Below are 49,556 nucleotides of genomic sequence, written 5' to 3' on the forward strand. Positions count from 1 at the left end.
CCGCCAGCCATGCCCGCAGCGGCTCGCCAGCTTCCCCGCTCAGCAGCTGGATAGGTACATAATAAGAGGTATTCGTCTCCCCCTCGTGAGTAAACCAAACCACGCCGACATTAACGGCTTGATGTGGATTTTCACCGACAGCTTCCACATGGATCGTCCCGCTGTCGCTCAATTTGCCAACTAACTCACCCACATTGGCTTCCGTAACAACAACCGCTTCCATGCTTTCAACAACTTGTCCTTCCGCTTCCAGGTCCACAGCGCCGAAGTCCATTTTCTCCAGCAAGGATTTAAATTCCAGCTTACGGAACATGCCAGCCAAGGCTTGTCCGTCAAATCCATCGTAACGGAACGTATCCCACTCGGTTTCCATCGGCACTTCGCGGAAGATTGTCGCGAGCTCTTTACTCATGATCGCGTCTTTCGCGTGCTCCTCGACTTTTTCTTTCATCTTGCCCTTCAGGCTGGCTGTATTCGCAAGCACTTCTTCGACCGTGCCGAATTCATGAAGCATCTTGAGCGCAGTTTTCTCTCCAACGCCCGGAATACCGGGGATGTTATCTGACGTATCGCCCATGAGTCCCTTCAGATCAATAATCTGCGCTGGTGTAAGACCGTACTTCTCCTTAATCTCAGCCGGGTTGTATAACTCAACTTCCGTAATTCCTTTGCGTGTTATCGCAACGGTAACGTGATCGGAAGCGAGCTGCAGCATATCCTTGTCTCCGGAGACAAGCAGCACTTTCTCGCCTTTGGCGTCTGCCGCTTTGGTCAGCGTGCCGATGATGTCGTCAGCTTCATAGCCGGACAGCTCAAACTGCGGAATTTTGAATGCTTTCAGCAGTTCCTTTATCAGAGGAAATTGTTCGGAAAGCTCCGACGGCGTTTTGGCCCGTCCGCCCTTGTATTCGGTATATTCTTTATGTCGAAACGTAATCTTCCCGGCATCAAAAGCAACAAGAAAATGCGTCGGCTTTTCTTCTTCTATTAATTTAAGCAGCATGGTTGTAAAACCATAAACGGCATTCGTGTGCAATCCGCTAGAATTGCTGAGAAGCGGTAAAGCATAGAAAGCTCTGTTTGCAATCGAGTTACCATCAATAATAATAAGCTTATCCATAAGTTCACACCCCGTTTTTAGACATACTTCCTTCATCATAGCATACGAAATTAAAATAAAAAAACGCTAGCGCACATAAACATGTAAGGAATCCAATAATCGATGTTCCGGTCTTCAAAAGGAGGTTCTCCGAATGAGCCCTTTTTTCTCACCAACACGCAAAAAGGTTATATTTTTCGATATGAATAATACGATTCTGGATCGCAGACAATGCTTTGACTCTGCATTCCTTGAGGTTATGAATGACTACACGGCGAGGTGGGAGCCGGACGAAACTCTCTTCACAGCCCAAGATGTTCTTCAGAGTTATAAAATGGAATGGAGCCGGCACCGCAAAGCGCCGGTACGCAGCCCTCTATCGCCGGATGAGCTTCGGCACATTTGTTTGCGCAAGGCGCTGCACCCTCTGCCCGTGAATGTGAGCACGGCTTTTACCCGAGCTTTTTTCGAGCAGATCGAGGAGCAAGAGGATCATTTTGTTGCGCTTTTTCCCGGCGTAGAGGACACGCTCGAGGCGTTATCCCAGAATTATAAGCTGGCCATAATCAGCAACGGAAACCGCAGAAGATTGCAGAGCAATTTGGATAAATTGAAGCTGACCCGGTGGATTACCGAGGATCGCTTATTCAGCTCGGAGAAGGACGGTCCGCGTAAACCGCACCCAGCTATATTTGAGAGGGCTCTGAAGGCCATGAACGCGGCTTCAAGCCAAAGTGTGATGGTTGGTAACTCGTGGCGCAATGACGTGGTAGGAGCCGCGTCCAGCGGTCTGGACGCTATCTGGATACATCCCGGGAATATGAAGAAAATTTCCGAACGGCGAATCGGTAAACAGAAGGTCGTTATCATCCGTTCATTTAAACAGTTGATCTACACCTTCTAACGTGTTCACCCTATATTTTGGAAATAATAAATGCTGCCTGGATACGCCTTGGCTTTCTTCTTGAGAACAGCCGCTGTTTGTGAAATATGTTCAAGTGAAATGGGAGATTCACAGATGCAAACGACTAATGACAGCGACAATGTGACTCCCTCGCTTTTGACCTTATTGCCGCTGCGGTCCCATACATACTCCCATTCCTCATCTTCATAGAACATCTGCACGCCCATTTCGAACCTGCGAATCATTTCCTGGCACAGAAGCTCTGGCTCATCCGTAGAAGAAATCGCGATAAAATCATCGCCTCCCACATGCCCCACGAAATCAAGCGGTGTCCCGCAAACCGAAATCGCCAGCTGCATAATATCAGCGGTATATTGAATCAGTTGATCCCCTTTTTGAAAACCGAACCTGTCATTGAACCATTTGAAATAGTCCAGATCTGCATAAACAACGTGGAATGGCTTACTTTCATGAATCCGTTTATTCAATTCCCTATTAATTTGCAAATTCCCCGGCAGGCCCGTTAATGGATTCGCCACTCGAGCGGACTCCATCCGGACATTGGTTATGCTCTCCAGAATGGCTCTGATTGAAGCAATGCCAGCCATCTTTCCGTTACTTGTAATGATGACGAGGTCATATAAATGATGAATCGACCGCGAGGTTGCCATCTGGGACACCTGCTCGACGGAAATAAACTCGTCAACAATGAGCGGCGAGTCGTCCATAATATTGTCAATCGTCCGGTTCCAAAACAAAGAGAACGCATATTGTCCCGCCAACTGCTGGAACAAGCGATCTCTCATCATAAGGCCGACCGGTTCTTCTTCACTAACAATGACAGCTCCCACTGATTCCTGGTTTTTTTTGAAATAATCCGCAACTTCCGAAATTGGCGCTTTCTTATCGAACACTTTCACCGGTGTTTTGAGATCGCCAATGGCCCAGGTCATATGTCCTCCTTGTACTTTGCGCTGCTGCCAAATCAAATTCTTCAAGCTGTCCTGAATCGTTGCAGGATCCGCCTGTGGTCTGCCCAGCAAGAAACCTTGGGCATAGTGCACCCCAAGCCTCGCCAATTTGGTCAGTTCATCGACATGTTCAATGCCCTCAGCGATCAAAGAGATGTTCATTTTTTGCGCAAAAGTAACGAATGTTTCCAATATGTACTCTTTGACTTTATTGATATGTATATCCTGGATGAGAGACCGGTCGATCTTGATGAAATCCGGTTGAAGCTCGGCAATAGCTTGCATGGACGAGTATCCGGCCCCGGCATCATCGATTGCAATCCGATAACCTTGTTTCCGGTAATGCGCCAATATTTTTTGAGCTAAGGAGAAATCTTCAATGGAGGTTCTTTCTGTTATTTCAAAAACAACGTTGTTTGGACGAAGCCCGTATTTCTGTAAAATTTCCAGCGTTTTCCCCGGAACGAACCCAGGATCATACAACACATGAGACGAAATATTAATAAAAAGCAATTGCTGCGGATGCTCCAGAATTGAACCCTGAATCGCTTTCTCCCGTGCCAACTGTTCAAGCTTGTACAACTCACCGTGCTGCTCTGCGAATTGAAACATGGTTAGCGGCGAGTGAAAGTTACTATCTTTGGGACCACGAATTAGTGCTTCGTACCCCATTACTAGACCATCTTGCATAGAAACAATAGGCTGATAGACAGAATAAATGGAACCTTTTTCAATGATATCGTAAAATTGGAGGAGCTCTTCTGACTGAATACCCATGTCCATCATCCCTTGCGTCATTTAAGTTTATTATCAGTCTATCAAACCAAATGTCAGGCTTTATTATCAATATGTAAAATGTGTGTAAAGAGTTCAAATAAAAAAGAGGGAATTGCCTTTTCGCCACGAAAAAATAGAAGGACGATTGCTAGGTGCGTACAAAGGCTTGTACAAGCACGGAAAGGATTTGAAATGGAACAACAAGTCAAAATCTTGGCGGTAGATGACCGCTACGAGAACTTGCTGGCTCTCAATAGCATTCTGGCCTCTTCCCACTATGACGTGATTTCGCTGCAATCGGGTGAGGAAGTTCTTCGATATTTATTAAAGGAACCCGCCGATCATATTGCTGTCATTCTCATGGATGTTCAAATGCCTGGACTCAGCGGCTTTGAAACGGTTGAGCTGATCAAGCAGCGCAAAGCCTGTCAGGATATTCCGATCATCTTCTTAACCGCCCTCAGCACATCCATTGAGCATGTTCTAAAAGGATATCATGTGGGCTCCATTGATTACTTGTTCAAGCCTGTTCATCCCGAAATGCTGCGCATGAAAGTCGATGCTTTCGTCAACATGCATTTGGGGCATCAGAAAATCAAATTTCAAAGCGAGCTGCTGCACAAACGGACGCTTGATCTCGAAGAGACGAACCGTAAACTGGCGGAAGCCGAGGAGAAACTGAAACAGCAGAATTCACTTCTGGAACAATGGGTCGAAGAACGGACTACGGAACTAGTAGATGCCCATGAGAAGCTGCTGAAGTCTCAGGACCATTTTCAGAAAATGTTCATGCTCTCCCCTTCCTTGATGGCCATTCGCCGTCTGCCGGATCTTACTTATATAGAAATAAATGAAAGCTGGAAGCAGTATACGGGGTATGGCGACGAAATCATCGGGACCAATATGGATTTATTACGAGCGGATTCCGGGGAATCTATCAGCTGCGATGAGGTGATTCATAACTGCAAAGTCAAATATGAAACCAAATCCAAGGAGACACGGACGGCACTTCTCTCTACGGAGATTATCGATATTGAAAATGAAAGCTGCTTGCTTCAGGTAGCCGTTGACATTACGGAAAGCTTGCGCTTTGAAACGGAAATGGCTCGTCTTGCTCAGCTGAATCTGGTTGGGGAAATGGCGGCTGGCATCGCCCATGAAATTCGCAATCCGATGACGACGATTCGCGGCTTTCTGCAATTGTTTCGTGAAAACGATCGCAATATGCAAAAAGAGTATATCCCGATTATGCTCGAGGAGCTGGATCGCGCCAACGAAATTATTACCGAATATTTGTCGCTGGCCAAAAACAAACAATCCCATCAACAGCCGGATCAAATCAACCGGATCATTGAAATGCTCCTTCCACTCATCCAAGCTGAAGCTGTCATGTCAGGCAAGCACGTTCAGTTCCAATTTGTCGATTGCCCGGTCATTCACCTTGATGATAAAGAGATGCGGCAGCTTATTCTCAACATGTGTATGAATGGGCTTGAAGCCATGTCGATTGGCGGAACGCTTACGATCCAAACTTTCAAAGAAAACGGCTATGTTGTCTTGCTCATTTCGGACGAGGGGACAGGCATTGATGAGAAGCATCTGGAGAAGCTTGGACGCCCTTTCTTCACCACGAAGGATGAAGGCACTGGTCTTGGTTTAGCCATTTGCTACAGCATCGCTGCAAGGCACCGTGCATCGATTGAGGTCCAATCCAGCTCGGAGGGGACAACCTTTCTTATTCGCTTTCCCATTCCTGAATGAGCCGCTGCTGCGAATCCTTTCGTGGCACATGGCATCAAAAAAAAGACCGTAAACCAAGCGAAATTTGCTTAGTTCTACGGTCTTTTTTGTACTTATTACACGTTCAAGTCTTTACGTTTCCCAGTTACCATATAAATGACGCCTTCACCAATATTAGTCGTGTGATCCGCTACCCGCTCCAGGAAGTGGGCAACCAGCAGCAAATGCGTCAGCTGGCGATTGCGGTTGTAATCGGAATTCATCATTCCCATCAGCTCTGTCATGACTGTGCTGTACATTTTATCAACACGATCATCCTTCTCAGCCAGTGCCGCAGCACGATGTACATCGCGCTCGGTGTAGGACAGAAGGCTTTCCTGCAGCATCTCGATGGCGATATTCGCCATTTGCGGAATCGTCTCGAGAGGCTTCACAAGCTCCTCTCCGGCGAAGCGGATTGTAATTTTGGCGATGTCTACGGCATGATCGGCAATACGCTCCAAATCAATGGCGATTTTGAGTGCTGTGCCAATAATACGCAGGTCACTCGCCATAGGCTGCTGCAAAGCAATGAGACGCAGCGACAGTTCATCAATCCTTGTTAAATAGTCATCAATTTGATCGTCATTGTTAATTACTTGCTGCGCGGCTTTCTCATTGAGCGTTGCCAGAGAATTAACGGATGTAAGAATCAATTCCTTGACGCTTTCCCCCATCTCAAGCAGTTCTTTTTGCAGCAAAGTTAATGATTGATGAAACCCGGGTCTTGCATCCATGTACGTTGCCCCTTCCAGTAGTTGTTAGCCGAATCTTCCCGTGATGTAATCTTCGGTACGTTGATCGTTCGGATTTGTAAAGATTTTATCGGTTTTGTCAGTTTCGACTAAATACCCGTTCAAGAAAAAGGAGGTCATATCGGAAATCCTGGCTGCTTGCTGCATGTTGTGAGTTACGATAATGATCGTATATTTGTCTTTCAGGGTTTGTGTAAGTTCTTCAACCTTTAACGTTGAGATTGGGTCTAAAGCAGACGTAGGTTCATCCATCAACAGAACATCGGGCTCTACGGCAAGCAAACGAGCGATACATAAACGCTGCTGCTGTCCACCAGACAATCCAAGTGCGGATTTGTTCAAGCGATCCTTAACTTCATCCCATAATGCGGCTTGTACAAGGCTGCGTTCTACGATTTCATCAAGCAAGGCTTTTTTCTTGATTCCGTGAATGCGCGGGCCATAAGCAATATTGTCATAAATACTCATCGGGAACGGATTCGGGCGTTGGAACACCATGCCTACACGTTTGCGCAAAGAAACGACATCTGAATCCGTACCATATATGTTATGGCCGTCTACAGCGACATTTCCCGTAATACGAACACTGTCAATCAAGTCATTCATGCGGTTCAAAGTACGCAGGAACGTTGATTTCCCACAACCTGAAGGTCCAATCAATGCCGCAATACTACCTTTTTCAATCGTTAGGTCGATATCGTGAAGCGCGTGATTTTCTCCGTAGAATAAGTTCAATTTATCTGCTTTAATCTTTGTTTTCGTCATGGTTGAAGTCGACATTGTTTATTTCCCCCCGGAAAGTCTTTTTTGTAAGATTCGGCTTGGTATGCTGACCAACAGGTTAAAGATAAGCACAACGATTAGAAGCAACGCGGCACTTCCTTTGGCAATGTCTTTTGCATCCGGCACAAGCGCTTCAGCACCTACATACCATAGATGAACGGATAACGTCTCACCCATGTTCAGCGGGTTGAAATCCGGGAAGAAACGGGAAACCGATAACCCGGCTGTGTAAATAAGAATGGCGGATTCACCTAATGCACGACCTGCAATCAGCGTGATTCCTGTGATCAAACTAGGCAGAGCTGCTGGAATAAGGACTTTGCGGATAGCCTGCCACTTGGTTGAGCCCAGCGCCAAGCTTGCTTCCCAATAGGACTCGGGAACCGTGCGGATCGATTCTTCCGTAACCCTGACCATAACAGGCAAATTCAACAGGGCTACCGTCGCCGCGCCGCCGAGAATGGAAAACTTCAGCCCGAGCAAATTGGCGAAAAGCAAGAATCCAAACAATCCAAAAACGATGGAAGGTACAGAAGACAAAGCCTCAACGGATATACGGACAAGATCCGTAAACCAATTTTTTTGTGCATAAATCGCCAAGTAAATGCCTGAGAACAATCCGATTGGAATGGAAATCAGGAGAGATAAGATCAAGACATAGAAAGAGTTGAACAATTGAGGCCCAACGCCCCCACCGGCTTTAATTTCTTCCGGCTTTCCGAAGATGAAATGCCAGGACAGATGAGGAATGCCATCTCCCAAAATCCGAAAGAGAAACCAAGCCAAAATCCCTATGATAAGTATGCCTGATGCCCAAAAATATACCGTCGCAATCCGGTCCGTTGATTTACTTGTCATTTCACTTCACTCCTTTTTGCAACAATACGAATGATGATAATTAAGGATAAGGAGATTACAAGTAAAAGCAGCGCCATCATATACAACGCATTGTTCCATGTTGATCCGTAATTTGTATTCCCCATGTCTTTCACGATTGCTGTTGTTAATACCGTTGTAGAATCAAGCAACGACTTCGGCATTTGAGGTGAGTTACCAATAACCATAAATACAGCCATGGTTTCTCCAATTGCACGGCCCATCCCAAGGATAATTGCCGTTAAAATACCCGGTCTAGCTGCTGGCAGCAGCACGCGCCACATCGTTTGCCAGCGTGTTGCTCCAAGCGCAAGAGATGCTTCCTCCAGACGACTGGGAAGCGCTCGGATCGCGTCTTCAGAGATAGAGAGAATGGTTGGTAGAATCATAATTGCTAATATGATAGAAGCAGGCAGAATGCCGTAAGCGACATCGCCGGTTATTTTACCTAAAGCAGGAACAATGACGGTCATCCCGATTAAACCGTAGACAACCGAAGGAATCCCTACGAATAAATCAGTCGCTGGGCGCATGATTTCGCGCATCCATTTTGGAGCGATTTTCGCCATGAATAATGCACCGGACAAAGCCAGCGGTACTGAGAAAACGACGGAAACAAGCGTCATCAGCAAGGTGCTGTATAAGAAAGGAAACGCTCCGAATTTATTCGAGCCTGGTGTCCAGTCCGTCGAGAAGAAAAACTCCAAAGGACTTACACCCTGAAACGTCTTGATCCCTTGCATACCTACGAAAACAATGATGGAGAAAATAATCGCCGATACAAGTGCAGCACTAAGGACAAATACCCAGCGCATGATGCTGTCTTGTCTATGTTGTCCTTTGGTCCAATTCGAAACAATTGGACGGCTTTTGCTGTCTGAACTCGCATTTGATAGTTTGTCTGCTACGGAATTCACTGGGTTAATCCCCCTTTATTTAATACCACATGCCCTAACATGTCATACTGTTATGATAGGACATGAATGTCATTGCATCGTTAATGAATTGTAAAGGCAATGTAAAAGTTTATTGATTTATGTACTCACACGGCAAAAAGAGCGCCCGCATGATGCGAACGCCCTAAATGAGAGAACTACTTATTTTTTAAGCAAATCAGCTGGCAAGAATTTCAAGTCACGAACTTGTTTACCTTGGAATTCTTTTGTGGAAATATACGCGATGAAAGCTTTAGCTGGGTCTTTTGCTTCACCTTTTGTATACATGTGCTCAACACCAAACAGTTTGTAAGTACCGTTTTTGATGTTTTCTTCGGAGAAAGCTACGCCGTCGATTTTCAATGCTTTAACTGTATCATCGATGTAAGGAGTATCTACATAACCGATGGAACCGGATTGACCTACAACAGCTGTTTTCATAGCACCGCTGTTTTCTTGTGTAATACCGTCTTTCGTGAAGTCTTTACCATCAAGAATGATTGTTTTTACAAGCGTACGGGAACCGGAGCTATCTGGACGGTGTACAAGAACGATTTTCGCATCGTTACCACCAACATCTTTCCAGTTAGTGATTTTACCCATGTAAATATCAGCAGCTTGTTGTTTTGTTACGTTGTCTACTTTAACGTCTTTGTTTACGATGAATGCGAATGGAGCAATGGCTACTTGGTGGTCAACAAGACCTCTATCTTTATATTCAGCGGCTGGCTCAACATCGGAGTTACCGATATCGGAAGTACCGTCAGCTACGTTTTTAATTCCTGTGCCTGAACCACCAGCTGTAACGTTGATCGTTACTTTTGGGTTCTTTTCCATAAACTCAGTTGCCGCTTGTTTAACTAGCGGAAGCAATGCGCTTGAACCGGAAGCAGTGATTGTACCAGTAAGTTCTGTTTTAGGTGTATCAGAAGGCTTTGCAGACGCTGTAGCAGCTGTTGTTGCAGCAGGTGTAGCGGAAGCGCCATTTGTTTTTGTTTCTGTTTTTGCTCCGCATCCAACCAATGACCCCATCATTAATACCGCGGATAGTGTTAATGTAATTCCTTTTTTCGACATGAACTTGAACATAGTCAGCATGTCCTCCTTTTATTTTATGTTGCTTCTCTGGTTAGTTTCGATTTCCTTGTTTGTTCCTCGCAACTAACTTACAAATACATCGTAACAATCGAATGTAAAATCCAAACCCATGAAACGTAAACGTAATGTAAAACTTTTTCATAGGACTTTTGATAGAATTGTATGGTTAATTTTACATCTTATTTACACAGTTCGACGCTTTAGTTAATAGAAGCATCCTATATTTATAAGCAGAAACAAGAAACGCGTCATATCTTGTCTATTTATGGGGGGGGGATGTATGTGAGCCGATTATTTTTCTTCAACATGACCATGCGTGCCAAATTAATCGTCAGTTTCAGTGGGGTGCTCTTGATTTTTCTGGCTGTTGCTTATTTCAATCTTCATCAGGTTAGCCAAATCAAACAACATATGACCGATCAGAATGACAAGGTCGAACTCAAAGTAATGGCTTTGGAACTAAAGGAAATGGTCCAAGACATGAACATTATTGCGTCAGGATTGGAGATTTCGAAGAAACCCGAATACATATTTAAGTACAATGCCAAACGCCAGCCTTTCAATGATTATATTAAAAAAATAGGAGATACCGCCTCTACGCCCGATCAGCTAAAATGGCGCAGCCAATTAATCCAAGCCTCCGTTGACTACATTAATAACTTTGATTCTGCCGCCAAAATGATTCAAGTTAATAATGGTACGAGTACTAAGGATTTAGAAATCAACCTGATGTATCTCTACAATGAGTCTCAGGATCTGAAAAGTGTGATTTTTGATCTAGTCGATAAGTTCTATTTGACCTATGCGGAGTCGGCTGATCAAGCCATCGTGTCTTCTACCAAAGCTTTGGACAGCACGAGTCTGGTTATGATGTGCGCATCTATCATTGTGCTTCTGATTACAGTTTTGATTGCTTTCTTCCTGATTCGTTCTTTTATCCGGCCGATTCAAAAGCTGCAAAAAGCCGTTTCGCTTATCGCGGCAGGAGATTTAACACATACGATCAATGCCATATCCAAAGATGAGCTGGGTCAACTCAGCCAAAGCTTCGACCATATGATCCGCCAGGTGCGGCATATGCTTTACGCTACGAAGCAAATCGCTTCTTCCTTAAGCGATCACTCGCATGAATTTCATCGTTTCTCCCAGCTTACGGCTTCCGCGAACACGGATATTTTGAAAGCGATCAATGAAATTTCACACGGGGCCGATGAGCAGGCCATTCAAACCGAGTCCAGCTCCCTGATCATTACAGAGCTGGAAGCGGAGATTCGGGACATTACCGCCTATACATATGAAATGATAAAAGCAAGTGATGAGGCCGCAGCGGGTACGCTGCAAGGCACAGGTTATGTCCGTGCGCTGAAGGTATCGTCCGAGCAGTCGCAAGAGGTGCTGCATAAAGTCGATGCAGCCATGCAGACCTTAGCCGCCAGCTCGAAGCAGATTGGCGCCATCACACGTTCGATTACGGAGATATCGACGCAAACGAACGTCCTGGCCCTGAACGCCGCGATTGAAGCGGCCAGGGCCGGCGTGCACGGCCGCGGCTTCTCCGTGATCGCGGATGAGGTTCGTCAGCTGTCGCAGCAGACGAACGATTCGTCCAAGACGATCAGCGGCATTACGCAAGCGCTGCAGAAACAAATCCAAGAGCTGCAAAGCTCGCTCTTGGAAGCAAAAGATTCTGCGGTTACCCAGAATCATCGTGTTGCGGACACGCTCAGCTCTTTCGAGAGCATCGAGCATTCCATGACCGGCATCAAGGAGCAGATTGAGCACATTCATTTGAAAATCGAGCAGGCGCGTTCCAAGAACGATCAGCTTGTTGGCTCCGTTCAGTTCGTGGCGGCGATTGCCCAAGAAACTGCAGCCGGTGTGGAGGAAGTCAACTCCACTTCCATCCAGCAGGATGCGTCCATCCGCCGCATTGCGGAAGAGTCCGATGACATTCTTGCCTTGGCAGACCGATTATTCGCAGAGATTAGCAAGTTCCAGATCATTGAAACCGATGAAGAAATGGCGAATGGTCAGGCTAGCGCAGATAAGGATCATACTCCAGGCAATGAAGATACAGAAGGTCATAGTGAAATTGACGGTGACGGACACAGCCCTGATCATAGGCTAAAGAGCCCGTACTTATCGGATAACCTGCAAATTTGAAAAATGAGGCTCTCCCTCGGTCACACGGTGACTTGTGGGAGAGCCTTTTTTAATGCACGAAACGCCCTTCTTCCGGCACTGCAACTTCATTGAAATGGTCAGCCAAGTGCGCTAATTGACTCGTCAATTCCTCCTCGCGCATCGGTGTGCCATGTCCAGTCACAGCGAGGCTCGGGCGAAGTTCATTCAATTTCTTGACGGAGGCTGCCGCAGCTCCCCAATCGGTCGTAAAATACTTCGGCGGACCGCTGATTTCCTGCGTCTGGAGAAGTACGCGGTAGAGCGACTCCTGTTTTACAGTGACAAAAGCATCGCCAGCGATTAATGAGCGGTCTTTTTCCCGGAAAAGCGAAATATGGCCTGGCGTATGTCCCGGTGTATGTATCCATTGCCAATCTGGCAGACCAGGAATGGAGCCACCCTCCTGTAACGCCTTCACATGATCTCCGAGGTTGATGCCGTGATTCGGAAACAACGGAGAAAGCTCACTCATAAGTCCCCCGTTCACCGTTGAGTCCCCTTCAGGGTAATTCGCTTTTCCTGTTAAATACGGGATTTCCTGCTCATGCGCATACACAGGCACATCCCAATGCTCAAGCAGCTCTGCAAGCGCACCAACATGATCAAAATGTCCGTGGGTCAAAATAATGCCCTGCGGCTTCGTCATTGTCCCAAAACGATCCTCCGCCAACTGAATGATGTTGTCTGCGGAATGCGGCATACCCGCGTCGACCAGAAACCATGTCTTCGACTTAGAGGTCGGATTGCCGATGAAACATATATTAACGAACTGAATGCAGTAGCAGTAAATATCAATGCTCACTTCTTGGCCTTCCCCGCTTGATACCGTCGTTAACGGGATATGTGTATGTTCGTAGGTGGACTCCAATTGTCTTGCCCCTTTTCAGATGGATTTCTATTATCATCTCCTTTACCGATTCGGATTATCGGAACAAACATAAGAAAGACCAACCTGCTTCGCGTTTTGCGCAGGTTGGTCTTTTGGCTTAAATTTGTTGCGGCAGTTTTCTAATAATTTCTATCTTCCGGATGCGGTTGGCATCCCTCTCCCGCACGATAAAGGTCAAATCCTCATAATCCCATGGCTCGCCTTTTTCCAGCTCAGGTTGCTTGCTATACAGCCATCCGCCAATCGAATCGACTTCCTCATGATCCAGTTTCGAGTCAAGATAATGATTGACTTCATTGACTAGCGCGGTTCCTTTGATCAAAAATCGGTTGGTGTCCAGCGTTTCAATATCGCGCTTCTCGTCCTTATCAAATTCGTCCCGGATCTCACCGACGATCTCCTCAAGGATGTCCTCAATGGTGATTAAGCCGGCAGTACCGCCGTACTCATCCAATAACAGCGCGATATGCACCTGTTCTTGCTGCATTTTTTTCAATAGCTGTTTGATCGGCATGACATCAGGCACAGTCATGACGGGCTGCAATAACGCGCTAAAATCACAATTAGGATTGTTATCGTAACTCAAGAAAAACTGTTTGGTATTTACGATACCAATAATATCATCCTTGCTCTCTTTGGCCACAGGAAAACGGGTGTATTGTTCTCGCTTAATGATCTCCAAATTCTCTTTCAACGATTTGTTAGCGTATAAGCAGACCATGTCGGTCCGAGGAACCATGATTTCACGAGCTAACAACTCATCAAATGTAAAAATTCGATCTGTGTAGCCGTATTCTGTTTTATTAATTTTGCCGCTTTGGTAACTCTCCTGAAGAATTAAGCGAATCTCTTCCTCGGAGTGGGCTTCTTCATGTTCGCTGGCCGGCTTCATACCGAGCAATTTGATCATGCCATTCGCAGACCCATTAAGCAGCCAAATGAATGGGTACATGATTTTGTGGAAAATTACAATAATAGGTGCTGTTAGCACTGCGATTTGCTCAGCTTTTTGAATGGCAAGCGACTTTGGCGCAAGTTCACCCAGAACAACATGAAGATATGTCATCAAAACAAAAGCGATACCGAAAGATAAGATGTGTGACAAGCTGTCACTTATGGTTAATAGTTCGAATAGGGGGTGCAGCAATTTCTCTACAGTCGGCTCTCCTAACCAACCAAGACCGAGAGCTGTGATTGTAATCCCCAGTTGGCAGGCGGACAAGTAAGCATCGAGATTTGTTGTTACCTTCTGCACGGCAAGCGCGTTCTTGCTACCTTCAAGTACCATCTGTTCAACACGGCTGGGACGGAGCTTAATGATTGCAAATTCGGTAGCCACGAAAAAAGCGGTTAATAATATGAGCAAAGCAATTAAAAATAGATTCAATACCATGGCAACTCATCCTTTACGAAATGAATTATTCTTATAAACAGTTCTTATGAACTATTCTAATATAATATAATGAAACAAACAAAGTTCGTTTTAAGCCATAATCGATTATTTTTTACTTTATTGGGGGAAATCGTTGGCAGATGTCGGCCTTCTCATGAAATCTTTCCTTTTGACATGGCCTAAACCGTATTTTATTATAAGTTCATATGAACTGTTCAAACACAGACGAGGTGATGTCAATATGGAAACATTAACTTTTAGACGCAAAGATATGGCTGATTTAATGTTGTCTTTGAGTGGTCATCTAGAGAAATCACCTCTGGCTATTCTGCAAGACACATGGCGAATCCAGCATGAGAATGATTTGGAGCAGGGAAAATCCATGTCTGCCTTTCTATCGACGACGCTTCCTCCCCTCATTGAGAAAATGATCAAGTCGGAGATTAAGCCGGCTTTCTCCTTAAGCGATATCGTTGCACTTGGTACTCAAGTAGAGTTTACACAATTTAGTGTTACCTCTATTCAGAACTGGGTGAAACGTGATTTCAAAGAACTTATCGGACTTCCGGAGGATGGGAAAAAATATTCCCTTCAACAAGTCGCTTTGTTTTTCATCATCGAGGACCTGCGTTCTTCGTTGGACTATGACTCCATTCGCAAATTGTTCCATATATTATTTAGTTCCACATCCTATAACTGCGCAGAGCAAACCATTACTCCTCTTCAGTTTTATTCGATCTATTCGGAGCTGTACGAAGTATTGGATGCTCGTTACAGAAATTACGTGGGAAATAGCCAGGATTTTATCTCCAAGTGGGATCAGATGTTGGATGAGGCGGCACATGAGTACGCCGTTTCACATTGCCCGCATGCGAATGCCAAGGAGCAGGAGATGCTCAAAAATGCCATTCATGTCGCTATCATTTCCGTTCATTCGTCTAGTTTTAACTCTTTGGCAAGACGATATGTGAACGGCATGGTATTTCTGCACAGTTTTAAATAATAATAGACAACAAAGGCCAAGAACCATTCACCGGTTCTTGGCCTTTCTCTGTAAAACGTTATTTCGCAATCTCATCCGTTGCCTTAATGTTGCGCAGAATACTTACTTCAACCCTGCGATTCTGGGCGCGGCCTTCTGTTGTATCATTCGAGGCAATGGGGCGATACTCCCCGTATCCGACTGAAGAGTATGAGGAAGGGTCGATTTTACCATTATTCAATAAGATCTTCATAAAATTAACGGACCGTTTGGCACTCAGATCCCAGTTTGTTTCAAAATCCGCGCGGTGAATCGGGATATTATCCGTGTGCCCGCCCACCTCAACCTGATAGCCCGGGTAATTCGCCAGCATGCCTGCGATGGAAACAGCCAGCTTCTGGGAATCCTGCTTCATGGTCGCAGAACCCGAGTCGAACAGCGCGCGATCACTAATGGTAATCGTCAGTTTCTCGTTATCCAGCTTCGTCGTTAGCTGCTCGTTCAACTGATTTTCTTTGATGAAAGCATCCATGCTTTTCTTCAGTTCTTCCAGATCCTTTTCTTCCTTTTGCAGCTTCGCGGCCAGTTGACTGTCCGTATGACTTGGATCCTTCGGCGGCGGGTTCTGATTCTTGTTATTGTTCCTGGTCGAGCTCGCCGCGTCGTCAATCGGAATCAAATTAGATACCGCGAATGGCGCTTCTCCACCCGTAAACGCATTATTCAAGGACCTCATAATCGAGTTATACTTCTTCGAATCCAACTGGCTGGATGCAAATAGAATGATAAAAAGAGCTAGAAGCAAAGTAAGCAAATCCGCATAGGGAATAAGCCAGGATTCATCAACGTGTTCTTCATGGTCCTCATGCTTCTTCTTTTTACTCACTGAGCGGCTTCCCCTTTCGCCTCTTCGTCATACGATGCGCGGTCGCTGTTCGCTACGAAGATCATCATTTTTTGCTTCACCGAGTTGGCGGATACACCGGACTGAATAGATAGTAAGCCTTCGACGATCATGAGTTTAATTTCAACTTCCTTCTTCGACTTCTGTTTCAGCTTGTTCGCGAAGGGGTGAAAAATAACATAACCAAGGAAAATCCCAAACATCGTGGCAACGAACGCAGCGGAAATCAAATGCCCCAACTTCTCTACTTCGCTTAAGTTCCCAAGGGCAGCAATCAAACCTACAACGGCGCCAAGAACGCCAAGTGTTGGTGCATATGTACCGGCTTGTGTAAAAATTCCCGCATATTTCTTATGTCTTGCTTCCATTTCGGCAATATCCTCAAGCAGGACATCGCGCACGAAATCAGGATCATTCCCGTCAATAATGAGACGCATTCCGCTTTTCATAAAAGGATCCGACAGCTCTTCCGCTTGCTTTTCCAGGGAAAGAAGGCCCTCACGGCGTGTAATGGATACCCATTCGATAAACGTATTGATCAGTTCTTTTTTAGGCATTAATTTTTGTTCGGTAAAAATAATTTTCAATAAGGTCGGAATCTTTTTTATTTCCTCTAAAGAAAACGCGATAAACAAGGCTGAAGCGGTTCCTCCGAAAATAATCAGCGCAGCTGCTGGGTTTAAAAGCGCGACCAAACTTGCCCCTTTTAACACCATGCCCACACCAATCGATATAAGCGCTAAAACAATTCCAATTAAAGATGATTTCTCCATATGCCGACACCCTCTTTTCTCTAGTCATCAAAGCCATGTAGCATGCATTCCATAATTCGACAAAAATACTTTCTTTGTACATAATGATAGGTTTATTTGCTATAAATTACAATCATTTTCGAGAGATAAATAGGACTATAGTCATGTATTTTTTGTGAAGTTCAAAGGGGAATGACGAAATCTGGCGTCTCTCTCTTACCTAATTTATACTTAAGGAGAGATAACTCCTGCTAAAATCGATATCAGCAAAATCTGAAGCAAGTTGGTATGATCTGGCAGCCTTTGTGGAAACGATAGAAAAGAAACAAGCAATCTTCATACATAAGGAGAGATGAACGTGGAGAAACGAATGTTCGGCCGGACGGGGCAGCAATTTCCGCTGCTCAGCTTTGGCGCACAACGCATCGTAGACGAGCATAACTGTACGGAAGACGAGGCTATTGCGATCGTGAATCGCGCGATTGACGAAGGCATCACTTATTTCGATACGGCGCCGAGTTATTCGAAAGGCCAATCAGAAGAAAGACTCGGCAAAGCTTTAGCGCTCCATGGCCGCAGAAACGATGTCTGGATTGCGACCAAAACAAACGACCGCACGAGAGACGGTTCTTTGAAGCTGCTCGAAGAGAGCCTGAAAAGACTGCAAACCGACCATGTGGAAGAATGGCGCTTGCACAATATCATGACAATGGAAGAGTTGGACAAATGCTTTGCCAAAGGCGGTGCGTTGGAAGCGCTGATTGAAGCAAAAGACCAAGGCTTGATCAAGCATATCTCGATCAGCGGACATACGAATCCTCGCGTACAGCTCGAAGCCATCGACCGGTACCCGTTCGATAGCGCGCTTGTGGCTCTCTCCGCCGCCGACCACCTCGTATACAGCTTCGCGCATGAATTCCTGCCGAAAGCGAATGAGAAAGGCATTGCAGTGATCGGCATGAAAGTGATGGCGCTTGGCAAGCTTGCTCCGTGGTACGAGAAGGCCTTGCAATACACGTTCTCTCTACCGATTTCCACGGCAATCGTTGGCATGGAATCGATGGAGCAGCTGGAGCAGAACCTGGCTATCGCCAAGAGCTTCAAACCTATGACGGACCTTGAGCAGTTGTCCTTCTTGAAAGAAATCATGCATCTGGCTAATCCGGATGTACTGCGTTGGAAATCAACCGACTGGGTGTCGGGGGAATGGTATGTTCGTTAGAAGGCGCACAAGGATAAACGCTTTCGTCTTCTTTCTAGGGTAGATGCGAAGCAAAAGTAAAGGAGCTAAGCGGCATGAATGCGCTTAGCTCCTTTGCTTTTTGCATCAATCGTTATGAAAGTGATGGCCCCCGCTTCTTGACTTACTCAGAGGCATCGGGAACTACGGGGCGCTTTTTATGCCAAGTAGGCTGATTTCAGAGTCGGTTGGGAATTGTGGGGTCTTATTTGCTCTCCATATGGTGGTAGAGAACCAATATTCAACAAATAGAGGCCCCTAGTTCCCTGTCGCTGGCAAAAGTGTTGATTCTCAGGAAATAGGGGATCGTAGTTCCCATAAACAACTCCCCACCGGCACAATATCCACTTGCCGGAAGAGGTTCACGATACTCATTCAATAATGAGTGCATAAACGATGCCGGGACCATGTACCCCAATGGTCAAATCGTTTTCGATATCGGCTGACCGGCTCGGGCCTGATATGAAATGTATGCCGGCCGGCCGCTCGCCTAAGGCAAGCTCGTCGAAAGGCCGCAGAACCTCGCCGAGCTTCGTCCGCAGACGCTCCACAGGGATGATCGCGATGAACGTCGTCGGAAGCAGACTAACGCTTCGGCCTCGCGTAGCGTCGGACGTGACGACTAGCGAGCCCGTGTATGCGACCGCATGCTCGACAGCGACGATCCCGATATCTGCGCCAGCGGCCTTGGCGACCAGCTCATCTTTGGCCTCAGCGGTAGCGTCCTGCGCGTTCCACACGGTGATGTTCGTTTCCGTGCCGGCCGAGAGGCTTGCGCGCAGCATTTCCAGCTCAGGCTGATCCTGCATGATCAGATTTTTCGCTTGCGTTTTAGCAATAAAATCCGTGATAAAAGCTTGCGCTTCGGCCATGCCCGACAACCGGTAGGTGTGTCCGCCTGCTTTTTGCCAGTTCGCCATGAAGAGCTGAATCCGCTCCTCCAGCGGGAGGTTTACCTCCTCCCAAAAAGCTGGAGCCCCCTTCATCGGATGTGCCGGAGCGCTCTGGAGCGGCTTTGCTCGGCCAAGGCGCGTCGAAATATTAGCAAAGAAGGATTCCTGCTTCTTGAGAGCTTCTTCGTGCAATTGCTGCAGAAATGCCGGATCTGATTTAGCCATGATGATGTCCTCCTCCGCCGTTTTTGCGATCAGCCACCAGTTTCTCCATACGTGCTTTCATGACGGCGTCAAGCTCAGGGAACGTGCCTTCCAGCTCCTGCTCGATGTCCTTCCACGACTCGCGGAATGTCTTGCTCGCCATACTAGGCGCATATCGATAGGAGTTCCAACCTTTGAGCGGGCCAATCCGCGCTTTGATATGGCCATCCCGCACGAGCAGCTTTTGCCCGACGCGACCGAGTTTAATGAGCGCCTTTACCCTTTTGGCATCGGACATGAGGAAATTAAAGCCTTTCATCCCTACTTTCTCCGCTAAATCCGTCGATCCCCGCTCTACTTTGCGTTGGCGGAGATAAACAAGCATATCGTGCAGCGGGATTTTGACCGGACAAGCCTCATAACACGCCCCGCAGAGGCTGGAGGCGCCCGCGATGTCGTCCCACTGGTCGACATTTTTGTTCAAGGCCGGCGTAAGCACCGCGCCGATCGGACCGCTGTAGACGCCGCCGTAGGCATGACCGCCGATATGGCGGTACACCGGGCAGGCGTTCAAGCAAGCGCCGCAGCGAATGCAATTCAGCAATTCCTGGAATTGCGGATCGCCTAGCTGCAGAGAGCGGCCATTATCGAGGATGATGATATGCATCTCCTCGGGGCCATCGCCGTCCTGCTTGCGCTGCGGACCGGAAATAACGGACATATACACCGTCAGTTTCTGTCCGGTTGCAGAGCGAGGCAGCAGCGTCGCCATGACCTCGAGATCATCCAGCGTAGGAATGATACGTTCCATCCCCATGTAGGTGATCTGTATCTTCGGAATCGTGCTGACCATCCGCGCATTGCCTTCATTTTCAAAGAGCACCATCGAACCTGTTTCGGCAATGGCAAAATTACAGCCCGTCATCCCGATGTCGGCTTCAAGGAATTTCTCCCTCAGTTTTCTGCGTACGTATCCGGCCAAAATTCCCGTATCGGGCTCAAGCTTCTCTCCTGCGTCTTCAGACAGCAGATCAGCGATCTGGTACCGGTTTTTGTGAATCGCCGGGATAATGATATGCGACGGTGTTTCGCCAGCCAGTTGAATGATATACTCACCAAGGTCCGTCTCAATCGCTTCTACGCCGATTTGCTCCAGCGCACGGTTGATGTGCAGCTCCTCGGAAACCATCGACTTGGATTTCACGGCGCTTTTCGCCTTCTTGTGCTCGGCAATCTGCATCGTTAGCTTAACCGCATCCGCCGCATCGGCAGCGAAATGGACGTGCACCCCTTGGGCCCTTGCATTTTCAACAAATTTGCCAAGGTAGTAATCGAGATGCGCGATCGTATGCAGCCGAATTTCTCGTCCGCGTTCGCGCCACGCTTCCCAATTGCCATGCTCGGCGGTCGCAGCCAGCTTCCCGTTCTTCAATCGTTCCGTCGTAAATTTCACCGCATTGCGCAAAAAGTCGTTGTTCAGCGCAATTTTGGATCTTTCCTTCACCGTTCCGCCAGGTTTATGCTCGCTCATGGGCAAGTTTCACTCCCTCAGCCAATAATTCCGCCAGATGCATCACCTTGACAGGTTTTCCTCGAAACGCTAAATTACCGGCAATATTCATTAAACAGCCCATATCAAGCCCGACGAGCATCTCGGCTTCCGTCTCCAGGACGTGGTCGGATTTCTCGGACACCATCGCCCCGGAAATATCGCACATTTTCACCGCAAAAGTACCGCCAAACCCGCAGCAATCCTCGGCATGAGAAAGCGGCAGCAGTTCCATGCCGCGAACATTTTGCATCAGCTGCATTGGTTCAGCCTTAACCCCCAGAAGCCGGCTGCCATGGCAGGACGGATGGTAGGTCACTTTGTGCGGGAATACGGCTCCCACATCCGTAACCCCTAACACTTGCACGAGGAACTGCGTGAACTCATAGGTTTTCTCAACGAGCCGATTCGCGCGTGCTAGATTAACAGGGTCATTTTCAAAAAGCTTCGGATAATAATGGTGAATCATGCTCGTGCAGGAACCCGAAGGCGATATGACAAAATCGCTGTCTTCAAAAGCCTCCAGCAGCGTCATGGCGGAGCCTCGCGCCTCATCCCAATAACCGCTGTTGAACGCGGGTTGGCCGCAGCAGGTTTGCTTCGCCGGGAAGTCTAGCTTGACTCCGTATTTTGCAAGTAAATGAACGATAGACTCGCCAACCTTGGGATAGACAAGATCGCTGAGGCACGTTATGAACATCGATACTTTCATGTTGCAGCTGACTCCCTTCCTGCATCGTTCCCCCCACAGAGGCAGGTGGTTATACAAAAAACCATCCTCAGTACGAAAGCGAACATACTGGAGATGGAAGGAACAATGTCTTCTACTCTTTATCTAATTGGATGACGTGAACCCCTTTCTCCCGAATACGGTCCACATCCTCCTTATTGGTTTGTCCGTCTGTGATCACATGCTTGATTTCAGGCCACGCTGCGACTTGCGTCAAAGACTGCATCCCGAATTTGCTGTGATCGGCTAGCAGATAGGTTTCATCGGCAATGGAGATCATTTTGCGCTTAATAAGCGCTTGCAGCTCATTCGATTCGCTGATGCCGCGTTGAATATGAACCCCTTTGCAAGAAAGGAATAGCTTATGGACGTGATACATATCCAGTGATCTCTCCGCTAGTGGTCCTACATAGGACAACGATTTGGGCGAGAGAAGTCCTCCCGTAGAAATCACTTGGATCTTCTCCTTGCCGCTAACCTCGAGCGCGACTTTCATCGAATTCGTAAGGATGGTCAGCTGCATATCCGGAATCAATTTGGCCATATACCAAGCCGTTGTGCTCGCATCCAAAATGATGCGGTCGCCTTCGCGAATATGCGATACCGCTTCCTTCGCGATAGCGTTCTTGAAATCGGCGTGTTCCGTTTCCCTTTCCAGGAAAGGCACTTCCGACTGCGCTTCTTTCACGCTTACGGCGCCGCCATGGCTGCGCATCAGCTTGCCTTCGCTTTCCAATCGATCCAAATCTCTTCGAATCGTCTCTTCCGTCACTTGACACAGCTCGCTGAGCTCCGTCACGCGAATGCTTCCTCTTTCATTGACTAACTGAACGATTCTCTGCCATCTTTCCGCTACCAGCATCGTCTTCCCTCATTTCATCCTCGATCGGGACGCCACCTGACAAAATGTTGCATACGCCGCCTGCCAACCCGCAGCATCCTCGGGGATGTACGTTTTGACCGGGAACGAATTCCGAATCAGCTTCCTGGCTTCGCGCAAATTTGCGATATACCCTAATGCTATCCATTGTACTACAAGGTTTCCTAAGGCACTACCCTCGACAGGACCTGCCCAAACCTCGCGCCCTGTAGCGCTCGCAGTGAATTGGCAAAGCAGCTCATTCTGAATGCCGCCGCCAACAATGTGAAGTCCAGGGTACGTAACACCCGTCAGCTGCTCGGTCCATTCCAGCACAAACCGATATTTGAATGCCAGGCTTTCTAAAATGCAGCGGGCGATTTCACCTTCGGATTGCGGAACAACCTGCTGCGTATCCCGGCAATATTGCTGAATTTGCTTCGGCATATGCTGCGGATTAAGAAACATGTCGTCATCAGGATCGATGAAAGATTGAAAAGGTTTCGCTTGCTCAGCAAGCTTCACGAGAGCGGCAAAGCTGAGGTTTTTGCCTTCTTTATCCCACGTCCGCTTACACTCTTGGATTAGCCACAAGCCCATGATGTTCTTCAGCAAACGGTTCGTGCCATACACGCCGCCTTCGTTCGTGAAGTTCCAAGCCAAAGCTTGCTCCGTTAAGACAGGTTCCTTCGTTTCTGTCCCCAACAGAGACCAAGTGCCGCAGCTTAGGAAGGCAAAATGATCGTCCAGCGCAGGAACTGCCACAACGGCGGAAGCCGTGTCATGCTCACCTACGGCAATGACAGGAATTGAAGCAACATCAAGATCCGCGCAGATATCTGCAGTTAAGGCTCCTACTCGTGTGCCCGAAGGTACTGGGTTCAGCAACAAACCGGCTGGAAGATCAAGCTGTTCGAGAAGCTCCGCATCCCACGCCTTCGTTGTGGCATTCAAGAGCTGTGTCGTAGTAGCGTTCGTGAATTCACTATGCTTTTCCCCGGTTAAGAAATAACGGAGCAAATCTGGAATCATCAACAATGTTTCAGCTCGTTCCAACAATTCCGGATTTCTTTCCTTGATTGCAGCAAGCTGAAAAATCGAATTGAATTGCAGAAATTGGAGCCCCGTTTTGGCATAAAGCTTTTCGCGTCCAACTTTTGCAAACACCTTTTCCATCGCATGGTCCGTCTGGTGATCACGGTAATGATACGGATTGCCCAGCAGCTCGCCGTTTTTGGAAAGCAGACCGAAATCTACCGCCCAGGAATCAATCGCCAAACTCTCAATATCCGTATATCCTAGCTGCTTCGTCTGTAAAATGCCTTGTTTCAACTCATGAAACAAGCGCAATATGTCCCAGTGAAGATGGTCGCCCACCTTCACCGGATCATTTGGAAAGCGGTGAATTTCCTCGATCGTCACTTGGCCCGCTTCAGAATCAAGGCGTCCGACGATCGCTCTGCCGCTGCTTGCTCCCAAATCAAAGGCCAGAACGCTTGAGGGTTTACTCACCAGCTCGCACCGCCTTTGCCGCGCACATTAATGCTTTCGTCGTAGCCGCTTTCCAGGTAAGCTTTCATCGGATCAACCGGAACGCCGATTTCTTCGCGAACGGCTTGCAGCAGCGGTGTGACGTCGAATTCGAACGCTTTACGAACCGCGTCTTCAGCACCAAGAACGTCTTGGCGCTCTTGAGCGTCTTTCACTTCGTCCAGGTTAATCAGTAGCGCTTTTGCGTATTGCGTTTGAACGTTCAGCACAGAACGCAGCATCGCAGGGATTTTACGCTCGATATTGTGGCTTTGATCGATCATATACGCAATGTTGTTGGCAGCCTGGCGGATTTGCGGGTTTTTATCATTCGCCGCATCAATGATTTGGTAGAAAATCAGGAACAATTCGTATGGATTCACGGAGCCTACGATCAAATCGTCATCCCCATATTTGCGGGAATTGAAGTGAAAGCCGCCGAGTTTATTTTCATCTAACAAATAAGTCACGATATGCTCAATGTTGGTGCCTTGCGGGTGATGGCCTGTGTCTACCAACACTTCCGCTTGAGGACCCAACTTGTTTGCCATGTTGAACGCCATGCCCCAATCCGCCAAATCCGTGTGGTAGAAGGCAGGCTCATAGAATTTGTATTCAATCAGCATGCGCATGTTTGGCGTCATTGCGTTGTACATCTCATTGAGCGATTCATACATCCATGTTTTGCGAGCGCGAATGTCAACTTGACCCGGGTAGTTGGAACCGTCTGCGAACCAGAGGCTCAGGACATCAGAACCAACGGTTTTGGCGATGTCTACGCACTCCAGCAAGTGATCCGTCGCTTTGCGGCGAATCGCTGCGTTCGAATTCGTCACGCTTCCGAAGATATAATCATCTTCTTGGAAAAGATTCGGGTTCACCGCACCGATCGAAACGCCCAAATCAGCGGCATGCTGCTTCAATTTCGCGTAATCGTCCACTTTGTCCCAAGGAATGTGAATCGCCACCGACGGGCAAACACCCGTCAGTTTATGAACCTGCGCAGCATCCTCGAATTTTTCGAAAGGATTGCGTGGCACGCCGTTTTGCTTGAACACTTTGAAGCGAGTTCCGGAATCTCCGTAACCCCAAGATGGAGTTTCTACTTTGAGGGCTTTCAGTTTGGCTTTTACAGCTGCCAGATCAATACCTCTATTTGCTTGCTGCTCTTCAAACAGTGCATATGCTTTATCACTCATCGGATAATAGCCTCCTTTTGGGTATGGAACGGATTAGCGGGTGAAAGCAGCTGGAACGCCGCCGTCAACGGTTATCATGCAGCCTGTCGTTTTCTCAGCTTTGGAAGATGAGAAGTACACGATGGCTTCTGCAACGTCTTTCGGGAAAATGTTAACAAGCAAAGTCGTTCTTTTGCGGTAGTGCTCTTCCAGTTGATCCGGTTCGATGCCGTAAGCCGCAGCGCGCTCATTGCGCCAGTTGGAATTCCAGATCGCGGAACCTTGCAGAATCGCATCGGGCAACACGGAGTTCACGCGAATGCCGTATTCGCCTCCTTCTGCTGCGATGCAACGCGCCAAGTGAATTTCAGCGGCTTTTGCCGTTGAATAAGCTGAAGCATTTTTACCTGCAAATACCGAGTTTTTGGAGCCGACGAATACCATGCTGCCGCCGACATTTTGCTTTTTCATAATTTTAAAAGCTTCTCTAGCTACCAGGAAATATCCTGTGCTGAGCACGTTCATGTTCAAGTTCCACTCTTTGAGGGATGTTTCATCAAAAGGACTCGATGTCGCAAGACCCGCGTTATTCACGATAACATCGATACCGCCATAGCTAAGGATCGAATCGCGGTAAGCCGCTTCTACCTCTTCTTCTTTCGTTACATCCATTTTCACCGCAATGGCTCTGTTCTCGCCATATTGCTCGTTCAGCTCGGCCGCTAATTTCTGTGCGCCTTCCAAATTCAAGTCAGCCAGCACAACATGCGCGCCTTCTTTGAGGAATTGACGAGCCGTTACGCTGCCGATTCCGCCTGCGCCGCCAGTGATGAAAGCAATTTTGCGGGAGAATTCCGCTTCTGCAGGGGCAAGTGTCAATTTGTATAATTCAAGCGGCCAGTATTCCACGTTGTAAGACTCATTTTCGCTCAAGGAAACGAAAGTTCCAAGTGCTGTTGCGCCTCTCATCACGGAGATGGCACGGTGGTAAAGCGCGCCGCTGACTTGCGCCATAGCCCAGCTTTTGCCTGTGTTAATCATCCCGATTCCCGGGATCAAAATAACGCGAGGAGCCGTTTCAAAAATAACGTCGCCTTCATTTTTGTTGCGTTCGAAGTACGTTTTGTATTCTTCTTTGTAAGCGGCAATACCGGCCTGCAAAGCTTCCGTCAGGGAAGCGGCATCACGGGAATTCGGATTCCAGTCGATGTACAGCGGCTTCATTTTCGTATGAACCAAGTGGTCCGGACAAGCTGCGCCTACTTGAGACAAGACAGCTGCATCTTTGCTGTTAACGAATTTCAAGACATCGGCCGCGCTGTCAACTGTCAGGATCATTTTCTTCTCTTTGCTTACTGCACCGCGAACCGTTGGCAGCACTTGCGCCAAAATGTCGTTGCGCTCGGAATCGGACAGGGACTCGTATTTGGAGCCGCCGTACAGGTTGTCCTCCTGAACTCGCGCTTCGATAAAGCTTGCAGCTTCATTGATGATGGCAAGTGTTTTGAGGTAGCTCTCCTCGGACGTTTCACCCCAAGTCACCAGACCGTGCTTCTCCATCAACACTAGCTCAGCTTTTGGATTGTTTCTTACGCCTTCGGCGATCATTTTGGATAATGTAAAGCCAGGACGGACATAAGGTACCCATACGAAGCGGTCGCCGTAGATTTCTTTCGCCAGCTCACGGCCATTATGTGCGCAGCATAGCGAGATAATCGCATCCGGATGCGTGTGATCCACATGTTTGAACGGTAAGAAAGCGTGCAATAGCGTTTCAATGGAAGCACGCGGATGCTTGCTGTCGATCATGCAGTTCACCAAGTACGCAACCATTTCCTCGTCGGACATTTCGTCTCTTTCGTACAAAGGACGAATGTCTTCCATCCGCAGACCTGTGAAATTCTTTGCTTTCATCGTCGCAAGGTCGGAACCGCTTCCTTTGACCCACATCACTTCAACATCACGGCCGCGGAAATCCTTCTCGATGGTTTTGTACGAAGTGTTGCCCCCACCCCAGTTCGCAACGGCACGGTCTGTTCCTAGTAAATTGGAGCGGTAAACCAATTCCTCCACGCCTTTTGCAACGTTACTCGCCTTTTCTGCTTCCCACAAATTCGCAACCATAAGTATCCTCCTAAGTATAGGGATCTCTGGGCGCTGCCCAAAGTCTCTCCTCTTCACATCCCATGATGTGTTTTGTTTTTGATGGATTCATCGTATCACATCTTTGTTTATTTTTGAATCATTATTTTTTATTTTTGTTTTTCTTTGGACAGGTAGACTTGCGGGATGGCTGGCGCTAGCTCGGAAAACATCATAAAAAGCCTGGCGGGTATGCTCCGTCAGACTTTCGTATTAGCTGCTTTCTAACCTGCCACCATCACAACACACTATCTCCATACAACCATCTGCCACCTCGTCTGCCAAAAACAAGTCAAAAAAAGCCTGGCGGCATGCTCGCCAGACTTTCATATTAGCTACTTTTCTAACCTTCCACCATTGCATGTCGCTATCTCCATACAGCCACCTGCCACTTTATCTTAAGGGAACTCCAGTCCCTTATTTGGAGAAAAACACGCTTTTTCTCCCTGATCAGGAACTACAGGGTCTTGTCCAGCCTCCATGTCACGAATCTCGGGAGATAACAACGAAATAACGGTCTGTAGTTCCCCTCGGAGTTGAAAAATGCACGGTTTCTGCAAAATAACAGCCTGTAGTTCCCCAAGTGCAGATCCACCTGAGTTTTCATTGGACGAATTCCAATGAGCGTTCACTTTTTGCCGCAGAAGCGGCAATCTCATTGGACAAAATCCAGTGAGGCTGCCACCTCGCCACTGTTTTCTGGACTTTGCGAATGCTCTCATTGGAATTCATCCAACATGAGCTCCATTTCGACCAACAATTACACCATTTGATTGGATTTCATCCAATAGAAACCACTCTTCTGCATGCTCCGCACAGTCCCCATCACTGCGCTCGCACCAATCGTCCTCCCGATCGGGCCTTCCCTTCCCAATTCACCAAAAAGATCCCCACACAAATAAAAGCTCCACCTAAACCGACATACCAAGCAACCTTTTCACCGAGCAGCAGCCAGCTGGAGAGCAGCCCGAATACCGGTACCAGGAACAGAAACGCGCTTGTTTTGGCCGGATCTCCGCTGCGAAGCAAATAAAACCATAGGCAAAATTGGACAATCGATCCCATGATGATAAGCCAGAGAAGCACGACCACGGACATAGGCGTGAATGTAAAATGCGGATGTTCCGTCACTGCGCCGAGAAGAAGAAGCGCAATGCCTCCCGCAAGCATTTGATACGCAGCCAGCACCGTCATATCGAACCCGGCTCCCCACTGTTTAATAAGCAGTGTAGAAGCGGCAAAAAATATGGCGCCGAGGAAACCGATCAGCATGCCTGCCTGAAAGTTCAGTTGTAATCCGAAGGTAACGACGACTCCGATAAAACCAAGGGCTACACCAAGCCATTGCCGCCCTCGATATTTGGCTCCAGTCAGGAAAGTGCCTAACACAATCACCAGCAGCGGGTTCGTACAAGTAATGATGGAAGACTCGCCCGAGCTAATCCAGTGCATGCTGTAGTAGGCGCAGCCCATCACACCCGCTGATTGCAATAAGCCGATCAAGCCCGCTTTTCCCCACATTTTCAAATTTGCAGGCTGTGGCTTCTTCCTTACAATGAACGCTAGGATGCCTCCTGCCAGAGCAAAGCGCAGACCCATCAAAAAGAACGGCGTCGAATAATCCAGCCCGACTTTGCCTACAGGAAATGCGACTCCCATAACAAAGGTCGTGACAATAATGAGTGTGATATATTTTATTTTGCTCATCATAAAAACCTCCATATCAACAAGATGATCTCATTGTATAGGAGGCTCGGAATTATGTATAATGATTACTATAGATACTTGAAATCATAAATAATGATATCAAAAACATTCAAAAACACGCATAGGAGGTTCACAACGATGGAAAGCTCAGATTTGCGAGTGTTCCAAATGGTGGCCCGAGAAGGCTCCGTTACCAAAGCAGCGGGACGTCTCGGTTATGTACAATCCAACATCACGGCCCGGATTCAACAATTGGAATCTGAGCTGCAAACGGTCCTTTTTGCCCGGCATAATCGAGGCATGTCCTTAACTTCTAGCGGCAAAACATTGCTAGCCTATGCGGATAAAATCGTCGGTCTGCTGGATGAGGCGGTCGTGGCACTTTCTTCATCAGGCGAGCCCAGCGGTCCGCTATTGATTGGTTCCACACAAACTGCTGCAGCGGTACGTCTTCCCAAACTTTTTGCCTCTTATTATGCGCAGCATTCGAATGTGCAGCTCTCGTTAACAACAGGACACACGCAATTTCTAATTGAAAAAGTTCTCCACTATGAGCTGGATGGCGCATTCATCGGTTGTTCCTGTACGCACCCTGATCTGCAGTCCATTCAGGCGTATGAAGAAGAATTGGTCGTCGCAGCGGGTCCTGGCGTTGCCAGCCTTCAGGAAGCCTTGACGAAGCCAGTTCTTGTATTCACCACAGGCTGCTCCTATCGCGACGTTCTGGATCAGTGGCTGCAGTCCATTGGCATCACACAACCGATCATGATGGAATTCGGTATGCTGGAAGCCATTATTGGCGGTATTTCCGCAGGATTAGGCATCTCGCTTATGCCAAAGGCCGTCATTCAGAAGCATGAAGCGGAAGGGTTAATCCGCACTTTTGCGATTCCTCAGCATTACCGTTTTATTAAAACGGAATTTATCATGCGCAAGGATGCTTTTATAAGCAGCTCATTAAGCGCTTTTGTCGGCATGCTGCCGGGAGCCGTGGAAGCGTAAGCAGCAAGCCGCTCAAATTTCTTCATAATCAACAGGCTCATTTGGATGCAAGGTGTCCATATCTCCCCACGGATCGCCATGCTCCATATCCTGTTCATCTTCGGCGACATTTTGGAGATCGCTGGCGTTAATTGTGATGATGGGATAATCGTGATGAGCCGCCACCTGCGCCGCTTGCTGTTTCATGAACTTCGGAGACCCTTCCGTATCCTCATCATAAACAAGAAGAATACCGTCCGAATTGCGCAGCAAGAACTTGTCCCGCTCCTTAAACTGCCAAGGGCCCTCATATTTTGTTTTTGTGATGCTATTGACGTAATTTGCCCGAGTTATAACGCTCGTATAGCTATTCTTTTTCTCGTCGCTCCACTTCTCTTCCTGCTCCAAAAAAGGTGTGATAACAGCCAGTTTGAGCTCTGGATAGGTGCTTGCTCTAAGGTCAAGAACGGCCTCCGCCGCCCACAGCTCGACGCCCCACCCGCCGCTTACAACAACCCATTCAAGTCCCTCTTCGATCAGCGGAGTGAGCCGCTTTTGGATCGCTTTTTTAATAATTGAGATGCCTGGATGTTTTAATGAAAAAATGCCAAGCTCTGATGCTTTATATCCTGTCACTAATATTCTTTTCAAAAGAAGCACACCACCTTGATAACTCTTCCTACAGGGTAGCATAGAAAGATAACGATAGAAAGCAAAAAGAGCCGCCGGTTAACAACCGGACAGCTCTCTGCGCATGGCCTCAACAAGCCAAGGATAAGCCTGGCTCCCATTCACTTCATGCTTGCCTTCGTACAAATGGAATCCTAACCGCTCAGCCGCACCGGCTTTCGTGTACTCGGCCTTCAATTGCTCGATCGCTACTTCCGTCGTAGTTATCGGGAAAATCCGATCCTGCCGGCCAGAAGCAATGAATAACGATCGTGGCGCTATCAGCGCCATCAAGTCAGGCAGCTCCGCATAAGCCAACGCGCCTGGCAAGTAGTTGTCAATACAGTGCCGGAGATGCATAATACTACCCTTAAACGTATTCCCAAAAGCGCATAACACAGTAGCCTTGACGCGTTCATCCAGCGCAGCCAGGTAAGAAGCAACTAAGGCGCCACCCGAGAAGCCAAAGCAGCCTACGCTGTCACCTTCAACATCTTCGCGAGTCAGCATATAGTCGATGGCCCGCTCCGCTTCATGCACACGCAGCCCCGCCAGCGATATGCCGTACAGCAGCAGATGGGAAGCGAGCGCTTGGCAAGAGGAGTTGCCGACTTTCCCGTCCTTCAGCTCCTCCGCCAATCGGCGATCGCCGAAACCGATAATTTCCGGCACCATCACAATAAAGCCGCGTTTCACTAATTCAAGGGCATAATTGCCGTGAGAATCCGGTTCTCCGGTATTTTCGCTGCCATCTGCGTTCATACCGGAAATCTGCCTGCTGCCGTAGCCATGACCATGCAGGGCAAGAACGGCGGTTGAACGCTCTTTTTTACCCTTGGGAATTAGCACGTAAGCAGGGACACGGAATCCCGCCACCGTCCCAAATTCGATTCGTTCCTGAATATGATGATCCCGTTCGATACGCTCGAGAAGAACAGGGCGAAGCTCATCCTTCGTCATCAGCCCTATGTCCAAAGAACTGGCCAGCCCTTGCTTAAGCCTTTCCCGGGTCTGTTCAGCACTCTCTTCCCTCATCTGCGCCAGACGTTTCTGCTCGTAGGAGAGATAGAGATTCTCCATGATAGCATCTGGATTCCACATACAGTCGCCTCACCCTCATTTGTTAAAAAGTGACCAGTTTATCTACAGCCACAGGTTGTCCTGTGCGTAAAGAGATGTTACCTGCGATCCCTGTAAGGATGGACATTGCGCCATCTACATGCGAAGCAGCTCTTTGGAAGCGATCGTCCGATGCTTTTTCGAAAATATCCCGCAGCAACACAGGGTCTCCGCCGCCGTGACCGCCAACGCCTTCTTCGATTTGAACCTGATACGGCGCTGCGAACATAGGGAATACTTTGATTGTTTTCTCCTTCAAAGCACCTTCGTCTTCTTTTTTGCCGCCGGAGTTTACGTAGGATTGCTCAACAACTTTCATTTCAATACGGCCTTTGCTGCCGTTAATATGCACGTTGAAGCCTTCCCATGGCATATAGGCGTTCAAAGAGTATGTCAGAATCGCTTTATTTTTGTAGCGGACCATAACGCCCATTGTGTCTTCGATGCTAATACCGTCGCCGAAAACGCTTTGATCGCGCTGATAGCCGTCTTCATGCTCCGCATTTAAATATAGGCCTTTGAGGTGCTCGTTTTTGTCCAAATGCAGTGCAAAAGGATCGTCCTTCGCATTTTCGTTGCCTGTCGCGCGTTGGTAGAACTTGGTTTCGCCGCGTTTCTCAGCATTTTCTCTACCATAGAACATCAATCCGCCCATTGCATATACAGTTTCAGGACGAGTTCCCAACCAGAAATTCACGAGATCGAAATGATGCGTCGATTTGTGCACAAGCAAACCGCCGCCATTGCGTTTATCCCGGTGCCATCTGCGGAAATAGTCCGCTCCATGCTGGGTGTTAAGCAGCCACTCGAAATGCACGGAATGCACGTCGCCAATTGTTCCATCCATGATTAACTCGCGGATTTTCGTATTGTGCGGGGCATAACGGTAGTTGAAAGTTACGCGAAGCTGGCGTCCTGTCCGCTTGATAGCATCTAGAATCTCTTGACATTTCTCTTCGTCCACCGTCATCGGTTTCTCCGAAATGACATCGCAACCCATCTCCATCGCTTTAATAATGTAGGTGTGATGCGTGCGATCAACGGAAGTTACAATCACATAATCCGGCTTTTCTCTGCGGATCATCTCTTCGAATTCATGCGCTTTATAAGTTGGCACAGCCTTGTATTCGTATTTTTTTTGCAGCAAACCGTTTGTAAAGTCCATTCTTGTTTGATTGATATCACAGATTGCGACAAGCTCAGATGTATCTTGGAAATCCCTTACAATAGCGCCATAGAAAAATTCAGCACGTCCTCCGGTGCCAACGACTGCATAACGTTTTTTCATAACCGGTAAGCCCCTCTCGAGAATAAGTTTTCTTACATCAAGATTAATACAATATTTGCTGTGTTTCTAATCAAATCTTATCTAATGTCTTTCAATCCTTGCATATTTTGCTATAATAACAGTACATTTAGTTTGATTTGATTGAAGAGGTGTCCGTTGTGATCCAATATGAAATCGAAAGACTGCGCAGAGATCGGCCCTACTCCATGCAGGTGAATCATTTCCATGATCATTATGAAATCTACTATTTGCTGAGTGGCAAGCGCTACTATTTTATACAAGACCGTTCGTATCTCATTCAAGAGGGCGACCTCGTTCTCATTGATAAAAATCAACTGCACAAAACGCGAAATGCCGATGCGGAGGCTCATGAGCGTATCTTGCTCAGCTTCGATGATCGATGGATTCGCTCCATTGGGGAAGATGCTTCCGAGCATCTGCTTGTGCCTTTTGTGCAAAAACAGCATGTATTCTCTCTGAGCGGTACGAATCGTACCCTGGTTGAGAATCTGCTGTTTCAACTGCTCCGGGAGCAGCAGCAGGCGCTCGGCGGCTGGCAATTAAACAGCCGCGCGCTGTTTACGCAGCTGTTGATCTTCTGCTCGCGCATGACGGATAGGATCAGCACCGCTCAAAGTCAAGCGCAAGCCCACAATCCCAAAATATTTGAGATTGTGGCTTATATCAACGAGCATTACCGGAATCGGTTGACGTTGGCTTCGATCTCGGAGACTTTTTATATTAGTCCCAGCTATTTTTGCCGCTCTTTTAAAGAAACGACGGGATTCTCGTTCGTTGAATATTTGAACAATGTGCGGATTCGGGAAGCGCAGCGGCTGCTAAGAGAGACGAAACTGAAGGTGATTCACATTGCGGAGCAATCGGGCTTCGATAGCGTCGCACATTTCGGTCGCGTATTCAAGCAGGTCACCTCGCAGACGCCGCTTGAGTGCCGGAAGCTGATGCGGCTGATCCAGTAGTTGGCTGACAATGTTAAGGGAACTACGGGTCGCTAATTTGCCCAAAATCGTCAATTGGCAGATCAAAGGGAACTACGGTCCTCTATTTTGATGTTTTCAGCCGAATTTCACGTTCAAGAAGAGAAATAAGACCCTGTAGTTCCCATTTGCCCCGAAAACAGCCCGTTTCACCGAAATAGAGGATCATAGTTCCCTTTCAGCTTACGGAGGCGACCGGGGGGATTTGCTACTGGTGACGGTCATGTTACTTGGTTATGGTTACGGGTGACTGATGGCGGTAATGTTACTAATTATGTTTACTGGTGACTGAGGCGGTAATGTTACTCGTTATGGCTACTGGTGAAGATGATGCTAGAGGTAGTGGCTGATGACAGGTGACTAAGAACTAAGGTCTAACGTATTGCTTAATTTTCTACGCTCGATGTTCAATGCTCAGCACCAAACATCCGCTCGCTCACAATCCGCGGCTCCCTGCCCACGGTCAATCACCACCGGTCACCCCGCAGCGCGACCCCAAAAAAACAAGGCCCCCACAAGTAACAAGTGGAGGCCTTTCTCTTTTAAAACCCGAAATATTGCTTCGCGTTATCGTAGGAGATACCTTGAACCAACTGCTTGAGCAGCGGTTCGTCATTCGGGAACTCGCCGTCTTCAACCCATTCGCCAATCATGTTGCACAGGATTCTGCGGAAATAATCATGTCTCGTGTACGACAAGAAGCTTCTGGAGTCGGTTAGCATGCCGACGAAACGGCCAAGTAATCCGAAATTGCCAAGCGATTTCATCTGCGAAACCATGCCGTCTTTCGTATCGTTGAACCACCAAGCGGCGCCAAGCTGAATTTTGCCCGGGATTCCGTCACCTTGGAAGCTGCCCATCAGCGAAGCAAGAATTTCATTGTCACGCGCGTTCAATGAGTAAAGAATAGTTCTTGGCAGCGAATCCGCAACAGCCAGGGAGGACAGCAAACCAGTAAGCGCGCTCGCTACAGGGCTATCGTTAATGGAGTCGAAACCTGTATCCGGCCCAAGTTTGGCAAAAGCTTGTCCATTATTGTTACGGGATGCGTTGATGTGGTACTGCATCGCCCAGTCGAGCTTTTTATAAACGCCGCCGAGGAACAGCAAAGTGAAAGCTTTATATTTTTTTTCATCTTCCAAGCTAACTGCGTTGCCAGCCAAGGCCGATTTGAAAATTTGTTCAACTTCTTCTTTGGTCGCCACCGCAAAAGGCACGTAATCCAAAGCATGGTCAGACACTTTACAGCCTACGGAATTAAAGAATTCCGCTCTGCTCTCAAGTCCAGCAAGCAAATCGTCGTAAGACGAAATTGTAATGCCAGCCGCTTTTTCCAATAGAGCGATCCAAGGAAGGAACGTAGCTCGGTTGATTTCGAGCGCTTTGTCAGGACGGTAAGACGGCAGCACTTGCGTGTGGAAATCTTTGATTTCTTTGATTTTGATATGATACTCTAAGGAATCAACCGGATCGTCCGTCGTGCATATGACCGTTACTTTGGAATTCGTGATCAGGTCTCTGGCGCGTGAACCGCCTTCGGCCAGCTTCGCATTCACTTTTTCCCAAATAGCAGGTGCGTTCTGCTCGTTAATCAAGTCATTCACACCAAAAAACGTGCGAAGCTCCATGTGAGACCAGTGGTACAGCGGGTTACCGATCGCCATTGGCAGCGTACCTGCCCAAGCAACGAAACGGTCATAATCGCTAGCTTCTCCAGTTACTTTATTCTCTTCAACGCCGTTAGCGCGCATCATTCTCCACTTATAGTGGTCACCGTAAAGCCACGCTTCCGTAATGTTGTTGAATTGTTTATTTTCATAAATCTCTTTAGGGCTCAAGTGGCAGTGATAGTCAATAATCGGCAGATCTTTGGCGTATTCGTGGAACAAATGAACAGCGGTTTGATTCGTAAGTAGGAAGTTTTCATCTAAAAACGTTTTCATAAAGCAATTTTCCACCTTTCTCGACCTGAATGATCTGCCCTTTATTTTAGCCGAAGGTGGAAGCGAAGTCTTGTGATTTTTTGCTTTAATTTTGCGAAATATGCATATATTGACCTCTCAAAGTCTATGGATTCGAATTCTCGGCATCTGCACCCGCCGTTATTTCTTCCGGTATCGTCTTGGAAGCGCCTGGAACATGCCGTGGTTTATGATTAATCAACTCCGACGAGTAAATACTGACATAGACCCGGCCTGGCAATGCCTGCGCTCTGATCAGGATCGGCTGATTATAGTTGTTTTTGAAGCTAAAATCCGGCCCCCCCCAGTTCACCGTCGCGTCTCTCCCTGAAGGTACGTAGGGAACAGATCTGCTGTGCGAGTACCTTTCTACAATTGTAAGGCCAGCCCGGTCCACCGCATTAAAAAGGGTCGAGGAGGTTTGGCAAATGCCACCGCCAATCCCTTCAGAAAATTCTCCCCTCACAATGACTTTCGCCGGCATATAACCTCTGCCACGCGTACGAACGCCAACCACCCGGTTAAAAGAGAACGTTTCATTCGGGAGAACCACGTAGTTGTTAATCGCCTGAGTAGCAAGCTTAATATTCGTAAAGCGGTGCTTATTATTTGAATTAAAATACGTCACATAATAGCCAATTGGATGTACACGGATGCTAGCCAGCAGTTCACTATCTACTTTCGGATATATAGGCAGCGTGGGAACATCAAATTTCATAGGCCCCTCACTGTAAAACTGCTTGTAAAACTGTTCCACGAAAGCACGCCGATTCAACTGTGCTCCTGGAATTTCTTTCACAATCCCTCCCGCATCGCTAATTGTCGCATTCACGGGTTTCCGGTACGCTTTCTTCTCCATTTCAGTCATGAGACGGTCTAATCGCTCATTATTCACCAACGGCACGTCAACATAATCAAGTCGGTAAGCCTCACGCTGCACATTCGCTTGAATTTGAGAACTTCCTTCCTTGGTTGTCTGATCCGTCATTTCATTCATTTGCATTAAAAGCACGAGACCTGCAATCCATCCCTGCATCATCTAATCAATCACCCCTCCCCTATTGTAAACAATTGAAAATTTTCCATACCAAATAACTCAATTCCTGACTGGAATGTCAAAAAGAATGCAAAAAAGGACCGCCCCCGACCAAATGATTGGCCTAAGGAACAGTCCCTTGTTTGTAAGTTTATAGCATCGCCTTAATGCGGATAAGCGGCTTCGAATTCATTTCCGCAGGGGCCTCCGCTCGGGTTATTTTCCAGATCGACAGTTTCGCCGTTTTGGCGGTACAAAGGGCAATAATAGTGACTAATATGTGTAGCGGATTCATTGGCATAATGGCAGATGAACGCTCGGCGGAAGCGATCTTTCGTTTTGTTGCGGTACGAGCCGTGGATGAGATTGCCGTTAAAAAACAGCACGTCGCCTCGTTCCATGACGACAGGCATCGCCTTTTCGTCTTTGGGCGGCTTTACATAGTGCGTGGTAAACGACTCTTTGGCATCGGCAAGATCGGGGCAAGAAAGATCCAGCGTATTCGTCTTGGGAACGACGAGCAGACCGCCGTTTTCCTCATCAGCAGCATCTATCGCTGTCCAAGCGGCAATACAGTTGCCTGGCTCAACTTGCAGGTAGAAGTTATCCTGATGCAGCGCTTGGCCGCGGGAGCCCGGCGGTTTGTAATAGAACATGCTCTGCGCAGCCAGTGCTTCCTCTTCATACAAATCAGCTAACACCTCCATCACCGGCTGGTGCAGCATATACTTCCTAGCAGTCTCGTTAAAACGGTGCGGATGCATAACCCGCGGATAACGCTTCAGAGGGTCCGATCCATCTCCCTGCAAGTCAGGTTCGAAATGTCCCGGTACCACCTGCATCGAAATCTCTTCAAATGTAGCATCAATTTCCGCCAAATGATCCACAGAAAATAAGCCTTTTACGATCAAATATCCTTCCCGTTCAAAATGCTGTTTTTGCTCTTCCGTCAGTTTAAGCAATGTGTTCGCCATCTTGTCTTCCCTCCAAGTGATCTGTTGTTTTCCATGTATTCAGCATATCGAATAATGCGTATTGGCAGAAGTAAGAATGCTGCTAATAAATCCTACAATTCTGCTATTTTCTGATATACTCAGTTTAATGGCAGTCATCAGCGCTCAGGAAGGAACGATGTTCATGAATACGGAAGCAAACACATTTTTGGCAGGGCACTTCAATGAATCGGATTCCTACTTCACCATCCGCCCTGAAGGGCGCAACGATTGGCTTCTCTGCTTCACGCTGGGAGGCGAAGGCTACTTCAAGCTTGGCGGGAATGAAAGACGCTGCCGGGCGGGGGATCTCACGCTGCTTGCACCAGGAACTCCGCAGCATTACGGGACGAGAAAAAATCAGCATTGGGAGTTTGTTTGGGCCCATTTTCCCTCCATCCTCGCAGAGACGAATCTGCTGCCTAAAGAAGAGCAGCTTTTCCTCACCATTGAAAGCGAGTCGCTCCGGGAACGCATCTACCAAGCTTTCGGGCGTATTCTGCAGGATTCCCGAGAACGCGGGGAATACTGGTTTGAGCTGATCCTTTCCTCCTTGCGGGAAATCCTGCTCATCATGGCGCAGAAGACAAGCCGTAAAATGGACCCTCGCATTGAAGAGGTCCTCCATCTCTTGTCCCAACAAATGCGCGAACCCGTCCGCATCGAAGAATTAGCTCAGCGCGTCGGACTCTCTTCATCGCGGCTCGCCCATCTTTTTAAAGCCAGCACAGGGTATTCCATCATTGATTCCGTGAACCGCATGCGGATTCAGCAGGCCGCTCTCTTGCTTGAACATACGCAGCGAAACGCTTCAGACGTTTGTTATGACGTCGGTTTTCAGAACTATAATCACTTCACCAATCAATTCCGCAAATGGCATGGCACGAACCCTAGCACCTTTATGAAAGAACGACGGTAAAAATTATTTGACAGTTCATAAACTCCACGATAAACTGCTAGCAAGCTATAGAAAAAAGGAGGATTTCTATGACCTTTGAACGTAATCTTGATAAATATGCGGAACTGATCGTCCGCGTGGGTGTGAATATCCAATCCGGTCAAACACTGTGGATTAATGCTCCCATTCTCCATCCGGCTCTTGTACGCCTCATTTCTCGGAAAGCTTATGAAGCGGGAGCCAAACACGTACATATAGAATGGCAAGATGAAATCAGCACTCAAATTAAATATATGCATGCACCAGAAGAAGCTTTTCACGAGTATCCCACTTGGCGCGCTCAAGCACTTAACGATTTAGCGGAAAATAACGGCGCTTATCTATTGATTGATGCCGCAGATCCCGAGCTGCTGAAGGACGTAGATCCAGCACGCATTTCCGCATTTTCCAAAGCCGCTGGGCCTATGTTGATAAAATGGAGAGAAAGCATGTCCTCTTATCTCATGACCTGGTCGATTGCCGCAGCACCTACCCCTGCTTGGGCCTCCAAGGTATTCCCGAACTTGGATGAAGATGCGGCCATGGCTGCCCTGTGGGAGGCAATCTTCAAAGCAACGCGCGTCGATCAAGACAATCCTGTGCAGACTTGGCACGAGCATAACGCTACGCTGCGCAGCAAAAGAGAACAGCTCAATGAAAAGCAGTTCCATAGAATTCATTACCGTGCCCCGGGCACAGAGCTGACGGTCGAACTGCCGAAAAACCATATTTGGCGCGGCGGGTCGGCAACGAACGGAACGGGAGGTTTCGATTTCAATCCGAATATCCCGACGGAAGAGGTGTTTATTTCACCGAATCGCCTAGGGACGCAAGGTACAGTGCGCAGTTCGAAGCCGTTAAGTTATCAAGGGAATTTGATCGACAACTTTACCATCACCTTCGATAACGGACGTGTTGTCGATTACAAAGCCGAGGTAGGGTTTGAATCCCTGAAAGCGATGATCGAAATGGATGAGGGCGCCCATTATTTAGGTGAAATCGCGCTTGTTCCTCATGATTCACCGATTTCCAATTCGAATCTGATCTTTTTTAATACCCTTTTTGATGAAAATGCTTCAAATCATTTGGCCTTGGGAAGAGCTTTTCCTACCTGTGTGGAGGGCGGGCCTGCCATGTCCAAGGATGAGCAGTTGGCAGCAGGGCTTAACGTCAGCCTGATTCATGTTGATTTCATGGTCGGTTCGGCCGACATGGATATTGACGGCGAGCATGCGGACGGCCGCGTGGAGCCTATTTTCCGCAAAGGCAACTGGGCATTTTAAATTAGACTAAAGAAACCTTCTAATCCCGCAATAGGTGTGGAACGGAAGGTTCTTTTTTCATATAGTATAGGAGCATTGGTTTTTACCAAATTGGGAATGTTAGTCAGAAGGTAGACGGAATTTCTTGCACCCCATCCAAACAAGAGGAGTTGATCGTATGAGTACCAAACCGACGATTGCTGCGATTAGCGTGCCATTTGATCTTGGAGCAGGCCGACGCGGGGCTAGTAAAGGACCTAAAGCTATTTTCCAGGCAGGCTTGTTGCGGGGCTTGCAGCAAATGAATATGACGATTCAGCAAGTGCCGGAGATACGCCTTCCGAACGATACAGCAGCTCCTCTTCCACCTGAGGTGGATAAAAAAAATTTAAAATATTTAGCAGAAGTGATAGACATAAATACTCGCTTGGCTGAGCAAGTTTCGAAAGCAGCTGAACAAGGCCAATTCCCCCTCGTAATCGGCGGCGATCACAGCATCGCGATCGGGACATTGGCAGGTTTGTCCGGGCATTATACGAATTTGGGTGTCATATGGATTGATGCGCATTCGGATTTAAATACAGCGGACACGAGCCCGTCCGGCAATATTCACGGCATGTCGCTCGCCATCAGCCTTGGGATGGGGCACCCTCTGTTAACCGGCATTCAAGGGGATCAAGCCAAGGTGAAGCCGGAAAATATCGTCCTTATCGGTTCGCGTTCCCTGGATGAAGGCGAGAAAAAGCTGATCCGCTCACTCGGCATCAAATGTTATACCATGCATGATATCGATCGCAAAGGGATGGCTGCTGTGATGCAGGATGCCATTACTTATATAAGCGGTAAAACAGATGGCGTTCATGTCAGTTTTGATGTTGATTCCTTAGACCCGCTTGAAGCCCCGGGAACCGGTACAGCGGTCAAAGGCGGACTCCAATTCCGCGAAGCCCATCTCGCCGTCGAGATGCTGCACGAAGCAGGCATCGTCACATCCGCGGAATTCGTTGAAGTCAATCCGCTGCTCGACGATAACAACAAAACTTCGCAGCTGGCGGTCGGCCTCATTAGTTCATTGCTGGGGAAACAAATTCTATAGCCTTAACCCGATCTGAAACCCGTATCCTTTACTAGGAATACGGGTTTTTGTGCTTGTTGCAAGCAGGTTTAATTGGTAAAATATAGATGACTTACAAGACGGACACAGGATTGGAGATTGCATGAAAACGATAAATCACTGGGTTTTGCAGCTTTTACTCGCCCTGCTTTCCTTATCCACAATTGGCATCTACCTGATCTTCAAAAACCAAACGTATTTTGAATTCCTGAATTGGAATCTATTCCTTGCCTGGATCCCCAATTTCTTCGCCTTGTTGGCTTATTTGTTACATTTGCGCCGACCTTCGGTTGCCGTCCATCTACTCACCTTCATCTTTGGGCTAGCCTGGCTTTTATTCCTGCCGAATGCCCCGTACATCATAACCGATTTCATCCATTTAACGCTTTTGAAGGACTTATACATAACCAAAAAAGCCTGGAACATGAGCTTTTGGAATGATTTTTTCACCATTTTTTTATATGCGTGGAATGGCTTATTGCTTGGCTGCAGCTCCATGTATATGATTCATCTCATTTTGATGAAGCATTGGGGCCGCATCCTCTCATGGTTCCTCATGATTCTAACCTCGCTGCTAAGCGGATATGGCATTCTCTTGGGCAGAGAATATCGATTGAACAGCTGGGATGCTCTGTTGAGTCTGGATATCGTAGACACCCTGCAAAAGAGCATACACAAAGAAGCAATTATTTTCTGCGTGCTAGTCGGCTTTGTCATCCTTGCCATGTACACAACTTTCTATTTGCTAATCAACGGCATAGGCAGCTCCAAGGTAGTTGTATATAAAAGATAACGAAAACGCCCCCAGCCCATCATTTCGATGAGTTGAGGGCGTTTTATTCGTTCCAGCCTGGCTTAGTCGGCAGGATGCAGCAGTCTTTCGCCGGCAATGCCCGGCGTCGTCATCTGAATCGGATTGAGGATTTCTTCAATCTCCTCTGTAGTCAGCAATCCGCGCTCCAGAATCAGCTCTTTCAGCGTCATGCCTGTGCGCACGGCCTCTTTAACCAGCTGCGCGGCTACCTCATAACCCAGATGCGGATTCAGAGCCGTAACAATGCCGAAGCTTTGCTCGACATAGGTGCGGCACCGGTCGCGGTCCGCTTCCAGACCTTCGATGGCGAAGCGCTCGAAAACATCCGCCGCGTTGCGCAATATTTTGAGGGATTGCAGCAAGTTAAACGCAAGTACAGGGCCCATGACGTTAAGCTCGAACTGGCCTGCTTCACATGCCAAACAAATCGTATGGTCGTTCCCGATCACCTGGAAGGCCACTTGGTTTACAACCTCCGGCATAACAGGGTTCACTTTGCCCGGCATGATCGAGGACCCTGGCTGTCTTGGCGGCAATTTCAGCTCCCCTAGACCTGCCCGAGGACCTGAAGCCATCAGACGAATATCGTTGCATATTTTGGACAGATTCACGGCACAAACCTTCAAAGACGCAGAGAGTTCTGTGTAAGCATCCATGTTTTGCGTGCCGTCAACCAAATGCTCGGCATTCTCAACCGGGATTCCGCACTCATCTTTCAAATGAAACATCACGCGATTAACATACTCCGTCTTCGCATTCAGCCCCGTCCCTACGGCAGTTGCTCCCATGTTCACCGTCAAAAGCCCCGATGAAGCTTGGCGAATCCGATTAATATCACGCTGCAAGACACGTGCATAGGCGCCGAATTCTTGTCCAAGACGAATCGGAACAGCATCCTGAAGATGCGTTCTTCCCATTTTTATCACATCATCAAATTCCTTTTCTTTCTTGGCAAAAGCGCTCTGCAGCGAGATCATCGTCTCGATTAACTGTTGGGATAAGCGGTAGGCAGCAATTTTGATCGCAGTAGGAATGACGTCATTCGTCGACTGCGACATATTCACATGATTGTTTGGATTACAGTGAAAGTAACTGCCTTTCTCCTCACCCATCAGCTCCAGCGTCCGATTGGCCAGTACTTCATTCATATTCATATTAATGGAAGTTCCAGCTCCCCCTTGGATAGAGTCTACGATGAACTGATCCAAAAGTTTGCCCTCTCTAACTTCTTCAGCTGCTTTTACCAAGTGCTCAGCAATCTTCTTAGGCAGCATATGGGTTTCCATATTCGCCAGAGCTGCCGCTCGCTTTACTTCTGCTAACGCCGTTATAAGTTCTGCATGAATTTTTACGCCTGTAATTGGAAAATTTTCAAGGGCACGCATCGTTTGGATGCCGTAATAAGCCTCGGCTGGAACTTGTTTTTCACCTAAAAAATCTTTTTCAATGCGAATACTCATCGTACACACCGTTCCTTTTTCATTAAAGTAACTGCTTGATCGCGAAGTAGGTGTTCTAACAGCATCCTTCAGGGATGGATTTTAATTGACCACCGTAATGTGAAGTGGTTATCAGAACTATTCGCGCCTTCCTGCCCATATTCCTGCAATATCTGACACGCCTTGTAATAAATTTATGCGAAAATGAAAGCATTTTCATAAATCGAAATGTTTTAGTATTCTTCAAATAATATTACCTTTCTCTACTTATATATGCTCGCAGTCGGCCGATGCAAGGACATTCCCGTAAAATACGCTGCCCGAATATTGAACCATCTTAGACTTATGCCCGCACATGAGCATCCTTATAACCAGAAGAATACAATAGATTACAAACTCGCATTGTGCGACAATATAAGTATCAAAACACGTTTGGCCAGGTTGCACTCCAAGGAGGAATACTTATGGACACAAAAAGTTCTTTGATCATTGAAAAAACAGAAAAGTACGGAGCCCATAATTACCACCCGCTGCCTATCGTCATTTCCAAAGCAGAAGGCGTATGGGTCGAAGATCCGGCCGGCAACCGCTTCATGGATATGCTTAGCGCTTACTCGGCTTTGAATCAAGGGCATCGTCATCCCCATATCTTGAAAGCGCTCCATGAACAAGCTGAGAAGGTCACCTTGACTTCAAGAGCTTTTCACAGCGAAACACTCGGAGCTTTCTATGAAAAATTAGCGAATTACACCAATAAACCGATGGTTTTGCCGATGAACACCGGTGCCGAAGCGGTCGAAACGGCGGTCAAAGCGATCCGCCGCTGGGGCTACGACGTCAAAGGGATTCCGGAAGATCAAGCGGAAATTATCGTCTGTGAAGGGAATTTCCATGGGCGCACGGTGACGGTCACTTCCTTCTCGTCATCGCCGGAGTACAAGCGCAGCTTCGGACCTTTCACACCGGGCTTCCGCATCATTCCTTACGGGGATGTGGAGGCGCTTCGGGCGGCCATTGGACCGCATACAGCCGGGTTTTTGTTCGAGCCGATTCAGGGCGAAGCCGGCATCGTGATCCCGCAGGACGGTTACCTGCGGGAATGTTATGAGCTATGCCAAGCGAATCGCGTGCTTTTCGTCGCGGACGAAATCCAGACCGGATTCGGCCGTACGGGCCGCCGCTTCGCCACGGACTGGGAAGGCGTCACGCCGAACCTGTACATCATGGGCAAAGCCCTCGGCGGCGGTGTCTTTCCGATCTCGGCCGTGGCCGGAGATCGCGAGGTCCTTGAGGTGTTCGAGCCCGGGTCCCACGGCTCCACCTTCGGTGGGAACCCGCTCGGCTGCGCCGTCGCGATCGCGGCGCTGGAAGTGATCGAAAACGAGCGGCTCGCAGAGCGCTCGGATGAGCTTGGGGCTTATTTCCTGAAGCGGCTTCAGGAAATTCAGTCGCCGCTGATCGCGGAGATTCGCGGGCGCGGGCTGTTCATTGGTATTGACCTTAAGGTCCCGGCCCGCCCTTTCTGCGAACAGCTGAAGGAGAAGGGACTGTTGTGCAAGGAGACACACGAGCACATCATTCGTTTTGCTCCTCCGTTAACCATTACCCGGGAGGAGCTGGATTGGGCTTGGCAGCATGTGCATGAAGTGCTGACTGGCGCTTGAGCTGAAGCTGATTATCGTCGAGGAAATCACACATTGGGGAACTTTTGGGGTGATGCTGGAATAGCGGACCACAGTTCCCGCATAGCTGCCATTAGCCGCTATTCTCGCTATATAGCGGCAGTAGTTCCGCTAAATAAAAAGCTCCGCTTCCCGTAAGAGGAAGTCGGAGCTTTTGTTATTTTTTCACAAACACGAGCGTCCCAAAACGCTGCGGAATATGGAAATTGACTGCACCGGTCGGAGACCAGGCCCAGTAATGCCGCTTGCCTTCCGTATCGTCATCGATGCGGTATACATTCCAGCCCCACTCGGCACCATGCCGCGGAACTTGCGCTTGCTCCTGTCCCTCCCTTAAATCGGCAAAAGGAATTCGCAGCTCATAATGCTTCCACCCCTCTGCCCCATCAGAGACAGACGTACGTAAGCCCTTAGCGTCCCAAGCCACATCCACTTTTTTATTCCCGTCAAGGTTGTTGTGAATCAACGCATCGAATTCAATGCCCCGCGGGCTCAGTTCGAATTCGTAGTAAACTTTGCCCGTACCCATGGGGTCAAGGAACACTTCCACAACGTCCTCCTCATAGATCGGATCATCACGGCGTTCCATCGTCGCCACAATATGATCGTCCTCACACTCAAACCGGATATGCAAGGCCTCCTCAGTCCAGCATGCCCGAAACTGCGTTTCCAAACGAGGAGTGGCTCCGGTTACAACATCGTACAGCCTCTCCCGGGGAATTTCATCCCAAGGAATACGTATTTTTTCATCAGCTATGTATTGGCATTCGTATCTCATTCCGGCTCGTTCCTCACTTTGCTATTTATCCTTGTAACCAATATTAATATCTTCTTACATTGATGCCAATAGGTAAAGTGTGCGTGTGTGCCATTAACAAAATAAAACCGCCTGACGGCGGTAAAATTGTTCATATTCTCTTTTTATAAACCCTCATAGCAAAAATATAGGCCACTAACATAATTCCGACGCACCACGCAAGCGCAATCCATATATCATTATTCAAAGGCTGGCCTGACAACAAAGCGCGGATAGCTTCTACAATCGAGGTCACGGGTTGATTTTCTGCGAAGATACGAACGATGGTCGGCATCGACTCGGTTGGTACGAAAGCCGAGCTGACGAATGGCAGGAAGATAATCGGATAGGAGAAGGCGCTGGCGCCGTCAACGCTTTTGGCGGACAGTCCAGCTATCGCTGCGACCCAAGTTAAGGCCAACGTAAACAGGGCAAGTATCCCGGCAACGGCAAGCCACGGCAGTAAGCCTGCGGAGGAACGAAAGCCCATAAGCAGCGAGACGAGAAGGATGACAATAACGGAGATCGCGTTGGATACCAGCGAAGTAATGACATGCCCCCACAGTACGGTGGAACGGGCGATCGGCATGGTGTGAAACCGCTCGAAGATGCCCCGCTGCACATCGATAAATAATCGGTAAGCCGTGTAGGACACCCCGCTGGCAATTGCGATTAATAATATACCGGGCAAAAGGTAATTCACATAGTTATCCGTTCCGGTTTGAATGGCACCGCCTAACACATAGACAAACAGCAGCATCATCGCGATCGGCATGATGGTCACCGTGATGATCGTGTCCATGCTGCGGAAAATATGGCGCATGGAGCGCCCAAGCATGACGCTGATATCGCTGAAAAAATGATTTTTTACCGTCTCCATTTTATTTCTCCTCCTTTTTGCCGACGATAGCCAGGAAAATCTCCTCAAGTGTCGGCTGCTTCTCCACATATTCCACCTTTGCGGTTGGGAACAGCTGTTTCAGATCCGAGAGTGTGCCACTGGCGATAATCTTGCCCTCATGCAAAATGGCAATTCGGTCAGCCAACTGCTCAGCCTCTTCCAAATACTGCGTGGTAAGGAGTACTGTCGTGCCACCATCCGCAAGCTCCTTAACGATTTTCCAAACTTCGATGCGCGCTTCGGCATCAAGCCCTGTGGTTGGTTCATCAAGGAAAATGATCTGTGGTTTTCCCACAAGGCTTAAGGCAATATCCAGCCTGCGTCGCATCCCCCCGGAATAAGTAGCCACCCTGCGGTCGGCCGCTTCGGTCAGGCCTAAGCGCCTGAGTAAGTCATCCGCAACCTGCCGCGGATCCTTGAGATAGCGCAGCTTCGCAAACATGATCAAATTTTCACGGCCCGTCAAAATTTCATCCACCGCGGCAAACTGCCCGGTCAAACTGATCACCTGCCGTACATGATCAGGTTTTGTCACGACATCGAGTCCGCCAACGACGACGGATCCGCCATCCGGTTTGAGCAGTGTCGTGAGGATTTTGACAACCGTTGTTTTGCCGGCGCCGTTGGAGCCAAGGAGGGCGAATATGCTGCCCTTTTCCACTTCAAAATCTACACCCTTCAGCACTTGATGCTCCTTGTAGGATTTCGTCAATCCTTTTACTTGAATGGGTTTGCTATGCGTGGTCTGCATCAGAATCCCTCCCTTCCTTTAAATGACTGTCACTTTGGACAAATTGGCTTCCATCCCTTTAAGCGCGGCATAAGTCAGTTTATCCATCGCAGCGCCGTCAAAGATGATGCTTTGGATAGCCCTGTAATACTTCTTAGACAAGGTAAATCCCGATAAGAAAGACACATTCTTGAGTGTTGCGTTTCTGAACGAAACACCGTTTAAGGCTGCTTTGTCAAATTTAACGCCGATAAACGTCTGCCCGTCAAAACATTGTCCAGTCAGATCCGTGTACTTGAAATCAACCCCATCAAATGAACAACCTTCAAAAACGGTTTTTCTAAGATCGGTCATCGTTAACGTCACGTCGGTCAATCTTGATCCTGTAAATTTGGCTCCGTCAAGCCCCGACTTGCTGAAATTGGTTCGAACAAGGATGGCGTTACGAAAGCTTGCATTTGTCAGGTCAAGCGTGGATAAGCTGCAGTCCGTCAGGTTTGCGCGGTCAAAATTGGCTTCTCTTACGTCGCTGCTTTTAAACGTACTGCCAGTCAAATCCGCCCCCGCAAAGTCAGAACCGCGTAACGCGCTGCCTTTGAACTGTCCTTTGTGGGCCGTAACGCCTGCAAAATCGCTATTCGCCAAGTTGCTTGCGCTGAAGTTAATCAACACCTGCCGTTCCAACGAACGCGAAAGGTTGGCAACCTCCAAAATCGTTTCCTCGATATCTCCGATGCTTTCGATTGTCATCTTTAATGCGGTTTCATCGTCCTTTCCCGCAGCTTTGAGCTCTCTGTAGCGCTCCTGCAAATCGGAGTGCAGGTCCGCCTTTAATTCATTAACGCTTTTGACTCCGTCGTATGGCGTGAAAACACCGTTCAAATAGTTCGTTAATTTCGTATTCATCGTATCAATCTCCTTATAATAAATTTTCTAACACGCGTTTGGCATATTCCCAATTGTTGAAGTTGCGGACATAAGTGGCTTTGCCCTTTTCCGTAATCCTGAAGTACTTGCGACGTCCGCTTTGCGTTTCATCGCCCCAGTACCACTCGATATCCAAGTCGGCCTCGAGCCGCCGGAAGCTGGCGTACATCGTCGCTTCCTTCAGTTCGTATTCGCCCCCTGAGCGCTCGGCGATCAGTTTGACAACCTCATAACCGTAGCGATCAGCTTCAGACAAGAGCCGTAAAATCATTCTATCCGTATGTCCGCGAAGCAGGTCGGATGTGATCTTGTTCTCGCTCATGTCATCACCTCCATATCTGCATAATAAAGCATACTACTATGACTGTCAAGGTACTATTTTAAATTAAATACTTTGCCTAGGATAATTTCATACAAACATGAAAAAAGGCCTATTTCGGTGAAATAGAGCCCTGTAGTTCTGCGTTAGGGAGAAAGGAATCGTTGGAGGAGTTAATTTCCCTCCGTAGTTTAGCTTGTTAAGTGACCAGTAGGAGCGTATTTTGGGGTGGGAACACCCAACGCTGCTAAAAATTCAGCGTTACTGAGACATTTGGCGGAGGGGGCATCGTCATACGAGAAATAAGTTGGCTGGCAGGCCACCTTGAGGAACTACAGGGCGCTATTCTAACAAATTAAGCCGTTTCAGCGTTCAAGCGGAACTACCAGGCCTTATTTGAACGCCTAATCCCGTTTTCTTTAAGAAAACGGACAAATAGAGGACGTCAGTTCCCCTCCTTGCGAAAAAAAGCCTATTT

General features: G+C 47.9%; 44 protein-coding genes. 12 read left to right on the forward strand and 32 right to left on the reverse strand.

The features are described 5' to 3' along the window. A partial coding sequence (locus PCH02S_RS30200; RefSeq protein ID WP_281282288.1) for a 5'-3' exonuclease H3TH domain-containing protein occupies positions 1 to 1,120 on the reverse strand: 1,120 nt, incomplete at its 3' end. 133 nt (positions 1,121 to 1,253) lie between these two features. Here PCH02S_RS30200 and PCH02S_RS30205 point away from each other — a divergent pair. Then, the gene (locus PCH02S_RS30205) at positions 1,254 to 2,003 is read left to right on the forward strand and encodes an HAD family hydrolase (protein ID WP_127457811.1); all 750 of its coding nucleotides are present in this window, start codon (positions 1,254 to 1,256) and stop codon (positions 2,001 to 2,003) included. A 5-nt stretch (positions 2,004 to 2,008) separates the two neighbouring features. Here the strand turns inward: PCH02S_RS30205 and PCH02S_RS30210 are convergent, their stop codons facing one another. Next, the gene (locus PCH02S_RS30210; protein WP_164819790.1) at positions 2,009 to 3,751 is read right to left on the reverse strand and encodes a GGDEF domain-containing protein; all 1,743 of its coding nucleotides are present in this window, start codon (positions 3,749 to 3,751) and stop codon (positions 2,009 to 2,011) included. 192 nt (positions 3,752 to 3,943) lie between these two features. Between PCH02S_RS30210 and PCH02S_RS30215 the strand changes: the two genes are divergently transcribed. Then, complete coding sequence (locus PCH02S_RS30215; RefSeq protein WP_127457813.1) at positions 3,944 to 5,512, forward strand: ATP-binding response regulator; 1,569 nt, start codon at positions 3,944 to 3,946, stop codon at positions 5,510 to 5,512. A 95-nt stretch (positions 5,513 to 5,607) separates the two neighbouring features. On the opposite strand, the gene phoU is transcribed toward PCH02S_RS30215, so the two are convergent. The 5 genes from phoU to PCH02S_RS30240 all read right to left on the reverse strand — a co-directional run bounded on the left by phoU (position 5,608) and on the right by PCH02S_RS30240 (position 9,968). Then, positions 5,608 to 6,267 (reverse strand): phosphate signaling complex protein PhoU, encoded by a 660-nt coding sequence (phoU, locus tag PCH02S_RS30220; protein WP_127457814.1) that lies wholly within the window; start codon positions 6,265 to 6,267, stop codon positions 5,608 to 5,610. Between the two features lie 24 nt (positions 6,268 to 6,291). Then, a complete protein-coding gene (gene pstB / locus PCH02S_RS30225) occupies positions 6,292 to 7,065 on the reverse strand; it encodes a phosphate ABC transporter ATP-binding protein PstB (protein WP_127457815.1) in 774 nt (257 codons plus the stop codon). A gap of 3 nt (positions 7,066 to 7,068) precedes the next feature. Beyond that, positions 7,069 to 7,926, reverse strand: a complete 858-nt coding sequence (gene pstA, locus PCH02S_RS30230; protein ID WP_127457816.1) for a phosphate ABC transporter permease PstA — start codon at positions 7,924 to 7,926, stop codon at positions 7,069 to 7,071. Continuing rightward, positions 7,923 to 8,861, reverse strand: a complete 939-nt coding sequence (gene pstC, locus PCH02S_RS30235; RefSeq protein WP_127457817.1) for a phosphate ABC transporter permease subunit PstC — start codon at positions 8,859 to 8,861, stop codon at positions 7,923 to 7,925. The genes pstA and pstC overlap by 4 nt, the downstream gene beginning before the upstream one ends. Before the next feature lie 180 nt (positions 8,862 to 9,041). After that, a complete protein-coding gene (locus tag PCH02S_RS30240; protein ID WP_127457818.1) occupies positions 9,042 to 9,968 on the reverse strand; it encodes a phosphate ABC transporter substrate-binding protein in 927 nt (308 codons plus the stop codon). A 291-nt stretch (positions 9,969 to 10,259) separates the two neighbouring features. Between PCH02S_RS30240 and PCH02S_RS30245 the strand changes: the two genes are divergently transcribed. Further along, positions 10,260 to 12,140: a methyl-accepting chemotaxis protein gene (locus PCH02S_RS30245; protein WP_164819791.1), complete on the forward strand. Its 1,881-nt coding sequence runs from the start codon at positions 10,260 to 10,262 to the stop codon at positions 12,138 to 12,140. Positions 12,141 to 12,189: 49 nt separating this feature from the next. Here PCH02S_RS30245 and PCH02S_RS30250 read toward each other — a convergent pair whose 3' ends face one another. Together PCH02S_RS30250 and PCH02S_RS30255 are read right to left on the reverse strand one after the other, a co-directional pair. After that, entirely contained in the window at positions 12,190 to 13,029 is an 840-nt protein-coding gene (locus PCH02S_RS30250) for an MBL fold metallo-hydrolase (protein WP_127457820.1), read from the reverse strand. Between the two features lie 118 nt (positions 13,030 to 13,147). Next, on the reverse strand, positions 13,148 to 14,443 hold the full coding sequence (locus PCH02S_RS30255) for a hemolysin family protein (protein ID WP_127457821.1): 1,296 nt from the start codon (positions 14,441 to 14,443) through the stop codon (positions 13,148 to 13,150). A gap of 241 nt (positions 14,444 to 14,684) precedes the next feature. Here PCH02S_RS30255 and PCH02S_RS30260 point away from each other — a divergent pair, with 241 nt between their 5' ends. Continuing rightward, positions 14,685 to 15,446 (forward strand): DUF1836 domain-containing protein, encoded by a 762-nt coding sequence (locus PCH02S_RS30260; RefSeq protein ID WP_164819792.1) that lies wholly within the window; start codon positions 14,685 to 14,687, stop codon positions 15,444 to 15,446. A 58-nt stretch (positions 15,447 to 15,504) separates the two neighbouring features. On the opposite strand, the gene motB is transcribed toward PCH02S_RS30260, so the two are convergent. Beyond that, on the reverse strand, positions 15,505 to 16,311 hold the full coding sequence (gene motB, locus PCH02S_RS30265; RefSeq protein WP_127457823.1) for a flagellar motor protein MotB: 807 nt from the start codon (positions 16,309 to 16,311) through the stop codon (positions 15,505 to 15,507). Beyond that, positions 16,308 to 17,102, reverse strand: a complete 795-nt coding sequence (motA, locus tag PCH02S_RS30270) for a flagellar motor stator protein MotA (RefSeq protein WP_127457824.1) — start codon at positions 17,100 to 17,102, stop codon at positions 16,308 to 16,310. The genes motB and motA overlap by 4 nt, the downstream gene beginning before the upstream one ends. A 337-nt stretch (positions 17,103 to 17,439) precedes the next feature. Between motA and PCH02S_RS30275 the strand changes: the two genes are divergently transcribed. Then, positions 17,440 to 18,303 (forward strand): aldo/keto reductase, encoded by an 864-nt coding sequence (locus PCH02S_RS30275; protein ID WP_127457825.1) that lies wholly within the window; start codon positions 17,440 to 17,442, stop codon positions 18,301 to 18,303. A 389-nt stretch (positions 18,304 to 18,692) separates the two neighbouring features. Here PCH02S_RS30275 and PCH02S_RS30280 read toward each other — a convergent pair whose 3' ends face one another. From PCH02S_RS30280 to PCH02S_RS30315, 9 genes are all read right to left on the reverse strand, one after another. Then, the gene (locus PCH02S_RS30280) at positions 18,693 to 19,439 is read right to left on the reverse strand and encodes a LutC/YkgG family protein (RefSeq protein ID WP_127457826.1); all 747 of its coding nucleotides are present in this window, start codon (positions 19,437 to 19,439) and stop codon (positions 18,693 to 18,695) included. After that, positions 19,432 to 20,949 carry a LutB/LldF family L-lactate oxidation iron-sulfur protein gene (locus tag PCH02S_RS30285; RefSeq protein WP_127457827.1) on the reverse strand — a complete coding sequence of 506 codons (1,518 nt, stop codon included), beginning with the start codon at positions 20,947 to 20,949 and terminating at the stop codon, positions 19,432 to 19,434. The genes PCH02S_RS30280 and PCH02S_RS30285 overlap by 8 nt, the downstream gene beginning before the upstream one ends. Continuing rightward, positions 20,936 to 21,679, reverse strand: coding sequence for a (Fe-S)-binding protein (locus PCH02S_RS30290; RefSeq protein ID WP_127457828.1), 744 nt, complete (start codon positions 21,677 to 21,679; stop codon positions 20,936 to 20,938). Before PCH02S_RS30290 ends, PCH02S_RS30285 begins: the two co-directional genes overlap by 14 nt. A 112-nt stretch (positions 21,680 to 21,791) precedes the next feature. After that, positions 21,792 to 22,559 carry a DeoR/GlpR family DNA-binding transcription regulator gene (locus PCH02S_RS30295; RefSeq protein ID WP_127457829.1) on the reverse strand — a complete coding sequence of 256 codons (768 nt, stop codon included), beginning with the start codon at positions 22,557 to 22,559 and terminating at the stop codon, positions 21,792 to 21,794. 9 nt (positions 22,560 to 22,568) lie between these two features. Further along, complete coding sequence (gene rhaB, locus PCH02S_RS30300) at positions 22,569 to 24,071, reverse strand: rhamnulokinase (RefSeq protein WP_127457830.1); 1,503 nt, start codon at positions 24,069 to 24,071, stop codon at positions 22,569 to 22,571. Beyond that, on the reverse strand, positions 24,065 to 25,285 hold the full coding sequence (gene rhaI, locus PCH02S_RS30305) for an L-rhamnose isomerase (protein WP_127457831.1): 1,221 nt from the start codon (positions 25,283 to 25,285) through the stop codon (positions 24,065 to 24,067). Before rhaI ends, rhaB begins: the two co-directional genes overlap by 7 nt. Positions 25,286 to 25,318: 33 nt before the next feature. Further along, positions 25,319 to 27,388, reverse strand: coding sequence for a bifunctional aldolase/short-chain dehydrogenase (locus tag PCH02S_RS30310; RefSeq protein WP_127457832.1), 2,070 nt, complete (start codon positions 27,386 to 27,388; stop codon positions 25,319 to 25,321). Between the two features lie 621 nt (positions 27,389 to 28,009). Further along, positions 28,010 to 28,138 carry a hypothetical protein gene (locus PCH02S_RS36780; protein WP_268598000.1) on the reverse strand — a complete coding sequence of 43 codons (129 nt, stop codon included), beginning with the start codon at positions 28,136 to 28,138 and terminating at the stop codon, positions 28,010 to 28,012. Between the two features lie 93 nt (positions 28,139 to 28,231). Continuing rightward, positions 28,232 to 29,113: a DMT family transporter gene (locus PCH02S_RS30315; protein ID WP_127457833.1), complete on the reverse strand. Its 882-nt coding sequence runs from the start codon at positions 29,111 to 29,113 to the stop codon at positions 28,232 to 28,234. A 138-nt stretch (positions 29,114 to 29,251) separates the two neighbouring features. Here PCH02S_RS30315 and PCH02S_RS30320 point away from each other — a divergent pair, with 138 nt between their 5' ends. Beyond that, the gene (locus tag PCH02S_RS30320) at positions 29,252 to 30,115 is read left to right on the forward strand and encodes a LysR family transcriptional regulator (protein ID WP_127457834.1); all 864 of its coding nucleotides are present in this window, start codon (positions 29,252 to 29,254) and stop codon (positions 30,113 to 30,115) included. 12 nt (positions 30,116 to 30,127) lie between these two features. Here PCH02S_RS30320 and PCH02S_RS30325 read toward each other — a convergent pair whose 3' ends face one another. From PCH02S_RS30325 to PCH02S_RS30335, 3 genes are read right to left on the reverse strand one after another with little or no spacing between them, the layout of a single operon-like run. Continuing rightward, a complete protein-coding gene (locus tag PCH02S_RS30325; protein ID WP_164819793.1) occupies positions 30,128 to 30,787 on the reverse strand; it encodes a DUF1273 domain-containing protein in 660 nt (219 codons plus the stop codon). 36 nt (positions 30,788 to 30,823) lie between these two features. After that, entirely contained in the window at positions 30,824 to 31,864 is a 1,041-nt protein-coding gene (locus tag PCH02S_RS30330; protein WP_127457836.1) for an alpha/beta hydrolase family protein, read from the reverse strand. Between the two features lie 22 nt (positions 31,865 to 31,886). After that, the gene (locus tag PCH02S_RS30335; RefSeq protein WP_127457837.1) at positions 31,887 to 33,170 is read right to left on the reverse strand and encodes a Gfo/Idh/MocA family protein; all 1,284 of its coding nucleotides are present in this window, start codon (positions 33,168 to 33,170) and stop codon (positions 31,887 to 31,889) included. A gap of 158 nt (positions 33,171 to 33,328) precedes the next feature. Between PCH02S_RS30335 and PCH02S_RS30340 the strand changes: the two genes are divergently transcribed. Then, positions 33,329 to 34,150 (forward strand): helix-turn-helix transcriptional regulator, encoded by an 822-nt coding sequence (locus PCH02S_RS30340; protein ID WP_127457838.1) that lies wholly within the window; start codon positions 33,329 to 33,331, stop codon positions 34,148 to 34,150. Between the two features lie 560 nt (positions 34,151 to 34,710). Here PCH02S_RS30340 and uxaC read toward each other — a convergent pair. From uxaC to PCH02S_RS30355, 3 genes are all read right to left on the reverse strand, one after another. After that, entirely contained in the window at positions 34,711 to 36,111 is a 1,401-nt protein-coding gene (gene uxaC / locus PCH02S_RS30345; protein ID WP_127457839.1) for a glucuronate isomerase, read from the reverse strand. A 124-nt stretch (positions 36,112 to 36,235) separates the two neighbouring features. After that, positions 36,236 to 37,168 carry a VanW family protein gene (locus PCH02S_RS30350; protein WP_127457840.1) on the reverse strand — a complete coding sequence of 311 codons (933 nt, stop codon included), beginning with the start codon at positions 37,166 to 37,168 and terminating at the stop codon, positions 36,236 to 36,238. 161 nt (positions 37,169 to 37,329) lie between these two features. Further along, on the reverse strand, positions 37,330 to 38,139 hold the full coding sequence (locus tag PCH02S_RS30355; protein ID WP_127457841.1) for a phytanoyl-CoA dioxygenase family protein: 810 nt from the start codon (positions 38,137 to 38,139) through the stop codon (positions 37,330 to 37,332). A 163-nt stretch (positions 38,140 to 38,302) separates the two neighbouring features. Here PCH02S_RS30355 and PCH02S_RS30360 point away from each other — a divergent pair, with 163 nt between their 5' ends. The 4 genes from PCH02S_RS30360 to PCH02S_RS30375 all read left to right on the forward strand — a co-directional run bounded on the left by PCH02S_RS30360 (position 38,303) and on the right by PCH02S_RS30375 (position 42,263). After that, positions 38,303 to 39,076, forward strand: coding sequence for a helix-turn-helix domain-containing protein (locus tag PCH02S_RS30360; protein WP_246069311.1), 774 nt, complete (start codon positions 38,303 to 38,305; stop codon positions 39,074 to 39,076). A 68-nt stretch (positions 39,077 to 39,144) separates the two neighbouring features. Next, a complete protein-coding gene (locus PCH02S_RS30365; RefSeq protein WP_127457843.1) occupies positions 39,145 to 40,377 on the forward strand; it encodes an aminopeptidase in 1,233 nt (410 codons plus the stop codon). Positions 40,378 to 40,534: 157 nt separating this feature from the next. Beyond that, positions 40,535 to 41,452: an arginase gene (gene rocF, locus PCH02S_RS30370; protein ID WP_127457844.1), complete on the forward strand. Its 918-nt coding sequence runs from the start codon at positions 40,535 to 40,537 to the stop codon at positions 41,450 to 41,452. Between the two features lie 121 nt (positions 41,453 to 41,573). Continuing rightward, positions 41,574 to 42,263 carry a DUF1361 domain-containing protein gene (locus PCH02S_RS30375; protein WP_127457845.1) on the forward strand — a complete coding sequence of 230 codons (690 nt, stop codon included), beginning with the start codon at positions 41,574 to 41,576 and terminating at the stop codon, positions 42,261 to 42,263. Positions 42,264 to 42,325: 62 nt separating this feature from the next. On the opposite strand, the gene aspA is transcribed toward PCH02S_RS30375, so the two are convergent. Continuing rightward, the gene (gene aspA, locus PCH02S_RS30380; RefSeq protein ID WP_276563048.1) at positions 42,326 to 43,744 is read right to left on the reverse strand and encodes an aspartate ammonia-lyase; all 1,419 of its coding nucleotides are present in this window, start codon (positions 43,742 to 43,744) and stop codon (positions 42,326 to 42,328) included. Between the two features lie 443 nt (positions 43,745 to 44,187). Between aspA and PCH02S_RS30385 the strand changes: the two genes are divergently transcribed. Continuing rightward, the gene (locus PCH02S_RS30385; protein WP_127457847.1) at positions 44,188 to 45,387 is read left to right on the forward strand and encodes an ornithine--oxo-acid transaminase; all 1,200 of its coding nucleotides are present in this window, start codon (positions 44,188 to 44,190) and stop codon (positions 45,385 to 45,387) included. Between the two features lie 175 nt (positions 45,388 to 45,562). On the opposite strand, the gene PCH02S_RS30390 is transcribed toward PCH02S_RS30385, so the two are convergent. The 5 genes from PCH02S_RS30390 to PCH02S_RS30410 all read right to left on the reverse strand — a co-directional run bounded on the left by PCH02S_RS30390 (position 45,563) and on the right by PCH02S_RS30410 (position 49,081). Continuing rightward, a complete protein-coding gene (locus PCH02S_RS30390; protein WP_127457848.1) occupies positions 45,563 to 46,183 on the reverse strand; it encodes a carbohydrate-binding family 9-like protein in 621 nt (206 codons plus the stop codon). Positions 46,184 to 46,313: 130 nt separating this feature from the next. After that, the gene (locus PCH02S_RS30395) at positions 46,314 to 47,081 is read right to left on the reverse strand and encodes an ABC transporter permease (RefSeq protein WP_127457849.1); all 768 of its coding nucleotides are present in this window, start codon (positions 47,079 to 47,081) and stop codon (positions 46,314 to 46,316) included. Between the two features lies 1 nt (position 47,082). After that, positions 47,083 to 47,853, reverse strand: coding sequence for an ABC transporter ATP-binding protein (locus tag PCH02S_RS30400; protein WP_127457850.1), 771 nt, complete (start codon positions 47,851 to 47,853; stop codon positions 47,083 to 47,085). 18 nt (positions 47,854 to 47,871) lie between these two features. Next, complete coding sequence (locus tag PCH02S_RS30405) at positions 47,872 to 48,738, reverse strand: pentapeptide repeat-containing protein (protein WP_127457851.1); 867 nt, start codon at positions 48,736 to 48,738, stop codon at positions 47,872 to 47,874. Between the two features lie 13 nt (positions 48,739 to 48,751). Next, positions 48,752 to 49,081 carry a PadR family transcriptional regulator gene (locus PCH02S_RS30410; RefSeq protein WP_127457852.1) on the reverse strand — a complete coding sequence of 110 codons (330 nt, stop codon included), beginning with the start codon at positions 49,079 to 49,081 and terminating at the stop codon, positions 48,752 to 48,754. Positions 49,082 to 49,556: the final 475 nt, after the last annotated feature.

The organism is Paenibacillus chondroitinus NBRC 15376, from assembly GCF_004000765.1.
In the GTDB taxonomy this organism is placed as follows: domain Bacteria; phylum Bacillota; class Bacilli; order Paenibacillales; family NBRC-103111; genus Paenibacillus_E; species Paenibacillus_E chondroitinus.

Coding starts and splice junctions, on each gene's coding strand:
- PCH02S_RS30205 (WP_127457811.1), top strand. CDS start 1,254: ATGAGCCCTTTTTTCTCACCAACACGCAAAAAGGTTATATTTTTCGAT.
- PCH02S_RS30210 (WP_164819790.1), bottom strand. CDS start 3,751: ATGGGTATTCAGTCAGAAGAGCTCCTCCAATTTTACGATATCATTGAA.
- PCH02S_RS30215 (WP_127457813.1), top strand. CDS start 3,944: ATGGAACAACAAGTCAAAATCTTGGCGGTAGATGACCGCTACGAGAAC.
- phoU (WP_127457814.1), bottom strand. CDS start 6,267: ATGGATGCAAGACCCGGGTTTCATCAATCATTAACTTTGCTGCAAAAA.
- pstB (WP_127457815.1), bottom strand. CDS start 7,065: ATGTCGACTTCAACCATGACGAAAACAAAGATTAAAGCAGATAAATTG.
- pstA (WP_127457816.1), bottom strand. CDS start 7,926: ATGACAAGTAAATCAACGGACCGGATTGCGACGGTATATTTTTGGGCA.
- PCH02S_RS30240 (WP_127457818.1), bottom strand. CDS start 9,968: ATGTTCAAGTTCATGTCGAAAAAAGGAATTACATTAACACTATCCGCG.
- PCH02S_RS30255 (WP_127457821.1), bottom strand. CDS start 14,443: ATGGTATTGAATCTATTTTTAATTGCTTTGCTCATATTATTAACCGCT.
- PCH02S_RS30260 (WP_164819792.1), top strand. CDS start 14,685: ATGGAAACATTAACTTTTAGACGCAAAGATATGGCTGATTTAATGTTG.
- motA (WP_127457824.1), bottom strand. CDS start 17,102: ATGGAGAAATCATCTTTAATTGGAATTGTTTTAGCGCTTATATCGATT.
- PCH02S_RS30280 (WP_127457826.1), bottom strand. CDS start 19,439: ATGGCTAAATCAGATCCGGCATTTCTGCAGCAATTGCACGAAGAAGCT.
- PCH02S_RS30285 (WP_127457827.1), bottom strand. CDS start 20,949: ATGAGCGAGCATAAACCTGGCGGAACGGTGAAGGAAAGATCCAAAATT.
- PCH02S_RS30290 (WP_127457828.1), bottom strand. CDS start 21,679: ATGAAAGTATCGATGTTCATAACGTGCCTCAGCGATCTTGTCTATCCC.
- PCH02S_RS30295 (WP_127457829.1), bottom strand. CDS start 22,559: ATGCTGGTAGCGGAAAGATGGCAGAGAATCGTTCAGTTAGTCAATGAA.
- rhaI (WP_127457831.1), bottom strand. CDS start 25,285: ATGAGTGATAAAGCATATGCACTGTTTGAAGAGCAGCAAGCAAATAGA.
- PCH02S_RS30310 (WP_127457832.1), bottom strand. CDS start 27,388: ATGGTTGCGAATTTGTGGGAAGCAGAAAAGGCGAGTAACGTTGCAAAA.
- PCH02S_RS36780 (WP_268598000.1), bottom strand. CDS start 28,138: ATGAATTCCAATGAGAGCATTCGCAAAGTCCAGAAAACAGTGGCGAGG.
- PCH02S_RS30315 (WP_127457833.1), bottom strand. CDS start 29,113: ATGAGCAAAATAAAATATATCACACTCATTATTGTCACGACCTTTGTT.
- PCH02S_RS30320 (WP_127457834.1), top strand. CDS start 29,252: ATGGAAAGCTCAGATTTGCGAGTGTTCCAAATGGTGGCCCGAGAAGGC.
- PCH02S_RS30325 (WP_164819793.1), bottom strand. CDS start 30,787: ATGCTACCCTGTAGGAAGAGTTATCAAGGTGGTGTGCTTCTTTTGAAA.
- PCH02S_RS30330 (WP_127457836.1), bottom strand. CDS start 31,864: ATGTGGAATCCAGATGCTATCATGGAGAATCTCTATCTCTCCTACGAG.
- PCH02S_RS30335 (WP_127457837.1), bottom strand. CDS start 33,170: ATGAAAAAACGTTATGCAGTCGTTGGCACCGGAGGACGTGCTGAATTT.
- uxaC (WP_127457839.1), bottom strand. CDS start 36,111: ATGAAAACGTTTTTAGATGAAAACTTCCTACTTACGAATCAAACCGCT.
- PCH02S_RS30350 (WP_127457840.1), bottom strand. CDS start 37,168: ATGATGCAGGGATGGATTGCAGGTCTCGTGCTTTTAATGCAAATGAAT.
- PCH02S_RS30355 (WP_127457841.1), bottom strand. CDS start 38,139: ATGGCGAACACATTGCTTAAACTGACGGAAGAGCAAAAACAGCATTTT.
- PCH02S_RS30360 (WP_246069311.1), top strand. CDS start 38,303: ATGAATACGGAAGCAAACACATTTTTGGCAGGGCACTTCAATGAATCG.
- PCH02S_RS30365 (WP_127457843.1), top strand. CDS start 39,145: ATGACCTTTGAACGTAATCTTGATAAATATGCGGAACTGATCGTCCGC.
- rocF (WP_127457844.1), top strand. CDS start 40,535: ATGAGTACCAAACCGACGATTGCTGCGATTAGCGTGCCATTTGATCTT.
- PCH02S_RS30375 (WP_127457845.1), top strand. CDS start 41,574: ATGAAAACGATAAATCACTGGGTTTTGCAGCTTTTACTCGCCCTGCTT.
- aspA (WP_276563048.1), bottom strand. CDS start 43,744: ATGAGTATTCGCATTGAAAAAGATTTTTTAGGTGAAAAACAAGTTCCA.
- PCH02S_RS30385 (WP_127457847.1), top strand. CDS start 44,188: ATGGACACAAAAAGTTCTTTGATCATTGAAAAAACAGAAAAGTACGGA.
- PCH02S_RS30390 (WP_127457848.1), bottom strand. CDS start 46,183: ATGAGATACGAATGCCAATACATAGCTGATGAAAAAATACGTATTCCT.
- PCH02S_RS30395 (WP_127457849.1), bottom strand. CDS start 47,081: ATGGAGACGGTAAAAAATCATTTTTTCAGCGATATCAGCGTCATGCTT.
- PCH02S_RS30400 (WP_127457850.1), bottom strand. CDS start 47,853: ATGCAGACCACGCATAGCAAACCCATTCAAGTAAAAGGATTGACGAAA.
- PCH02S_RS30405 (WP_127457851.1), bottom strand. CDS start 48,738: ATGAATACGAAATTAACGAACTATTTGAACGGTGTTTTCACGCCATAC.
- PCH02S_RS30410 (WP_127457852.1), bottom strand. CDS start 49,081: ATGAGCGAGAACAAGATCACATCCGACCTGCTTCGCGGACATACGGAT.